Below are 54,893 nucleotides of genomic sequence, written 5' to 3'. Positions count from 1 at the left end.
TCGGCGTGGCCCAGCACGCACGGCAGTTCCGCCGCCAGCAGTCGCTTTCGTGCCCGCGTCGCCGTCTCGACGACGTACTCGGGCACGACGCTCTGGTCCCGTTCGTCGAGGAAGCCGATCGACGGCCACAGTCCCGGATCCGCGTGGTCCCACCGGGCCCAGCGCGGGTTCGGCAGCGGCGGCGGGACGGTCACGCCGGTCAGTCCGGCCATCAGGCGGGTGAAGACCTCCGCGCAGCGCACGGCGACGTCCGGGGTGTCGCCCGGCAGCGGGGCTCCGCCGGGGCGGAACTCCTCGGCGTGCACGGCCAGCGCGCCGACGGCGATCACGGGGGTGAGCGGCCGTGGGCACGGGAACCCCCGTTCCGCCAACCGGCCCTGCGCGGTGACGCACGCCGCGGCGCGGCCCTCGTCCTCGCGCGCCTTCACGACCACCTCCCGCCCGTCGGCCAGCCGCAGCCCGGCCACCGCCGACAGCGACCGCCGTTCGAACAGCACGGCCGTGGGCGCGGCGCCCAGGTGCTCCGCGCACCACGACGCGAGCCACTCCACTCAGCGGTCCCTGGCCACGAGCGCCGCCTGGGTGCGGCTGGTGACGCCGAGCTTGGCCAGCACGTTGCCGACGTGCACCTTCACCGTCCGCTCGGCCAGCCGGAGCCGGGCCGCGATGTCCTTATTGGACAGTCCGTCGCCGAGCACCCGCGGCGACGCGGGCCCGAGCCGGCGCAGGACTTCGAGGCCGTCCATCCCGGGCAGGTAGAGGTCGAGCAGCACGACATCGGCCTCGACGGACGAGCCGAGCAGCTCCGGCCCGCTCGCGTACTGCCCGACGACGTCGAGGTCCGGCCGCGCGCCCTGGATCAGCGCGATCCCCTCGCGCACCAGCGCGTGGTCGTCGACGACCTGAACCCGGATCATGCCCGGTACTCTACTGTCGGCGCATGCGTCAGTCTCTCGTCACGACGGCCGTGCTGACCCACGGCGCGCGGGACGGCGACTGGGTCGTCAGTGTCGAGCTGCCAGCAGCCGGCAGGGCGAAGAGCTTCTTGCCGTTCGGCGGCCGGAAAAGGATCTCGCCGGTGTAGCCGGTCGTGCGGATGAGCGCGTCGGTCGCCTCCACCTCGTCGGCGACCCAGCCGGGCGTCACGCCGATCATGCGGTCGTGCGAGAAGCTGTGGTTGCCGATTTCGTGTCCCGCGGCGGCAATGTCGTGCGCCAGGTCGGGGTGCGCGGCGATGTCGCGGCCGATGAGGAAGAAGGTGGCCGGAACCTCACGGCTGCGAAGCGTGTCCAGGATCGCGTGGGTGCCCGCGGGATCGGGTCCGTCATCCAAGGTGAGGGCGACGACCTTCTCGCCGGTCTCGACGCGGTTCACGAGGATGCCGAAGAACTGGAAGGTCCGCGACTTCGCCACCTCGAACAGCGTGAACGCGGCAGCGAGGACGACGACCAGCACGCTCGCCACGACGATCGTCCACGTCCGGGCCCGGCGGGATTTCAAGATCATGCGGCTCACCCTGGCTCCCGGCCACGCGCGGAGGAAGCCGCTTAGGTACTAGTACCAAAGTTCGTGAAGGCCACCTTGAGGAACTTCAAGTTCCTCAAGGTGGCCTTCACGAAACGTCAGAGCGGGTTGAAGACGCCCAGGGGAGCGGTGCAGAACGGGCCGCCGACGTACTCGGCCGCCGCACCCGTCGGGGCAGGCTTCGAAGCAAGCTGTTCGGCGTACACCTCGGCGTCGTCCAGGGACTTGTAGCCCAGCGCTTCGGCTTCCGCGAGGGAGTAGATCCGGCGCGTGTTGTCCGAGACGCCCCAGATCAGCCGGTACCCGGGCGACGGCGCCGAAAGACACGCCTCGAACAGCCGGGCCGCGTCGTCGGGGGAGAGCCACGTCGACAGGCCGCGCGGGCCCAGCGGCAACGGCGTCTCGAAGCACGAGCCGATCCGGATCACGATGACGTCCATGCCGAAACGGGAGTGGTACAGGCTGCCCAGCGCCTCGATCGCCGCCTTGCTGACGCCGTAGTAGGTGTCCGGGCGGGGTGACGAGTCGGCGGGAAGGTCCGAGTCGATCCGGCGGAACCCGACCGCGTGATTGCTCGATGCCAGGATGACGCGCTGGATGCCCGCGGACCGTGCCGCCTCCAGGACCGTCTGCGTCCCGTTGATGTTGACGTCCAGGGTCGCTTCCCACGTGTTTTCGCGGCTGTGCCCGCCGAGGTGGATCAGCGCGTCGACGCCTTCGCACGCCGCCGCCATCGCCGAAGCGTCGGTGACCGAAGCGGTCACGATCTCCTCGCTGTCGGAAGACGCCGTCTGCGGGGCCAGGTCGAGCAGGCGCAGCGCCCGGCCGGGGCGCCGCAGGCGGGGGCGCATCAGGGTGCCGACGACACCCGCCGACCCGGTGATGAGCACGCGCTGGTCCGTCATGGGGTTCCTTTCACCAGAAGGGATTAACGGATGCCGGCGCGGCGCAGCTGCTGCCCGAGCTCGGCGGTGGTCTCGGCGAGCAGCTCGCCGACGCGGCGGGCGTCGTCGTCGGTGACCTGGTTGATCGGCATCGAGCAGCTGATCGCGTCGGTGCCGGGGATGCGGTAGGGGATCACCGCGGCCACGCACCGGACGCCCAGCGTGCCCTCCTCGATCTCGGCGGCGTACCCGCGTTCGCGGGTCGCGGCGAACTCGGCGTGCAGGCCTTCGAGCGTGGTGATGGTGTTCGGGGTCAGTGCGGGCAGCGTGGCCGGCATCAGCGCCTCGATCTCGTCGTGCGTCAGCTCGGCCAGCAGCGCCTTGCCCAGCGCGGTCGCGTGCGCGGGCAGCGTGCGCCCGACGCGCGAGACGAGGTGTGTGGAGCGCTGCGACTCGCGCGTCTCCAGGTAGACGACCTCGGTGCCGTTGCGGCGCGCGAAGTGCGCGGTGAAGCCGGTCTTCTCCCGGATGCGCTCCAGTGCTTCGGTGGCGAACGGGACGACGGCGTCGCGGTCCAGGTACGCCGTGCCGCAGATCAGCGCGCGGACGCCGAGGCGGTAGCGGGCGGTGTTCGTGTCGGCTTCCAGCCAGCCGGCTTCCAGCAGTGTCCGCAGCAGGCCGTGCAGCGACGAGCGCGGGAACCCCGTGCGGGCGTGCAGGTCGGACAGCGACAGCCAGACGTCGTTCGCCGCGAAGGTCTCGATGAGGTCGACGGCCCGGCGCGCGGATTTCACGCCGGAGGTCTCGGCGGGGGCTGCACCGTCGGCGGCCGCCGGATTGCCCACCTTCTGCGGCATTTGTGCTCCTCCGTCCGGCCGTTGACTTGTGACTCCGGCCATATTAGCGTCCCGAACAACGTTCTTATAGATGAACATAATCACTATAACAGACTCCGTTCACGGATGTGAACGATCACCGCATCGCCGTGGACGCGGAAAGGAGCCTGCGGTGCACGCACTCGACTGGGCGATGGTCTGCGCGTACTTCGCGCTGATGATCGTGATCGGCTGGTGGTCGCACAAGAGAGTCAGCGACGTGAAGGACTTCTTCACGGCCGGCGGGAAGATGCCGTGGTGGCTGGCCGGCATCTCGCACCACATGTCCGGCTACAGCGCCGTGCTCTTCGTCGCGTACGCGGGCGTCGCGTACACCACCGGCATCACCGTGTACTTCTGGGGCTTCGCCAGCATCGGCATCGGCGTGGGCATCGGCAGCTGGCTGTTCGCCGCCCGCTGGAACCGGTTGCGCTCGAAGCTCGGCGTCGCTTCGCCGCTGGAGTACCTGGCCAAGCGGTACAACGTGCCGACGCAGCAGGCGCTGGCCTGGAGTGGCAGCCTGCTGAAGATCTTCGACATCGCGGCCAAGTGGTTCGCCGTCGCGACCCTGCTGCACGTCTTCGCCGGGCTGGACTACAACCTCGGCATCCTCATCACCGGCGCGGTCACCCTGGTCTACTGCACCATCGGCGGCCTGTGGGCCGACGCGCTCACCGACTTCGGCCAGTTCGTCATCCAGGCCATCGCCGCGATCGTGATGATCGTCGTGGTGCTGGGCAAGCTGGGCGGGATCTCCGCGCTCTGGACGATGTGGGACAAGCTGCCCGCGAGCCACGTCGACCCGGTGACGTCCAAGTACACCACCATCTTCCTGCTCGTCTACGTGCTCGTGAAGACGCTGGAGTACAACGGAGGCATGTGGAACCTGGCGCAGCGGTACATGGCCGCGCCGACCACCCAGGAAGCCAAGCGCGGGGCGCGGCTTTCGTCCGCGCTGTACCTGTTGTGGCCGCTGGTGCTGATGTTCCCGATGTTCGCGGCACCGCTGCTCATCCCCGGCGTCAAGGACCCGACGCAGTCCTACGCGATCATGACCACGACGTTCCTGCCGCCGGGCCTGGTCGGCCTGGTGCTGGCCGGCATCTTCTCGCACACCATGGCGATGGTCTCCTCCGACGCGAACGCGATCTCCGCGGTGATCACCCGCGACATGATCCCGGCGATGTTCCGCCGCACCCGGCAGTGGACCGACGTCCAGGGCCTGAAGGCGGCGCGGATCACCACGGTGATCTTTGTCGCGCTGACCATGGTCGTGGCCACCCAGGCGCAGAACCTCGGCGGCGTGCTGCAGATCGTCGTCAACTGGGTCGCCGCGCTGATGGGCCCGATCTCGATCCCGCTGCTGCTGGGCATGCTGCCGTGGTTCCGCAGGTGCGGCCCGCGCGCGGCGCTGATCTCCTGGGCGGGCGGCCTGATCGACTACGCGCTGGTGTACTACGTGTTCAAGGCGAACCAGACGGTGCTGGTCGCGACGCCGATCCTGGTCTCGCTCGCCCTGTACATCGGGCTCGGCCTGCTCGCCCCCGAGCGCAGTGCGGCCGCCGATGAGATCGTCGACACCGTGAACGCCGCCGACGACGACGTCGAGCGCAAGAAGGAAGGCACGACCGTGCCCGCCTGACGCCGGCCACACCCGGCCGACCCGAATAAAGGACGAGAGAGCAGAAACTGATGGCACAGAACGAGATCGAGCTGGACGGCCTGCTGGCGTTCCCCCTCACCCCGTTCACCGATGACCTCGAGGTCAACCTCGACGCGCTCGCGGAGAACGTGGAGAGCCACATCGCGGCGGGCGCCGGTGCGCTGTTCGTCGCGTGCGGCACCGGCGAGTTCAGCTCGCTCTCGCCCGCCGAGGTCGCCTCGGTGCTCGCCCGGTCCCGTGAGGCGGCCGCCGGCCGCGTCCCGGTCTGGGTGGGCGCCGGGGGCGGCGCGGCGTCGGCGCGGGCCGGCATCGCGGCGGCCCAGGCCGGGGGTGCGGACGGGGTGCTGCTGCTGCCGCCGTACCTCGTTTCCGGGCCGCAGGCGGGGCTGGTCGACTTCGTCCGCTACGCCGTCGGCGACTCGTCCGTGCCGGTGATCGTCTACCACCGCGGCACCGGCGTGTTCACCCCGCCGGCCGCGGCTTCGCTGCTGGAGATCCCCTCGGTCGTCGGGCTCAAGGACGGCTACGGCGACGTCGAGTGCATGACCCGGATCGTCACCACGATCCGGTCGCTGGACACCGAGCGGGCGCGGAACTTCCTGTTCTTCAACGGCTTGCCGACCGCGGAGGTCTCGGCCAAGGCGTACGCCGCGATCGGGGTCGCCCGGTACTCCTCGGCGGTGCACTGCTTTGCGCCGGAGATCGCGCACCGCTTCCACCGCGCGCTCGGCGAGGGTGACACGCGGGTGATGGACGCTCTGCTGGCCGGGTTCTACCTGCCGCTGGTGGCGTTGCGGGACGAGACGCCCGGGTTCGCCGTGTCGCTGGTGAAGGCCGCCGCCCGGCTGCGCGGTGACAAGGTCGGCCCGGTCCGGCCGCCGCTGATCGAGCCGACGCCGGAGCAGATCCGCCGGCTCGAGAAGGTCGTGGAGGACGGTTTCGTGACGCTGAAGGGGCTCGGCTGATGCAGATCCTCGACGTGGTGCTGACCCCGGTCGCGTTCGCCGACCCGCCGCTGCTCAACGTCATGGGCGTGCACGAGCCGTTCGCGCTGCGCAGCGTCGTGCAGGTGAAGTGCGAAGACGGCGTCGTCGGGCTCGGCGAGTCCTACGGCGACGAAGCCTTCCTCGGCGAGGTGCGCAAGGTGCTGCCGCGGCTGCGCGGCCACGACGTGTTCGACCTGCCCGGCCTGCAGCGGCTGGTCGCCGAAGCGCTGTCGGACACGGTGCTGACCGACGCGCACGGCCTGATCGGCGGCTTCTCCATCCGCAAGACCATCGCGAGCGTGTACTCGCTGTTCGAGGTCGCCTGCCTGGACGCGCAGGGCCACTACCTGGGCCGTCCGGTGACCGACCTGCTCGGCGGCAAGGCCCGTGACGCCGTCGAGTTCTCCGCCTACCTGTTCTACAAGTACGGCAAGCACATCGACGGCCGCGAGGACTCCTGGGGCGAGATCACCACGCCCGAGACGCTGGCCGGGTCCGCGAAGCGGATGTTCGACGAGTACGGCTTCCGGTCGATCAAGCTCAAGGGCGGGGTCTACGAGCCCGCGCAGGAGATCGAAGGGGTCCGCGCGCTGGCCGAAGCGTTCCCCGGGCACCCGCTGCGGATCGACCCGAACGGCGCGTGGACGGTCGAGACGAGCATCCGCGTGGCGTCCGAACTGGACGGTGTGCTCGAGTACCTGGAAGACCCGACGCCGGGTATCGAAGGCATGGCGCGGGTGGCCGAGCAGGCGTCGATGCCGCTGGCCACCAACATGTGCGTGGTCAACTTCGGCGACGTCGAGCCGGGCTTCCGGGCGCGCGCCATCGGCGTGCTGCTGTCGGACCACCACTTCTGGGGCGGGTTGCGCGCGACGCAGGCGTTGTCGGTGACGTGCGAGAGCTTCGGCGTCGGGCTGTCGATGCACTCCAACAGCCACCTAGGAATCAGCCTGGCCGCGATGGTGCAGGTCGCCGCCGCGACGCCGCACCTGACCTACGCCTGCGACACGCACTGGCCGTGGAAGGTCGAGGACGTCATCGAGCCGGGTGTGCTGGAGTTCACCGACGGCGCCGTCGCGGTGCCCACGACCCCCGGGCTCGGGATCACGCTCGACGAGGACGCGCTGGCGAAGCTGCACGAGAACTACGTCCGATGTGGACTGACCAAGCGGGACGACGTGACGTACATGCGCAAGTACGTGCCCGGGTTCGAGACGAACACGGCGAGGTGGTGAGCCGGTGAAGGTGACGGGATACGCCTACCCCTGGGACGTCCTGGCGGACGGGTTCGCCGCCCGCGCCCGCGACCTGGGTGTCGACGAGGTCGCCGTGGCGCTGTCGTACCACAGCGCCCGCGCGGCGACGCCGTGGTCGGCGTCGGCCACGGCCGTGGTCGCGCGGCACGCGGCGTTCTACCGGCCGGTTGCCGGCGGGTGGGGCGAGCTGCGTCCGTCCACTCCGGACTGGGTCGCCCCGGACTCCGGGGGAGACGCCGTCCGGTTGCTCAACGAGGCCGGGATCCCGGCCGCCGCCTGGATCGTCCTGACCCACAACTCCCAGCTGGGCTACGAGCACCCGGACGTCGTGGTGCGGAACTGCTTCGGCGAGGCGTACCCGTGGGCGCTGTGTCCTTCGCAGCCCGCCGTGCGCGAGTACGCCGCGAAGGTGACCGAGGAGGCCGTCGCCGGGCTGGACCTGTCGTCGGTGATCCTCGAAGCGTGCGGTCCGCTCGGCGCGGTGCACCAGCACCAGCACGAGAAGACCGACGGCGTGTGGGCGCCCGCGGTGGCCCGGCTGCTGTCGATCTGCTGCTGCGACGCCTGCGCTTCCGGGTGGGATCTCGACGCCGGCGCCGTCCGGGCGCAGCTGGCCAACGAGGTGCGGCGGCTGATCGCGACCGGCGACCTCGGCGTGACGGCGGACGGCTTGCCGCCGTCACTGACCCAGCAGCTTCTGGTGACCAGGCAGAAGGCCACCGACGAGCTGCGGGCCGCGGTTTTGGCCACGCTGCCGCCGGGCATCCGGATCGTGCTGCACGGCGCCCTCGACCCCTGGGTCACCGGCGCGCTGCCCGGGCTGACGCCGTCCGCGCCCGACGACGTCGACGCGGTCGTCTTGTTCGGGTGGGCCCCCGCCACGGGAGCCGAGGCCGTCGCGGCGGCCCGGGAGGCCCTGCCCGAACGCGTGGCGATCGCCAGTTACATCACCGCGGTCGCCGCCGCGCCGGTGCCGGACATCGCCGCCTACGTCGGCGAGCTGGCCAAGGCGGGCGCGGCCGAACTGCACCTGTACCACCTCGGCTTGGCCGGTCCGGGTCGCTGGCCCGACCTGGAAACGGCCACCGCCGCCGCCCACGAAACGCACTGAGGAGCTGTACCCGAAATGAGCCAGGCCACTGACGCCGCCACGCTCGAGAAGATCCTGGCGGGAGCCGCCGAAGCCGCCCGCCCCGCCGCCGAGGCCACCCCGCCCGAACGCGCCCGCTGGCTGACCGCGGTCGCCGACGCCCTCGACGCCGCCGCGGGCGAACTGGTCCCGCTGGCGCACGCCGAGACGCACCTGCCCGAGGCACCGCGGCTGCAGGGCGAGCTGAAGCGCACGACGTTCCAGCTGCGCCTGTTCGCCGAGGTCCTCGCGGACGGCGAGTACCTCGGCGCCACCGTCGACCACGCCGACCCGGACTGGCCGATGGGTCCCCGCCCGGACATCCGCCGGGTCAAGACCGCGATCGGCCCGGTGCTGGTGTTCGCCGCCAGTAACTTCCCGTTCGCGTTCAGCGTCGCCGGCGGTGACACCGCGTCCGCGCTGGCCGCGGGCTGCCCGGTGATCCTCAAGGCCCACTCCGGGCACCCGGAGCTGTCCGCGAAGACCGGCTCGATCGTGCGCGAGGCGCTGATCAAGGCGGGCGCTCCCGCCGCCCTGTTCACCGTGATCTTCGGCCAGGAGCAAGGGGCAAAGGCGCTGAAGGACCCGCGGATCGCCGCGGGGTCCTTCACCGGCTCGATCCCGGGCGGGCGCGCGCTGTTCGACATCGCGAACGCGCGGCCGCGGCCGATCCCGTTCTACGGCGAGCTCGGCAGCGTGAACCCGGTCGTGGTCACCGAGGCCGCGATCGCCGCGCGCGGGGAAGCCGTCGCCCAGGGCTACGCCGGGTCGTTCACCCTCGGCGCCGGCCAGTTCTGCACCAAGCCGGGCCTGCTGTTCCTGCCGGAAGACCACGGGCTGACCGACGCGCTGCGCTCGGCGCTGGCCGGCGCCGCGGCCCAGCCGATGCTCAACGACCGCATCGCCGGCGGGTACTCGTCGCAGCTTTCGAAGCTGCGCGAGGTCCCGGGCGTCGAGGTCGTCGCCGAGTCGCCGTCCGACTCGCCCGCCTTCACGCCGACGCTGCTCGCCACCACCGGCAAGCAGTTCCTCGAGGGCGGCGCCACCGTGCACGAGGAGTGCTTCGGCCCGGCGTCGCTGATCGTCACCTACGCCGACCAGGCGGAACTGCTGCGCCTGCTCGACGTCATCGAACCGGGGCTCACCGCCACGATCCACGGCGAAGAGTCCGATGTGGACTGGATCCGGCCGGTGTTGCCGGCTCTGGCCCGCATCGCCGGCCGGCTGCTGTGGAACGACTGGCCCACCGGCGTCACGGTGAGCTGGGCCCAGCAGCACGGCGGCCCGTACCCGGCCACGACGGCCCCGACCACGACGTCCGTGGGCACCGCCGCGATCGAGCGGTTCCTGCGCCCGGTCGCGTGGCAGGGCTTCCCGGACGCGCTGCTGCCCGAACCCCTGCAGGAGGCCAACCCCTGGCAGCTGCCCCGCCGCACCGACGGCACCCGCTGACCCGCCACTTTCACGTGAAAGCTCCCACCTTGCCCCGCCACTTTCACGTGAAAGTGGCGGGGTAGGGCCGCCGCCGCAGAACTGAATTTCCGTTCCCCCGCAAGCCAAGGACGTCTTGATCCTGGGAGGCATTGTCATGCCCGTGAACCGGAGAAATGCCCTGCGCGGCGGTGCCCTGGCGGCCGCTTCCACCGTGCTCCTGACCCGCCCGGCCTTCGGCGCCGGCCGGGTACCGATGGCCGCGGCCCCCGCCGCGAGCCCGGTGCCCGCCGCGACCGCGCCGATCGTCGCCGCCTACCGGCAGCTGCAGACCGGCATCAACCGGCCGTCGCCGGAACGTGCCGAGGCGCTGGCCAACCTCGGTCGCGTCGCCAAGGCCTACAACGCGAGCATGTCCGTGGCAGGCGGTGGCGCTCCACTGTGGACGGACCTGCCGCTCGGCCCGGGCAGCGACTACACGACGTCGATGTACGCCCGGCTGCGCGCGATCGCCGTCGACTGGGGCACACCGGGTGCTGCGTTGTCGGGTGACCCGGTCGTGCTCGACCGGATCACGTCGGCGCTGGAACTGATCCACACCAGCCAGTACAACGAGAACGTCGGCGAGATCGGCAACTGGTACACCTACGAGATCGGCATCCCGTACTACCTGCTGCACACGCTTTCGGTGGTCGCCGACCGGCTGACCGCGGACCAGCTGGCGCGGTACCTGGCGCCGGTCAAGCGGTTCGTCGGCGACCCGAACCGGCGCGCGAACAACGCGGCGGTGGTCGAAACCGGCGCCAACCGCGCGGACAAGGCGCTCATCTCGATCGTGTCCGGCGCGCTGCTCGGCGACACGGCGTGGATCAGGACCGGCATCGACGCGCTGACGGACGTCGCGGGCGGCGGCGCGGCGAGCGTCGTCGCGAAGCTGGATCGCGCGGCGGGGGACGGCTTCCACGTCGACGGCTCGTTTATCCAGCACGACACCATCCCGTACCCCGGGCACTACGGCATCGTGCTGCTGACCGCGCTCGCCGGGGCCATCCACGTCACCCGGGGCACCGAGTACGCGCTCCCGCAGCCGTTGAAGGACAAGATCTACGCGCTGGTCGCCGACAGCTACGCGCCATTCGTCTACGCGGGTGCGCTGATGGAGCCGGTGCGCGGGCGGATGCTGTCGCGGCAGGGGGAGACCGGCCACGACATCGGCCACCAGCTCACCGTCGCGACGCTGGTGCTGGCGAGGACGGCGTCCGGCAAGACGAAGTCGGACCTGAACTCCCTCGCCGCGAAGTGGATCAAGGAAGGCACGTACGCGCCTTTCCTGAAGATCCCGGACCCCGAGCGGTTCGCGCCCGGGCCGGACCTGGTGGCCACTCCGGGCATCGAGTTCGCGCAGGAGATGCTGGCTTCGGGAACGCGTCCGGCGCGGGCCGAGGCCACGCACCGGATCTTCGGCCAGCAGGACCGGATGGTGCACGTCACCGAGGACTGGTCGGCGTCCCTGGGCGTCAGCTCGACGCGGATTTCGCGCTACGAAGCCATCAACGGCCAGAACATGAAGGGCTACCACGTCGGCGACGGCGTGCTCTACACGTTCCTGCCGAACGCCAAGGGGCACTACACCGACGCCTACTGGCCGACGGTGGACCCGCTGCTGCTGCCGGGAACGACCGAGAACGACGGCCCGGCCGACCCGAAGTTCGGCGGGGTCCCGGTGGGCCCGAACGCGCACACCGGCGGGGTCGGCTGGGACGCGCGGCACGGCGCCTACGCGTTCGACTTCAAGTCTTGGGACGGGTCGTTGGCCGCGAAGAAGTCGTGGTTCTTCACGCCGTCCGGGATCGTGTGCCTCGGCGCCGGGATCACCGGCACGTCCGGGTACGCCGTGCGCACGACGATCGAAAACCGCAACCTCGGCGAAGGCGGCCGGGGCACGCTGCTCGCGGACGGCCAGCGCGTGCCTGCCGACCTCGGGAAAGCCGCCGCGCTGCGCAAGCCGCACTGGCTGCACCTGGAGAACGTCGGCGGTTACCTGGTCCTGGACGGCGACGCGGTGACCGCGCTGCGCGAGGACCGGACGGGTGCGTGGCGCGACATCGACACCGGCGCCAACACCAAGGGCACCACGACGCCGAACACGCGCCGGTACCAGAAGCTGATCCTGGAACACGGTGTCAAGCCCACGGACGCGAAGTACGCGTACGCGGTGCTGCCGGGCGCTTCGGTGATCGACACGCTCACAGCGTCGTGGGCGTGGCGCGTGCTGGCGAACACCCCGGTGGTCCAGGCGGTCCGGGTGGCCGACGGCACGGTCCTGGCGAACTTCTTCGCGGCGGGCTCGGTCGGCGACCTCGCGGTGTCCGGGCCGGTGTCGGTGGCGATCGGGCGGTGCGGCAGCCGGCGTCAGCTGGCGGTGTCGGACCCGACCCAGCTGCAGGACAGCGTGACGGTGACCGTCCGCGGCAAGTCCGTGAAGGTGCCGCTGAAGGGCACGTTCGGCGCGACGCAGGTGGTCCCGTTGTAAAGCAGGCCCCCCGCCGGGCCGGTGCCCCGACCCGGTCCGGCGGGGTCCCCACCTCGGTTAGGCTCCGGTGCATGACCGAACACGTGGACGTCCTGATCGTGGGCGCCGGCCTGTCGGGCATCGGCGCGGCCTGCCGGCTGCGGGAGCGGTTGCCGGGCAAGACCTACGCCGTGGTGGAGGCTCGTGACACGATCGGCGGGACTTGGGACCTCTTCCGGTACCCGGGCATCCGGTCCGATTCGGACATGTTCACCCTCGGTTACCCGTTCCGGCCGTGGAAGGACGCGAAGGCGATCGCCGACGGGCCGTCGATCCTGGCCTACATCCGCTCGACGGCCGAGGCTTTCGGGGTGACCGGACACATCCGCTTCGGGCACCGGGTCGTGCGCGCGTCGTGGTCGTCGTCCTCGGCGCTGTGGACGGTCTCGACGGCGCACGGGGCGACGTTCACCTGCCGGTTCCTGTACCTGTGCAGTGGTTACTACTCGTACGAGTCCGGGCACGTCGTCGACTTCCCGGGGCAGCCCGAGTTCCGGGGCGAGGTCGTGCACCCGCAGCACTGGCCCGCTTCGCTGGATTACACGGGGCGGCGCGTGGTCGTGATCGGCAGCGGCGCGACGGCGGTGACGCTGGTCCCGGCGCTCGCTTCGCGCGCTTCGCACGTGACGATGCTGCAGCGGTCACCGTCCTACGTCGTGGCGCGGCTCGGGCACGACGCGCTGGCCGACCGGATCCGCGCGCTGCTGCCGGAGAAGCTCGCCCACCGGCTGGTCCGCGGCAAGAACGTGGTGACGGGGACGCTGTACTTCCAGCTGATGCGCCCGGCGTGCCGAACCTCGCCTGGTGCGTCGGCTACACGAACAGCTCGTGGACGCTGCGCGCGGACCTGACGTCTCAGCATGTGTGCCGGCTGGTGGAGTACCTGGACCGCCGCGGTTTTTCGTCGTGCACCCCGGACGCCGCTTCGGCGTCGACGGCGGGCACGCCGCGCCCGATCGTGGACCTGGCGTCGGGGTACATCAAGAGAGCCGCCGCGGGCCTGCCGAAGCAGGGCGGGCGGCGGCCCTGGACGATCCGGCAGAACTACCTGCTGGACTTGGCGGACATGCGGTTCGGCCGGGTGGACGACGGAGTGCTGCGCTTCGGCCGCACTCCGGCCCCGGTTCCCGCGGCGCCCTGAATCCGTTCTCCTGGCTCAGCTTTCGTGTTCGCGCAGCAGCCGGCGGACGGCGTCCCGGTCGCCCTCGATCGTCAGCCGGCCGCCGTCGATGGCTTCGTCGAGGTGGGACGGCTGTTCCAACAGCGCGTTCAGCGTCGGCGGATCGGTCCGGATCGTGGCGTCCGGGCCGTCGGGCTCGCCCGGCTCGACCGTGAGGCGGCCAGGCTCGGTGCGGACCGTCCACACGCGAGAGTCGAGTTCGACGCGGTAGCAGGCGGTGCCGTGCGGGCGAGCTGACCCGCGGAGGTACAGCAGCACGGAGGTGACGCCGAGCGAAGCGGGCTGTGGGCGCGGGATGCGCGCGCCCCAGTCACCCAGCGTCAGCACGACCGGCTCCAGCTCGCGGCCCCATTCGGTGAGCTCGTAGACCGTCGACGCGGCCGGGGGTGGCAGCGGCCGGCGCGCGACGACGCCACGGCCCTCGAGCTCGCGGAGCCGGTCGGTGACCAGGTTCGAGCTGGCGCCCGGCAGCGCGCGGCGGACGTCGGAGAACCGCTGCGGCCCGAGCAGCAGCTCGCGCACCACGAGCAGGGCCCAGCGTTCCCCCACGACGTCCAGCGCGCGGGCGATCGTGCAGGCGTCCCCGTAACTGCGGCTCGTCGGCATGATGCGAATGTACAACTATGTGGTTGTTTTTAACAACTTCCTGTGGGTACGCTGGACCGCGTCCGGACGTCGACGGGAAGGAACAGTCATGGGCCAACCGGTCGTGCACTTCGAAATCATCGGCACCGACCCGGCGCGGCTGCGCGGGTACTACGGCGAACTGTTCGGCTGGCAGTTCGACACGTCCGGCCCGGTGTCGGACCAGGTGTCGGAGCCGGGTGGCTACGGGTTCGTGGAGACGGACGGCATCCCGGGCGGCGTCGGCGGTGGCGCGGGCTACGAGAGTCACGTGGTGTTCTACGTGGGCGTCCCGGACGTCGCGGCGGCGCTGGCGGAGGCCGAACGCCTCGGCGGCACCCGCCGGATGGGCCCGGACCGCGCACCGGGGCGGGACCTGGTGGTCGCTCACTTCACCGACCCGGAGGGCAACCTCGTCGGCCTCGCGGGCCCGGCCTGATGGCCGTCGGCACGCGACCGGGCCCCGGAACCCTGCGGTTCCGGGGCCCGGTCAGCCTTGGCTCGTGGGGTGCGCGCTTACCTCGTCGAGGCGCTTTGCCTCAGCCTTGACGGGCCTTGGAGCGCGGGTTGTCCTTGTTGATCACGAAGACGCGGTTGCCGCGCCGGATGACCTGGGCTCCGGACTGGCGGGCGAGCGAACGGATCGAGCTGCGGACCTTCATGGTGAGCCGTCCTTCCCGTGGGAGCAGTCCCACACCCTGCTCAACAGCGCGCGGGTCGGTTTGATTCCACAACTCAGCTGGTCTCCCGGGCTACCCAGGCCTGAAGGTCGTCGCCGCGGATGGCGGCGGCCATCAGGTCCGGGAACTGGTCCGGGGTGCACGCGAACGCCGGGATGCCCAGCTGGGCCAGCGCCGCCGCGTTCTCGTGGTCGTACGACGGGGCGCCCGAGTCCGACAGCGCCAGCAGCGTGACCACCTGGACGCCCGCGCCGGCCAGCTCGGCGATCCGGTGCAGCAGTTCGTCCTCGTCGCCGCCCTCGTAGAGGTCGCTGATCAGCACCAGCAGCGTCCGCTCGGGGCGTTCGACCAGGCCCTGGCAGTAGGCGATCGCCCGGTTGATGTCGGTGCCGCCGCCCAGCTGGGTGCCGAACAGGACGTCGACCGGGTCGGCGAGGTGCTCGGTCAGGTCCGCGACCTCGGTGTCGAACGCGACGAACGACGTCTTCAACGCCCGCATCGAGGCCAGGACCGCGCCGAACAACCCGGAGTACACCACCGACTCCGCCATCGAGCCCGACTGGTCGACGGCCAGGATCACGTCCCGCTGCACCGCCTGCTGCCGCCTGCCGAAGCCGATCAGCTTCTCCGGCACGATCGTGCGCAGCTGGGGGGAGTAGTGCTTGAGGTTCGCGTGGATCGTCCGGGACCAGTCGACGTCGCCGGGCCGCGGCCGGCGGGTGCGTGACGCCTTGTCCAGCGCGCCCCGGATCGCCGCGCGGGTGCGTTCGGCGAGCCGTTCCTCCAGCTCGCCGACCACCTTCCGGACGACCTCGCGGGCGGTCTCCTTGGTCTCCTCGGGCAGCACACTGTTCAGCGACAGCAGCGTGCCGACCAGGTGGACGTCCGGCTCGACCGCCGACAGCAGCTCCTTCTCCAGCAGCATCCGGGTCAGCCCCAGCCGGTCGACCGCGTCGCGCTGCATCACCTGCACGACGGTGCTCGGGAAGTACCGCCGGATGTCGCCCAGCCAGCGGGCGACCCGTGGCGCCGACGCGCCCAGGTTCGCGCTGCGCGGCCCGCCCGCGGCCTCTTCGTCGGGCCTGTCGTAGAGGGCGGCCAGCACGGCGTCCACCCCGCTGTCCTCTTCGGACAGTTGCGCCTCGGCCAGCCCCGAGCCGGGTCCCGCCCCGTCGCCGCCGAGGACCAGCCGCCAGCGCCGGACCCGGTCCGTGGCGGTATTCGATGCCGCCTCCGCGGGAGGGAGTGCGCCGGCGGTCATGCCCCCACCCCCAGCAGGGTCGCCAGGACCGGCAGCACGCGCTCGGCCCGGTCCTCGTCCAGTTCATCGGCCGCCGCCACGACGCGGGCGGTGCCAGTGAGACCGGCCGCGCGCTGCCCGATCGCCCGCTTCTCGGGACCGCTGAACGCCCCGAAAGTGCGGCGCAGCAACGGAAGTACCTCGGTGAAGACGTCGGCGGGGATCGCCGACAGCCACGCGTCGATCACCCGCAGCAGGCTTTCGTCGTGCACCAGCAGCAGCGCGCCGCCGTCGAAGAAACCCTCGACGTACGCCGCGCCCGCCGTGGGCGCGACCCCCGGCGTCAGCGCCCGGCCCAGCCGCAGTTCGATGTCGAGCGCGTCGAGCAGCCCGGCGTCGTGCAGGATGCGGGTGAGCCGGCCGGCCAGCAGCGGGGGCAGCGACGGCCGTTCGGCCAGCCGGGCCAGCGCCGCCAGCCAGCGCTCCTTCGCGTCGTCACCCAGCAGGGACGTCGCGTCGTGCACGCCGTCGACCAGCTTGGCCAGCCGGGCCGCCGCGTCGTCGTCGATCCCGTGGGCGGCCGGCGGCAGCCCGGCGCAGATCCGGTCGAGCATGCGGTCGGCGACCGCCCGCAGCGCGCCGGTGTCGGTGCCGCGGACGTTGCCGTAGCGGGTCGCCCTGGCCAGCGCGGGCAGCGCCGACATCAGCCGCGCGACGTCCGCGTCCGCCGCCGCCCGGGCGTCGAGCGCCGCGAGCGCTTCGGGCAGCGCCTCCGGCAGGTCGGCGAGCAGGCAGTTCTCGACGGCCGTGGTGACCTCGTCGAGCGGGGGCGTGCCCTCGACGGTGCCGCGGACCGCGGCGGTGGCCGCCGACGGCACGGTGGTGCCGTGCACGGCCGCCGCGACCAGGTCGACTTCGAACGACGGTTCCCAGCACAGCGCCCACGTCTCGCGGAACGTGCCCTTGTTCCGCCGCGCCGACGCCTCGCGGCTGCCCCACTCGATGCCGAGGATCCGCAGCCGGTGCAGCAGCTTCGACCGGTCGAGCCCGCCGGGCGTCCGCAGGTCGAGGTCGAGTTCCTTGACGATCGGATCCTTCTTGAGCCGCAGGCGTTTCGCGGTCGCGGTCAGGTCCGCGGCCAGCGGGGGCTGCGGTACCCGGTCCGGCACCTCGCCGAGCCGTTCGCCGACCACCAGCCGCCGCGTGACGAGCTCGACCTGCACCTCGTCGCCGCCGCACAGCACGGATCGCGTCGCTTCGGTGACTTCGGCGAGCCCGGCGGACGACCGGCCCCGCAGTGTCGCCAGGGTTTCGGCCAGCCGGACCGCCTCGATGACGTGCGCGGTCGAGACGGGCAGGTCCTCCTCCCGCAGCACCGCGGCGACGCCGGCCAGCCAGCGCGTGGTGACGTCTTCGGCCGTGGTGAAGAGGTGGTGGTACCAGCCCGGCGAGCGCACGCCCGCGCCGTAGCCACTGGCCGTGGCCAGGCGCCCGTGCGTCCACGGCACCCAGGTGCACGCGACCTTCCGCTTCGGGAGTCCTTTGAGGACGGCCTGGTCGTGCGACGCCGGCGGCAGCGGGTCCGCCAGCGCGGGCACGTGCCAGGCGCCGCAGACCACGGCGATGTTGTCGAAGCCGTCCTTGCGGGTGCGGCGCAGCACCGAGCGCATGTACGCCTCGCGCCGGGCTTCGTTGCCCTGCGGGGGTTTTTCGTCCTCCCGCACCGCGGTCATCGCCTCGGCGATCACCTCGAACGGGCTTTCGGTGTTCCGCCGCGACTCGACGACGTCGTCCCACCAGCGTTCCGGGTCGTCGTAGCCCCCGGCCGAGGCCAGCAGGGCCAGGGGATCGACCGGCGGGCCGGTGTGCTCGTCCGGGCCCGCGGCGAACGTGTGCGCGGCCGGGAGGTCGCAGAACCGCACCGGGATCCCGGCCTCGCGGGCGTAGGCGAGCGCCTGCCACTCCGGGCTGAAGACGGCGAACGGCCAGAACGCGGCGCGCGAGACGTCGTCGGTCGCGTAGGCCAGCAACGCCACCGGCGGCGCCATCGCCGGATCTTCGGCGAGCTCGACCAGCGCGTCGGCTTCGGGCGGGCCCTCGATCAGCACGACGTCGGGTTCGAGTTCGGCCAGCCGCGTCGCCACGGCGCGGGCGGACCCCGGGCCGTGGTGGCGGATGCCGAGCAGGTGGGTGGTCACGAAAGCTCCTGGCCCGCCCGGTAGAAGTCGGCCCAGCCGTCGCGTTCGCGCACGACCGTCTCCAGGTACTCGATCCAGATCGCGCGGTCGGCCACCGGGTCCTTGACCACCGCGCCGTGGATGCCGGCCGCGACGTCGTGCGGACGCAGCACGCCGTCGCCGAAGTGGGTCGCCAGGGCGAGACCGCCGGTGAGCACGCTGATCGCCTCCGCGGTCGAGAGCGTGCCCGACGGCGACTTCACCGCCGTGCGGCCGTCCTCTGTGCGGCCCGAGCGCAGCTCGCGGAACACCGTGACGACCCGGCGGATCTCGGCCAGCTCGGCGGCCTCGATGGGCAGCTTCAGCGACGCGCCCAGCTCGGCGACGCGCCGGCTGACGATCTCGACCTCCGCCTCGGCACTGTCCGGCAGCGGCAGCACCACCGTGTTGAACCGCCGCCGCAGCGCGCTCGACAGCTCGTTGACGCCCTTGTCGCGGTTGTTCGCCGTCGCGATCAGGTTGAAGCCGGGCCGCGCCTGGACCTCGGTGCCCAGCTCGGGGACCGGCAGCGTCTTCTCGGACAGGATGGTGATCAGCGAGTCCTGGACGTCGGCCGGGATGCGGGTCAGCTCCTCGAGCCGCGCCAGCTTGCCGTCCCGCATCGCGCGCAGCACCGGGCTTTCGACGAGCGCGGCGGTGCTCGGGCCCTCGGCGATCAGCCGGGCGTAGTTCCAGCCGTAGCGGATCGACTCCTCGGACGTGCCCGCGGTGCCCTGCACCAGCAGCGTCGAATCGCCGCTGATCGCGGCGGACAAGTGCTCGGACACCCAGGTCTTCGCCGTGCCGGGCACGCCGAGCAGCAGCAGCGCGCGGTCGGTGGCCAGCGTCGCGACGGCGACCTCGATCAGCCGCCGCGGGCCGACGTACTTCGGGGTGATCACGGTGCCGTCGGCCAGGGTGCCGCCGAGCAGGTACTCGACGACCGCCCAGGGCGAAAGGTTCCAGTTCGGCGGCTTGGCCCGCTCGTCGGCGGCGGCCAGCGCGGCCAGCTCGGCGGCGTGGTCCTGCTCGGCGTGCGGCCGGAGGACGGTGGCGGGGGCGGTCATGCGAGCTCCTCGTACATTTCTCGGCGGAAGTTCAGCGTCTCGGTGAGCGCCCGGCGCCATGGCCCGGCGTCCATGGTCAGGCGGGTGGTGGCCAGCGGGTGGCGCAGCAGGCACTCCGGCGGGACCGCGCGGGCGATCACGACGGCGGCGTGCGAAACCAGGCGGTGGTCGTCCTGGCGGGCGATCCAGTCGAGCAACGCGGTGCCGAGCTCCTTCGTCCACGGCCGGGGCAGTTCGTGCACCAGCCGGGCGAACGACTCGACGGGCAGCCGGCCCACCAGGTGCCCGACGGTGGCGGCCTGGCTCGCCGGGCTCAGCACGCCGAGCAGCGGTGGCGTGGTGCGCCCGCCGGGGTCGGCGCCGATCAGGGTCTGCGCCCAGGTGGCGTCGTGCTGGCGGAGGGCGGCGGTGGCCCAGGAGTCGCGCAGCACGCCGGGCGGGCAGCCCTCGACGGTCATCCGCACGACCTCGGCGGGCGGGCCGAACTCGCTCCAGAACGCCAGGGGAGCGGCCGCGACGAGGGTGCGCAGCCGGACGGTGCCGTCGCCGCGTTCGCCTTGCGGGATGGAGATTTCGAGGACCCGGCCCCGGCGGCGGACCAGCGGCCGCAGCCGTTCGGCCATGCCCTGTCCGTAGCGCGTCCCCGGCAGCCGGCCGAGCAGGTCGGCGGCTTGTTCGCGGACCGCGGCCGCGCGGTCGGTCAGCGCGGCTTCGAGGAACTCTTCGTCCGCGGCCCGGACGTGCCCGGCGAGCACGCCGAGGAAGTCCGCCCGGACGTCCGCGGGTTCGCTCTTCCACGACGTGGTGAGGGCGTCCCGGGCGGCCTCCGGGTCCTCGGCCAGCTTCGTGGCGAGCCAGCGGCGCCGCTGGGCGAGGCTGCCGTACTGCCAGACGTCGCCGGACTCTTCGGGAGGGGCCGAGAGGAAGGCCCAGTCGGGGTTACGCTGCCCCAGCCACGCCCCGACCGGACCGGCGACCGCGACCAGCGGGCCGCGCAGCGCGGCCTTGGTCCGGGCGGCCTCGGCCAGCAGCGGCAGGGTTTCCGGCGGGATGCGGTAGGCCGTGCCCGCGACGATGCCCAGCCACTCCAGCAGCAGGTCCGGGTGACTGGCGGCCAGCAGCCGGGCCAGCCGTTCCCGCGCGAGCGGCGGCACGAACGGCCGCTCGTCGGGAGCGGCGACCGGCAGCGGCCGGACGTCGTGCAGCGGCCGCCGTCCGGCCCGGCGGTAAGTGGTCAGCGCGGCCGCGGCCGCGAGGAGCTGTTCGGCCGGGTCGGCGCGGTCCGCGGCGAGTTCCTGGACGGCGGCGGGCTGGGCCGCGAGGTCGAGCGTGCGCCGGCGCGTGCCGAGGAGGGCGGTGCCGACGAGGTCTTCCCAAGCTTTCACAGCCGCACCGCCCGGTCCTCGTGCCAGCAGGTCAGCGGCCGCAGGCCGGACGGACTCCACTCGCCGGCCACCGTCAGCGGGTTGCCCGCCGACATCGCCAGCAACGACCATGGGAAGGCGTACGGCACCAGCGGCAGCGCGGTACCGTCCTTTTCGGACAGACACCAGCCGCCGGCGTGTTCGGCCGGGGTGACGCGCGAGAGCAGGACCGGCCAGCGTTCCAGCCACGGGTCCGCCGCGAGCGCCCGCGCGTACGCCGCCAGCACGTCCTCGATCGAGCCGCCGTCGGCCGCCGGCGCGGGCGACGGGATGCCGCGTTCCGCCACCAGGGCCCGCAGCGGTGCCGCGCCCGGATAGAACGCCAGTTCCGCCGTCAGCAGATGGCCGGGCGGCAGCGACACGTCCAGCGGACGGCCCGGCGGCGCGAACGACAGCACCAGCGCGTCCCGCCCGGAGTGGCGGCCGCGCAGCCAGGTGCGCCGGGTGAGCAGCCGGTCGTTCTCCTCGTCGGCCGCGCCGGTGATCAGCCACTCGTCGGCGACGCGCTTGCCGCTCTCCAAGACCCTGGCCGTCTCCACCGAGAACCCGAGCCGCGTGCGGACGGTCTCCGCCAACGGAGCCGGCAGGGCCTCCAGCCGGCTCGCCGCGTCCGCCAGCAAGTACGACAGGGACAGTTCGGCGAGCAGCGCCTCCGGCCAGTCGCGGCGGCCGACGATCCCGGCCGCCTTCCGCAGCCCGCCCGCGAGGCCGGACGCCTGGGCGTCGACCATCCGCGCGGCGACCGTGCGCAGCTCTTCGCCGCCGTTGCGGTCGAAGCCCGCGAACCCGGCGCCGATCCGGTCGGTGAGCCAGATCTTGAGCTCCGCGACACCGCCTTCGACGCGCGCGGCACGTTCACCGGCGCGGCGCGCGGCGGCCTCCTCGTCCTTCGGCCCGGACGCTTCCGCGCGTTGCTCCGCCCGCCGCGCCCGGTCGGCGCGTTCGGCCAGCCACGTGTGCACCCACTCCGGCGCCTCCGCCGTGTCGAGCCGGCCGGCCGCCCAGAGCAGCAGCAACCCGAGCGCGTGCTTGCACGGGAACTTCCGGCTGGGACAGGAACACCGGAACGCGGGCTCGGCGAACTCGACGCACGTCTGGTACGGCTTCTTGCCGCTGCCCTGGCAGAAGCCCCACACGGCGTCTTCGGACGCGCCCGCGCCCGACCACTTCGCGGGCGTGGCGAGCGCCCGGCCCGCCTTCTCCGAAGCGGGATCCGGCGCCAGCCCGGCCACGCGTTCCGCGGTCCACGGCACTGCCGTCACCACCTGTCCCCCCACTGTGCTCCCTTGCTTTCCGGTACGAGCTGAAGCATGCCAGCACCCACCGACATTTTTTGGGGGGCTCGGGTGGCGGAGCCCCCGACCTGGGGCGAAGCCCCAGATGTCACCGACAATTTCCGGTGGCCGACTATTCTAGTGCTAGAGTACCGCCGTGCTGACCGACGCGGAGCTGACGGTGCTGGGCCTGGTGGCCGAGCGGCCGAGGCACGGCTACGAGCTGGACGAAGTCGTCGCGGAACGCGGCATGCGCGACTGGACCGCGCTCGGCTTCAGCTCGATCTACTACGTGCTGGGCAAACTCCGCGACCGCGGCCTGGTCGCCGAAGTCCAGGGGGAACGCGCGCACCCGAAGGCCAAAAAGACGTTCACGGCCACCGAAGCGGGCCGGAAGGCGTGCGCGGCCGCCGCGGAGGCGGCCATCGCCCAGCTGCGTCCGGTGCACCCGCCGGTGCTGGTGGGGCTGGCCACCAGCCCGGCCATCCCGCCCGGACGGCTGGCCGCGGCGCTGGCCAAACGCGCCGAAGCGGTTGAGGAACGCCTGGCGGAGGTCCGCTGCGCCGCCGAGGCCCAGCCGGACGTCCCGCCGTTCGTCCGGGCGATCTTCGCCTACTCCATCGCGCAGCTCGAGGCGGAAGCCGGGTGGCTGGAAGGGATGACCTGATGCCGTACGACATCAAGAAAGAGCTGAAGCAGCTCTACGCGCCCAAGAACACCGGCTGGGCTTTGGTGGACGTGCCCGAGCAGCGGTTCCTCGCGATCGACGGCCGCGGCAACCCGAACACGGCGGAGAGCTACCAGAGCGCCGTCGAAGCGCTCTACACGTTCGCCTACACGATCAAGATGGCGGCGAAGCGCCGGGGCGAGGACTTCGTCGTGGGTCCGCTGGAAGGCCTGTGGTGGGCGGACGAATACGCGGCTTTCACCGTGCGGGCGAAGGATTCCTGGCAGTGGACGATGCTCGTCGCGCAGCCGCCGTGGATCGGCGAGGACGCCGTCGAGGAAGCCCGGGAAGCGGTGCGGCGCAAGAAGAAGCTCGACGCGCCGGTCCGGCTGGAGAAGCTGCACGAGGGCCGCTGCGCGCAGGCGCTCCACGTCGGCTCGTACGATGACGAAGGCCCGCTGCTGGCCCGCCTGCACGACGAATTCCTTGCCACGCAAGGCCTCCGGCCGACCGGCCTGCACCACGAGATCTACCTCGGCGACCCGAGACGCGTGGACCCCGCGCGGCTCCGAACGGTCCTGCGCCAGCCGGTCGAAAGTCCGTGAATGGCACATTGAGGGACGTAGAGTCCCTCAATGTGCCATTCACGGACTTGCGCTCAGTATTCGCTGGTGGCGGGCCAGGTGTCGTCGTGCAACAGGCGCTTGAGGATCTTGCCCGTCGCGTTGCGGGGGAGGTCCGGCACGAAGTACACGTCCCGCGGTACCGCGAACCGGGCCAGGCGCTGGTGGATGTAGGCCCGGATGTCCTCCGCGTGCAGCGAAGCCCCGCGCCGCGGGACGACGTACGCCGCCAGGCGCTGGCCCCACTCCGCGTCCGCCACCCCGACCACCGCCGCGTCGTGCACGCCCGGCAGGGCCACCAGGGCTTCTTCGACCGGGCGGGGGAACACGTTCTCGCCGCCCGAGACGATCATCTCGTCGGCCCGGCCGGTGACGAACAGCCGGCCCGCCGCGTCGAGGTAGCCGACGTCGCCGGTCGCCATCATGTCCGCCGCGCGCGCCGGGTCGCTGCCGCTCGTGTAGCCCTCGAACAGCATGTCGTTGCCGACGAAGATCTGGCCTTCGCCGCCCGGCGGCACCGGGGTGCGGTCCTCGTCGAGGATCGCCAGCCGCGTGCCGAGCGGGCAGCGGCCGGCCGTGGTCGGCGCGGCGCGCAGGTCGGCGGGGGTGGCGATGCTCGCCCAGGACACCTCGGTCGAGCCGTAGAAGTTGTAGAGAATGTCGCCGAAGGTGTCCATGAACTGCGTGACGAAGGATCCGGACAACGCCGAGCCGCTGCTGGCCACGATCCGCAGCGACGAGAGGTCGTAGCGCGCGCGGACGCGCTCGGGCAGGTCCATGATGCGCTGCAGCATGATCGGCACGGCGAACAGCGCGTCGCACCGCTGCTCGGCGATCGTCCGCAGTGTCTCTTCGGCGTCGAACTTGCGGGTCAGCGCGAGCGACGCCCGCAGCGCCATGCCGAGCTGCATCGCGGCGAGGCCCCAGGTGTGGAACAGCGGCGCCGCCACGAGGAGCCGGTCGCTTGCGCGCAGCGGGATCCGCTCGAGGATCGCCGCGGCGGTGCCCAGCCCCTTCGGCGTGGGACGGCGCGCGCCCTTCGGCGTGCCGGTGGTGCCGGAGGTGAGCACGATCAGCCGGCCCGGCCGCTCGGCCGGCTTCGGCGGGTCGGCGGGCGCGGCGTGGATCAGCTCGTCGACGGTCGGGTAGCCGGCGTCGGCGTCCGCCCAGGTGCTGATCCGGGCGAAGTCGCCCGGCACGTTCGCGATGGTCTGCGCGAACTCGTCGTCGGCCAGCACGGCGGACGGCTCGTGCTCGGCGAGCACGTCCTTGACCGAGGCCGCGGACAGGCCGGTGTTGAGCAGGATGACGTCGGCGCCGAGCTTGCTGGCGGCCACGAACGACTCGATCATCGCGGAGTGGTTGCGGCACATCAGCGCGATCCGGTCGCGTTCGACGACGCCGAGTTCGCTCAGCGCGTTGGCGAGCCGGTCGCTGCGCTCCTGGACCTGGCGGAAGGTGCGGAGGCTGCGCTCGTCGTGCAGGGCGGGCTCGTCCGGGACGCGGGCCGCGGCGGCCTGGTAGCCGCCCGCGACCGTGGCGCCCCACTGTGCCAGGGAACTCAGCTGGCGGGCCAGCTTGTCGGGCCGGGCCGCGCTGAGCACGCCGGCGCGCAGCAGGACGCTCGTGGTGCGCAGCTTGGTGGCCTTGTTGAGGTCGTCGGTCTCGGGATCGGGCTCACCGGCCAGGTGCAGGTCGAGGCGCCGGGCGACGGCGCGGACGTCCTTCTTGATCGACGACACCAGCTCGGTCTGCGACGGCGGCAGCATCATCCGGACGAACAGCTCGGTCTTCCCGCCCGCCAGCGCTCTGAGCTCCAGGGAGACCCAGGTACCTTCGTCGGGGACGCCGCACCACACGACGTGCTCGCCCGGCCGGTAGACGACGGCCTGCATCTGCGTCTGGAGCATCGGTCCCCGCTCGGGAACGATCCGGACCATCCCCTTCGGCCCGCGTCCGCGCCCGGCCGGCTCCTGGACCTCGCACCAGCTGATCTCCGGCACGAACCGCGAATACCACTCCGGCGATCCGACGATCTGCCACACCACATCGGGGGAGTGCCCGATAACCGCACTCGCCTCGACCACATCGTCACGCATCTGTCAGTCCCTCGCCGCCGCCAAGCCTTCAGGGGTCCGGGTGGCGGAGCCCCCGGCCCGGAGCGGAGCTCCGGTTGTCTCAGTGTCACCGAACGCACGTTCAGGTCACGGAGACGTCACATTAGCAGCAAATGGGTGATCCCGGATACTCCGAACGGCCAGATACCGGCGGGTAACGGACACCAGTAGTGGGCGCTCCGGATGTCCATTGTAGATCGATTAACGGCGTTCACCCAGCATAGCGAGCCACCAGTTCCGCACCCAGCCGCGCCAGCTCGGCCCGGACGGACATCGGACCTTCCACGTCGACCAGCGCACCCCAGCCCGCCAGCTCCTGCGCGATCATGATCGGCGCGGGCGCCGCGACCCTCGCCCGGACCCGATCGCCGGGCAGTTCGGCGACGAGTTCGCAGTGCCGCCCGAACCGGTCCCGCAGCACCCCGAAGTACCGTCGGTCGAGCACCACGTCCGCGCTGAGCAGCGAGCGCCGCTTCTCGACCTCCTCGACGACTTCCTCCCACACCCGGGCCAGTTCCAGGTCCGATGGCCGGTCCGCGGCCTCTTCGGTCGGGACGGCCGCGACGATCCGGTCGACCCGGAAGGTCCGGCGGCCCTTCCCGGTCCCGGCGACCAGGTACCAGACGTCGTCCTTGTCGACCAGGCCCCACGGGTCGACGAGCCGCTCCGATCGCTCGCGGCCGCCGTAGGTCAGGTGGACCTTCCGGCGGGCGATGACGGCGTCGCGCAGCAGCTCGACCATCGGCGGCCGGTCCTTCGGACGCTCGCCCCAGCCCGCCTGGTCGACGACGACCGCCGCCGCGGCGGCCTCGGCATCGGCCCGGAACGTGCCGGGCAGCGCGCCCATCAGCTTCCGCAGCGCGGATTTGACCTCCGGTGTGGTGGCCGCGGCCGGTCCGCCCAGGAGGAACAGTGCCTGCGCTTCGCGCGCGCTCAGGCCGGAGAGGTCTGTGCGCGCCCCGCCGACGAGCTGCCAGCCGCCGCCGCGGCCCGGCTGCGGGTAGACGGGCACCCCGGCGGCCGAGAGCGCTTCGAGGTCACGGCGGGCCGTCGCGACGGAGATCTCCAGCTCCCGGGCGAGTTCCCCGGCGGTGACGCGGCCGCGGGACTGCATCAGCAGGAGGGTGGCCACGAGGCGGTCGGCGCGCATGGGAGAAGTCTCGCAAACAAAGTGCTCACTCGGTGAGCACTTTCGCTCGGCATGATGGCTCCACACCGCTTGGAGAGGAACAAGACATGCTGCGAGGAATGACCACCGTGACGTACTACGCCGAGGACCACGAAGCCGCGAAGGCCTGGTACACGGAGTTCCTGGGGATGGAGCCGTACTTCACCGTCCCGGGGTACTTCGAGTTCCGGATCGGCGACTACCAGCACGAACTCGGCGTCGCCGACCGCAAGTACGCGCCCAGCACGCAGGCCGAGCCGGGTGGCCAGATCGTCAGCTGGCACGTCGACGACCTCGAAGCGACCCTCGCGCGCCTGCTGGAGCTGGGCGCGAAGGAGTTCGAGCCGATCACCGTACGCGGGGAGGGGTTCGTGACGGCGTCCGTCGTCGACCCGTTCGGCAACGTCCTCGGGATCATGACGAACGTGCACTATCTCGCGGTGCTGGCGGAACGCTCATGAGGCGGTACGCCTCCTTGACGCACTTCTCGCACCGCTCGTGCCGCTCGGTCTTCCCGGCCGCGTCGGTGGCGTAGAAGGGGAAGCAGCCCGCGCCGCAGCTCGCGAAGTAGATCAGGCCGAGCCGGACCTCGCCGCGGCCGACGTAGTGGGCGAGCCGCCGGCGCGGATCGGGGCCGCATTCGGGGATCCAGCCGTGGGAGGGCAGGCGGGCGGCGGCGATCTCGTCGAGGACGCCCGCGCGGGTGATCAGGTCACCGCCGAGGCAGCAGAGGCGCTCGCCGAGGTCGCGCAGGCCGTCCGCGCGCAGGGGTGGGCCGGTGAGCCAGGCGAGGTCGCCGGGCAGCGTTCCGGCGAGGTCGCGGAGACGGGTCAGGAGTGCGTGGTCCGGGTCCATGAGCGGTAGGAAATCCGACGCGAATTCGCGACACCAGCCGACGTGCGGAGGGCGGAAATGTCGGACCCCGGTGACAGAATGCGCTCATGGCGACACCCTTCGCGACACCACGGGCGAGAGCGCTCGGCTTCGGGCTGCGCAGATGCCGGGAAGCCCGGGACTTCGGCGTGCGGCAGCTGGCCCGGTTGATCGGGGTGCACGCGCAGGAACTGTCCAACTGGGAGTACGGGAAGCGGATTCCCAAGGTGGAGCAGGTGGCTTTGCTGATGGGGGTGCTCGTCGTGGAGCCGGCGGAGCGGAAGAGGCTGCTGGAGCTGGCCCGCTCGGCCCACGAGCCGAGCTGGCTCGAGAAGATGGTGCCCGGCGTTGCGCCGAGTGTTTCCAACTATGCCGAGCATGAGCGAGCGGCGACCGCGATCTTCGACTGGGAACCGACGGTGATCCCGGGACTTCTCCAGACCCCGGACTACGTGCGGGCGTTGCTGGCCGGTCGCGGTTCCCCGCCGGAGCGGATCGAGCAAGTGGTGCAATCGCGGCTGGCGCGGCGCCAGGTGCTTACGGGCTACGACCCGCTCGACTATCACGTGCTGGTGGGGGAGATCGCCGTGCGTGCGGAGGTCGGTAGCGCGCAGGTGATGACCGAGCAACTCCAGCACCTGCTCAAAGCTGCCGTGCGCGGGAACATCAGGCTCCAGGTGATGCCGGTGCAGTTCAAACCGTCAGAGGGACCGTTCCACAACTTCGCCTTGCTCGACTACTACGCCTTACCGTCGATCGTCTTCGTCGAACTCCATCACGCGAGCGCCTACCTCTACGATGAGGATCAGGTGGCCAGCTACCGCGCGGCAGCGAAAACCATGGCGGCATCGGCGATGGACGAGCGCGAGAGTGCCCGGTTCATCGGGGAGGTGATCGCCGAACTCGGAGGCTCGGATGGGTGAGTGGCGGACTTCCCGCTATTCAGAGCGTGAGAACTGTGTCGAAGTTGCGCTCGGACCTGCGGCAAAAATCCGCGACACCAAGGACCGATCCGGCGGCACCCTCGAAATTTCCACCCGATCGTGGGATGCCTTACTCTCCGCATTGTGTCGTCCGGCACCACCGGATCTTCCTGAGGTGTAGCTCCCGCACACATAGCTAGCGACCGGGGTCACGCTTACCGTTCCCGTCCATGACCAGCGATTTGGACGGGCGCACGGCCCTCGTCACCGGCGGTGCGAGCGGCATCGGCCTCGCCTGCGTCCGCGCCCTCGCCGCGGCCGGGGCCAAGGTGCACGTCGTCGACTTGGACTCCGGCCGGGCCGAGGCCGCCGCCACCGAGGCCGGGGGGTGGGCGCACGCCGCCGACCTCACCGACTCGACCGCCATCGACCGGCTGCCCGCCGAAGTCGACATCCTCGTCAACAACGCCGGGATCCAGCACGTCGCGCCGATCGAGGACTTCCCGCCGGACGTCTTCGCCCGGATCCAGGCGCTGATGGTCACCGCTCCCTTCCTGCTCATCCGGCACACGCTGCCGTCGATGTACGCGCGGGGCTGGGGCCGGATCGTCAACATGTCGAGCGTCCACGGGCTGCGCGCCTCCCCCTACAAGGCCGCGTACGTCGCCGCGAAGCACGGCCTCGAAGGCCTCTCGAAGGTCGCCGCGCTCGAAGGGGCCGAACACGGCGTCACCAGCAACTGCGTGAACCCCGGTTACGTCCGCACCCCGCTGGTCGACGGCCAGATCGACGCGCAGGCCGCCGAGCACGACATCCCGCGTGAGGACGTCGTCGCCGAGGTCCTCCTCAAGCGGGCCGCGATCAAGAAGCTCATCGAACCCGGGGACGTCGCTTCCCTCGTGGTGTGGCTGTGCTCGCCGCACGCCAGTCACATCACCGGGGCGTCCATCCCGCTCGACGGCGGCTGGACCGCCGCCTAAATCCCGTACCCCACAAGGAAGTGGAGCCCGCAGTGAGCCAACCCCAGCGGTCGGCGATCGCCAAGATCGTCGGCGCGAGCCTGATCGGCACCACCATCGAGTGGTACGACTTCTTCCTCTACACCTCGGCCGCCGCCCTCGTCTTCAACAAGCTGTTCTTCCCGACGGCGAACCCGCTCACCGGCACACTGCTGGCGTTCCTGACCTACGCCGTCGGATTCCTCGCCCGCCCGGTCGGCGGCCTGGTCTTCGGCCACTTCGGCGACCGGCTCGGCCGCAAGAAGCTGCTGGTCGTCAGCCTCGTCCTGATGGGCGGCTCGACCTGCCTGATGGGCGTGCTGCCGACGTACGCCACCGCGGGCGTCCTGGCCCCGCTGCTGCTCACGCTGCTTCGGCTCGTGCAGGGCTTCGCGCTCGGTGGTGAATGGGGTGGCGCTGTCCTGATCGTCTCCGAACACGGCGACGACCGCCGCCGCGGCTTCTGGGCGAGCTGGCCGCAGTGCGGCGCGCCCGGCGGGAACCTCCTGGCCACCGCCGTCCTGGCGATCCTGTCCGCGACGCAGTCCGACGCGACGTTCATGGCCTGGGGCTGGCGCGTGCCGTTCCTGCTCTCGGGCGTGCTGCTGCTGATCGGGCTGTGGATCCGGCTGGCCGTCGCGGAGTCGCCGGTGTTCCTGGCCGCGCAGCGCCAGGCCGAGGCGCGCGTCGAAAAGCACGTGCCGGTCGTCGACGTCTTCCGCAACAGCCGGCGTCAGGTGCTGATCACGATCGGCGCGCGGATGGCCGAGAACGTCTCGTACTACGTGATCACCGCGTTCATCCTGGTGTACGTCACGACCGGGCTGCACCTGCCGAAGGGCGTCGGCCTGACCGCGGTGCTCATCGGCTCGGCGATCCACTTCGTGACGATCCCGGTGTGGGGCGCGTTGTCCGACCGCGTCGGCCGCCGTCCGGTCTACCTGTTCGGCGCGATCGGGATGGCCTTCTGGGGCTTCGCGTTCTTCGCTCTTCTCGACACGAAGTCGACGGCGGTGATCGTGCTGGCCACGACCGTCGGGCTGGTGCTGCACGGCGCGATGTACGGGCCGCAGGCCGCGTTCTTCGCCGAGCAGTTCCCGACCCGCGTCCGCTACACCGGGCTCTCGGTCGGCGGCCAGCTGTCGTCGATCGCGGCCGGGGCCGTCGCGCCACTGATCGCGGTGGCGCTGTTCTCGGCCTGGGGCAGCACCGTGCCGGTGTCGCTGTACGTCGCCGCGATGTGCCTGATCACGGTGATCGCGCTGCTCGCCGCCCGCGAAACCCGCGGCACCTCGCTGCGCGACCAGGACGACGAGGACGTCGAGGCGGAGACGGCGGCCGTTTCGCCCTAGCATGACGGCCGTGACCGCACCCACGGACGCGTTGCGCCGGCTGCTCGACCTGCTCGCCTCGGGGGCGAGCAGCGAGCAGCTGGCGCACGTCGTCGTCGCGGCCCGCGCCGAAGGCGGCCTCGACGCGGCCGGCCTCGCCGCGCTGGCCGGCGCGGGGGAGCAGGCGCTGCGGATCCGCGAGACGCTGGCCGAGCACCGGCGGCGTGAGGCGCAGCTCGCCGCGCTGTTCGACACCGCGAGCGAGCTCGCCGCGCTGTCCGACCCGGACACCGTGCTGCGTTCGATCGTCCGGCGGGCGCGGGCGCTGCTCGGCGTCGACGTCTCGTACCTGTCGCTCAACAACGAGGCCGAGGGCAAGACCTACATCCGCGTCAGCGACGGCTCGGTGTCGGCGGAGTTCCAGCAGATCGTGCTCGGCATGGGCGAGGGCCTCGGCGGGCTGGTCGCGCAGACCGCGCGGCCGTACGCGACCGCGGACTACTTCAACGACGACCGGTTCAAGCACACCCGGCACATCGACTCCGGCGTCGAGGACGAGGGCCTGACCGCGATCCTCGGCGTTCCGCTGGCCATCGGCCCGAAGGTGCTCGGCGTACTCTTCGCGTCCGACCGCGCCACGCGGGAGTTCTCGGCGGACGAGGTCGCGCTGCTGTCGTCACTCGCCGACCACGCGGCGATCGCCCTGGACAGCGCGAACCTCCTCGACCAGACGCGCCGCGCCGTCGCCGAGCTCAACGACGCCAACGCGACGATGGAACGCGCCGAGGACGCGCACGACCGGCTCACCGATCTCGTGCTGCGCGGCGGCGACCTCCCAGACGTCGCCGACGCGGTCGCCGGCGTGCTGCACGGAGACCTCACGGTGTACGACGCCGACGGCACGCTCCTGGCGAGTTCGGCGGACCCGGTGGCACTCGACCCGGACGCGCTCGCCGCGGCGCGCACCACCGGGCGCGCCGTGTCCACAAAGGACAACTGGGTCTGCGCGGTGCAGGCCGGTCCCGAGCTGCTCGGCAGCCTGGTGCTGGCCGGCCGCCCGGGGCTCACCGACCCCGACCGGCGGCTGTTCGAACGCGCCGGCGTCGTGACGGCGTTGCTGCTGATGCTGCGGCGGTCGGTGGTGCGCGCGGAGGACGAGGTCCGCGGCGAGCTGCTGACCGACCTGCTCACCGCACCGGACCGCAACCCCCGCGCGTTGCTGGCGCGCGGCCGCAGGCTGGGAATCGACCTGTCCGCACCACACGCGGTCCTGGTCGCGCACGCGGACGGCGGCTCACGGCGGCGCCTGGCGAGCGCGGCCGCCCGGCACGCGACGCTGGTCGGCGTGCACGCGGAGGAAGTCGTGCTGCTCGGCACCGGCGACCCGGACGAGCTGGCCCGCCGCGTGGCCGCCGACCTCGGCTCGGTGACCGGCCGCCCGGTCACCGTGGGCGCGGCGGGCCCGGCGAGCGGCCCGTCGGCGATCGCGGACGCCCACGCGGAAGCGGCCCGCTGCGTCCGCGCCCTGCTGGCCCTGGGCCGCGCGGGCGAAGGCGCGGCGATGGCGGGCCTGGGTTTCCTCGGCCAGCTGCTCGGCGACCGTGCGGACCTGGACGCGTTCGTCCGCCAGACATTGGGCCCGGTCCTCGACTACGACGAGCGCCGCGGCACCGAGCTGGTGGCGACGTTGCGGGCGTACTTCGCGAACGGATCCCAGCTGGCGCGCACGAAGGACGTGTTGCACGTCCACGTGAACACGGTGGTGCAACGGCTGGAGCGCGTGGCGTCGCTGCTGGGGGAGGACTGGCAGGCGCCGGACCGGGCCTTGGAAATCCAGCTGGCCCTGCGCCTGCACCGCCTTCGCGACGCCTGAGCCCCGGAAGTTCGTGAAGGCCACCTTGAGGAACTTCAAGTTCCTCAAGGTGGCCTTCACGAACATCGGGATCAGTCGGGCTGCTAGCACTGGCCGTCGGCGAGCACCCAGTAACCCGGTGACGTCTCCCGCAACGCGTGGATCGTGAAGGTGTTCCACAGGCCCATGGCCTGGTTCGAACCATTCGCATACGTCTGACCACTGCTCTGGTGTGCGCGGCCCGCTTGGGTGTGGGCGTAGTTGCTCGCACTCACGCAGGTTCCCGCCTGAGCCGAAGTGGTGGCGGCCGTCGTTGTGGCCGGAGATCCCTTGTCCAGCCCGAAGAACACGCCGGTGTAGTAGCTGGAGCAGATCCCGGCGAGGAAGTACGCGCCGGTGCTGCCGCACTGCGCCGGGCCGGTGCCCGGGTCGACCGCCGTGCCGTGGCCCATCCCGGCGATCGAATACAACCGGACCTTGCCGTCGTAGTCCGTCACCGTCGTGCTGCCGGGCAGGGACTGCGTGCTCGTCGGCGACTGCGAGACGCCGTGCACCGCGGTCCACTGGTCACGCAGCTCCGTGCCGTTGACCGGGTAGACCGTGTAGTCGCCGGTGCCCTGCCAGATCGCGACGCGCGGCCACGGCCCGCTGTAGCCGGGGTACTGCGCCTTCACCCGCGACGCCCACTGCGCCGGGGTCAGGTGCTGGTCGTTCTGCTGGCAGTTCGTCGCTTCGGTGACGCTCGTGGCGCACTGCGCGGGCAGCCCGGCGTTGATGCTGCCGGCGGTGAAGACGTCCGGGTACGTGGCGAGCAGGTCGGCGGTCATCCCGCCGCCGGCCGACAAACCGGTGACGAACACCCGGGAGGAGTCCGAGCCGTGGTCGGCGATCGCCTTGTCCACCATGGACTTGACGGACGCGGCTTCGCCGTTGCCGCGGGTGTCGTCGGCGGTGGAGAACCAGTTGAAGCACTTCAGCGAGTTGTTCGCGGTCGGCTGCTGCGGGAACACCACTTCGAAGCGCCAGCGGTCTGCCAGCGCCGGCCAGCCGGAATGGGCGTAGTAGTCCGCGGCGCCCTGCGTGCAGCCGTGCAGCGCGACGACCACCGGGCGGCCGGTTTCGAGCCTGGACGGCGTGTAGGTGTACATGGCCAGCGCGCCGGGATTGGCGCCGAACGAAGAAACCTGGACGAGGGACGACGCCGGCGGGTCGGCGGAGGCCACCCCGACAGTGGTGAGCACGGCGGCGGTGATCGCGGCGAGTCCGGCGAGGGCGAGTTTGCGCATCGTGAGTTCCTTCTCGTCGTTGAGAGGGTTCCCGGCGACGCTAAAACGGCTCGGCGGTTCGGACCATGTGCCCGGCCACCACATCGCCGCGCGGATTCATGGTGGCCGTCCGGGTGGCCCTCGAACGCCGCACGCGCTTGGGTTCAGGACATCCGAGACCGGAGGTGAACCGTGCGCAGGTGGCTGGCTTTGGTTCTGGCGGGAGCACTCGCGTCGGCGTTGCCCGCCTCGGCGTCGGCGTCGCCCGGGCAGTGCGAGGTGGACGTGCCCGGCGCGCAACGGCAGGTCGCCGTCTGCCTGGACGACCTGACGACGACCGGCACCCTCGCGTCGGGCCACACCGTTCAGGCCGACTGGGCCGGCCTGACGTCGGCGGAGCTGCCCACGTTCCGCGGTGTCCCCGGCGTGCAGGTCGACGGGTACTTCCCCGACACGTCGACGTCGAACGCCAACCACGGCTGGAACCACGACGCGCAGTTCGTGCTGCGCCTGCCGGACCGGTGGAACGGCGGCCTGGTCGTCTCCGGCTCGCCCGGGGTGCGGCGGCAGTACGCGAACGACCGCGCGATCGGCGACCAGGCGCTGGCCGAAGGCTACGCGTTCGCCGCGACGGACAAGGGAAACACCGGCGCGGCGTTCTTCGCCGACGGCGTCCGGCCCGGCGATGCCCTGGCAGAGTGGAACTCGCGCGTCACCCAGCTGACGCTGGGCGCCCGGTCGGCGGTGGCGCGGCACTACGGGCGTCCGCCCGCGCGGACCCTGGCGGCCGGGCTGTCCAACGGCGGGTACCTCGTGCGGTGGCAGCTGGAAAACCGGCCGTGGCTCTACGACGGCGGTGTCGACTGGGAGGGAACGCTGTGGCGTGCCGATGGGCCGAACCTGCTCACGTTCCTGCCGCCGGCCCTGCGCGCTTACCCGGCCTACGCGGCGGGTTCGGCACCGGCCCATCAGTCCATTTTGGACGCCGGGTTCGCGCCGGGGTCGGAGTTCCTCTGGGACTACCACTACCGCGTCTACTGGGACCTGACCCAGCGGATCTACCGCGAGGAAGTCGACCCGTCGTTCGACGGCTCGCTCGAGGCCGGGATCCCTTTCTGTGCTTCGGGAACGCCGTCTTGTGACGCCGACTACGCGTATTCCTCCCGGCCGCCTTCCGTGGCGCGGGCGGTCGAGCGGATCTCCTTGACCGGGCGGATCGGCAAGCCGCTGCTGACGCTGCACGGCACGCTCGACACGCTGCTGCCGATCACGCGCGACTCCGACGTCTACGACCGGATGATCACTTCGGCCGGCCGCGGGGCGCTGCACCGGTATTACCGGATCGAAGGCGGCAACCACGTCGACGGCCTGGTCGACACCTACCCGGACCAGCTCCGTCCGCTGGGCCCGTGCTTCCGGACGGCGTTCGACGCGCTGGCGGGCTGGCTGCGCGGAGCACGTCCGCCGGCCTCTGCGACGATCGCCCGCCCCGCCGGATCGACCCCGGCGGAGCTGGCGACGTCGTGCTCCCTGGGCTGAGCCTCAGGCGTTTCGGGTGATCCGGCGGCGCTCGGTCAAATAGCCGAGCAGGACCAGCCCGAGGCTGGGCAGGGTGTACTTGAGCTGCGGCCAGTTGTCTTCGCGGGGCGGGTCGACGCTGGCGGTTCCCGGATAGAGCACGGCGGAGAGCTGGGTGAGCCCGTACATGCCGGCGATGGTCGCCGCACTCCCCAGCGACGCATGCGACGAGCCCGGTTTCCACAAGTGGTACAGGGTCGCCAGGCCCAGCGCGACGCCCATGCTCATGGTTTGGGCGTTGTGAAACTTCGCGTGGGGCGGCCACGTCGGATTGTGAATATGCGTTTCGTTCCAGTCGGCGGCGTAAGCGCCGACCATGGTCCCGGCGGCGGACAACGAGATGAGAACCTTGCCGAACGGGAACTTCTTGAAACTGAGATTCGTCATGCCATTCTCTCCTTCAGATGGGCTCACGACTGCGCCCGGTGGGCGGCCTCCGCTGCGTCCGGGGGCGTGGTCGGGTAGACGTCGGCGTCGAAGAACCGGCCGAAAGGCAGGGTTGCCAGCGTCTCCGCCACTTGCTCCTCGTCGGCGGCGATGACCTCGATGAACGTCGCCCGCCGGGCGGGGGAAACGTAGTGGGCGCCGATGCGCCCGTCCGAGCGCAGCACTTCCAGCTGCTTGTGTTCGTCCTCTCGCAGCGCGGCGAATTCCGTGAAGTCCGTGTCGTCGCGGAGGGTCGCGAACACCATGAACGTCTGTGCTGCGGCGGGATTCGGGGTTGTCGGCATGATCTTTCCTTTCGCTATACGGGCGCTGCATTCACGGGATTCGGACGACGCGGTCGTCACTCGGTCGTGAAGACGAGCTTCCCGCCCTTGGGTGTGCCGTCGCGTTCGAGTTCGGTGAGCGCCGCGATCGCCTTGCCGAGCGGCACAGTGCGGGCCACCGGCAGGCGCAGTGTCCGCTTCCCGGCAGCTTGGGCGACCGCTTCGAGGTCCGCCGTGACGGCTTTCCCGATCATCACCCGGAACGGGCCCGGCAGGGCACTTCTCAGGAACTTCGCCGGCGTGGGGGTGATGTCGATGATGCGCCCACCGGGCTTCAGCAACGTCCGTGCGGCTTTGATCGGCAGTGTGCCGGGAGTGTCGAAGACGACGTCGAACCGCCCGGCGAGGGTGCTCGCCTCGAAGTCGAATGCGGTGATCGGGGATATCCCGAGGTCGCGCGCTTCGTGCCAGGCGGTGCCACGGCAGCTGCCGCCCACGGAGGCGCCCTGCGCCAGGGCGATCTGTGCGGCGGATCGGCCGACTCCGCCGAGGCAGCCGTGGATGAAGACGGCTTGGCCGGCCCGCAGCCTGCTCTTGCCGACCATGGCTTGGAAGGCGGTGAGCCCGACGGTGGGGAGCGCGGCGGCCTCCTCCCAGGAGAGCTCCGCGGGCTTCTTCACGACCGCCTTCTCTTCGGCGACGACCATTTCGGCGAACGCTCCCGCAGCCGAGATGCCGGCCCCGCCGAGCACTTCGTCGCCGGCGGCGAGCCGGGTGACGCCGGTGCCGACCGCAGCCACGACGCCCGCGAAGTCGTGTCCCAGGCCGCGCGGGAACTTCCGGCCGGTCATGATCTTCATCTCGCCGGCGCGGATCTTCCAGTCCATCGGGTTCGCGGCCGCCGCCTTGACGCGGACCAGAACCTCGCCGGGGCCGGGCTGGGCCGGCTCGAAATCCTCCCACCGCAGCACCTCCGGGCCGCCGTACCGGTGGTACTGGATGCGCTTCATCGTCGTCATGGCGAACCTCCGCTGCTGATGTCATCTGATGACATCAACCTAGCACAGTGATGTCATCAGGTGACATCACTGGGCGCGGCTCTACACTCGACGCATGGGACGATGGGAGCCTGGAGCCGGTGACCGGCTGCGTGAGGCCGCACTGGCCCTGTATCTCGAACGCGGCTTCGAGCAGACCATGGTGGCCGACATCGCCGACCGGGCCGGCGTCACCGCCCGCACCTTCTTCCGCTACTTCGCCGACAAACGTGAGGTCCTCTTCGACCAGGCGGCCGAGATCGCGGAGAAGTCGCTGGCCGCACTGGAAGCGGCGCCCGCCTCGGCGTCGACGCTGGAGGTCGTCGCGGCCGCGCTGGACGCCGTGGTCGACCTGATCGGATCCGACCGTGAGCTCGCGCGGAAGCGGCAAGCGGTGATCATGGCCAATGCCGAGCTCCGTGAACGCGAGTTGATCAAGCTCGCCCAGATGTCGGCCGAGTTGGCCGACGGGCTTCGACGGCGGGGCGCCGGCGACACCGAGGCCGGCCTGGCCGCCGAGACCGGTGCCGCGGTGTACCGGGTCGCCTTCCAGCGGTGGGTCGACGCCGCCGACGACCTCGACCTGCACGAAGCCGTTCGCCAGGCGTTCGCTCAGCTGCGAACCCTTACTGCCTCCCGTTGATCGCCCTCCGGGTCAGTCGCCCCTGATGAGGTGGCCGGCCAGGTCCGGGCTGAACGTGCCCGCCGGGACGCCCGGGTTGCCCGAGCCGTAGCCGCAGCTGCCGTCGGAGTCGCCGGGGACCTTGATCCACAGCTGCATCTCCGGGCCGCCGCCGAGCTGGGACGACGCGCCGAGCTTGCGCTTCGGCGGGTTGCACCACAGCTGGTCGTCGGGGGTGCCGTGGCCGTTGCCGTTGCGGCTGGTGTCGACCACGAACGGGGCCGCGTAGCCCAGGGCCGCGTCGACCGCCTTGCCGTAGGTCGTCGACTCCGCCGTGGTGTAGAAGTTGGACACGTTCAGCACGAACCCGTGGATGGACTGGACGCCCACCGACTGCAGCCGTGAAGCCATCGTCGCGGCCGGGATCCAGGTGGCGTTGCCGCCGTCCAGATAGGCCCACGTGTTCGGGGCCTTCTGCGCGAACTGCGTCGCGGCGTACTTCAGCAGGTCGACCCGGGTCTGCCGGGCGTCGCCCGGCAGGCAGTCGAGCTGGGCGAGCGCGTCCGGCTCGATGATCACGATCGCCGGCTTGCCGCCGATGCCGTCGGCGAACGCGGAGATCCAGTCGCGGTAGGCCTGCGGGCTGCCCGCGCCGCCGGTCGACTCGCCGCCGCAGTCGCGGCCGGGGACGTTGTAGGCGACCAGGAGCGGCAGCTTGTCGGCGACATCGGCGGCGTAGGTGTACTTGTCGACCGCCGCGCGGATGTCGCCGCTCCAGTTGCCGAACCAGCGGGCACCCGGCTTGGTGGCGATCGACGTCCGGATCGGGCTCGCGCGACTGTCGTCCGGGTGGTCGCGGACCCAAGTCGCCGGGTTCGAGTCCGGGTCGGCGTAGAAGCCGTTGGTCTTCTCGAGCGGGTTGCCGTCGGCGGCGACGGCCGGGGACGCGGAGGCGAAGCCGGTGAGCGCCAGCGCGGCGGCCACGAGCCAGGTCGAAATGCGCATTCGGTGAGTGTGCCGTGACGCGATACACGAATCGTACAAAAAAAGAGGTGAACCGAAACGAACCAGCGTCCGTATCACTGGGTGAGGGGCGCGGTATACCCGCCGCGAAACCCGCCCTGAGCTGCACTTTTGACGCCCGGATGGTCGACCACGTTCGGCCGCTTGCGAGAGTGCTGCCCGTCGTTCATGATGGGGATCGGGGTCCGCGAAAATTCGTTAATGTCGAATATCCAGGTGTCGGCCATGCTGCGGAAGAACCGTCCGTCCGGAAGTGAACGTCATGCTGCTACCTGCCCTCGGGGCCCACTGATGGCCGTGGACCTGCCCGGCCTCGCCATCGTCGCCGGGCTGCTGCTGCCGGCGCTCGCCGCCGCGGCCTGGGCGATCGCCCTGGAACGGCGTCCGCGCCGGTCTCCGGCCGGGGACGCGTCCGTGCTCGTCCCGGAGCCCGAGCCGGACTTCACCGTGGCCGGCATCCGGTCGCGCATCCGGCAGGAGCACGCCGTGAGGCAGCTGGCCGAAGCCAGGACGGTCGCCCTGCCGACGCTGCCGATCCCCGCGCAGACGCGGCGAGAGCCCGCACCGGAGCCGCTGCCGTTGCGGGTGGTGGGCAGCCTCCTGCCGCGGGGACCGGCGGCCGCCAGGGTGCCGGCTTCCCGGTTCGCCTTCGCGTCCCCGGACACGGACCTGATGCAGCGCATCCTCGACGGCTTGCGCAAAATGGACTGATCCCTCACGAACCCAGGGCGGCGGGGGACTCCGCCTCCGGGATGAGCAGCCGGGCCGGGCCCGAACCGTCGGCCGGGACCGACCAGACGTCCGCGTGACCCGGCCCGCGCGGCACGCCGTAGCCGATCGTGTGGTCGTCGAGCCAGGCTGGCTGGTCGTCGACGCTGCGGGTCTCGGCCAGCGGCGTCACCTTCGACATCGCCAGGTCGAGCACCGACAGCTGCCAGCCGCGGGCCGGGTCACCGTCCACAGCGGACTTGAACGCCACCCGTGTCCCGTCCGGGGACAAGGACGGGCATTCGACGTTCTCGCGCAGCGTGCGGACTATATGCGCGGCGAAGTCGCCGGCGACCAGGTAGCGGCGCCCGGCCGTCGACATCGTCGCGTAGAAGTGGCGGTCGTCGCGGGTGAACGTGACGCCCCAGAAGTTGAGGTCGGCCGCCCGATACGGCTTCCCGTCGAGCGTGACGGCGAAGTCCTCCAGCGTCCCGGCCAGGTCACCGGTCGCCGTGTCGAGGATCCCGGCGCGGGTGGAGAACATCCCGCCGTTGTACGAATCGCCGGTGACGAACACCGTCCACGCGAGCATCCGGCCGCTCGCCGACACCCGGGCCCGGTTCGGCAGGCCGACCAGCGGGATCTCCCGCTTCGCCGTCAGCCGGTCGTCGAGCTGCGCCAGCTGGTAGGTGGTCAGGTCGCCGTCTTGGCGCAGGCAGAGGCCGGTGCCGCCGGCGGCGTACACCCGCGCGCACGACAGCGGCGAGACCGTCCGCGGGCCCGCGGGGTCCACGGCGGACACGGTGGCGACGTGCCCGCGGTCGGCGTCGGCGGTGCTGCGGAACAGCAGCCGCGGGCCGGGGGAGAGGCTGACCACGCCGGTCGCGGCGACGTCGTGGCTCCGGGCGCTCGCGAACCCGACGTACGCGACCGCCGCCCCGGCGAGCACGAGCACCCCGGCGACGGCGATGAGAATCCTCGTCCTCACGCCGTCACCTTCCGCGGGGAGAGGACGACGAACGTCACGGCGATCGCGACCACGGCCCCGCCCGCGGCGACCACGATCGCCCGGTCCGGACCCCAGAACTGCCACGCCAGTCCGAAAAGGACGGACGAGGCGAAGTACGCGAGCGCCTGCGCGGTCTGCACGAGCGAGATCCCCGTGGTGCGCAACGACTCCGGCAGCAGCGGACCGGCCAGTGCCATGAGGACGCCGTCGGTCGCCGCGTAGAACGCGCCGTACAACGCCAGTGCCGCCGCGAACAGCGGCCAGCCGGACACCGGCCCGGCCAGCAGCAGGTAGACGAGCGCGAGCGCGCCGTAGCCGCCGAGCACGACCGGCAGCCGCCCGACCCGGTCGGCCAGCGCGCCCAGCGGCGCGGCGAGCAGCAGGTAGCTGAGGTTGGTGCCGACCGCGAGCAGCGGGAACCAGCCGGTGGCGATGTCCTCCTTGTGCTGCAGCAGCAGGTAGACGAACCCGTCGCCGACCGTGGCCAGCCCGAGCACGCACGCCGCGGCCAGCAGCCGCCGCACGCCGCTGCCGCGCAGCAGGGCCGCCGCCGCGCGCGGCGAAACCGGGTTCGCGGTGGCTTTCGGCGTCCGGCGGTCGCGGACGAACAGCACCAGCAGCAGCACGCCGATGGCGGCGATGCAGAAGCTGACGACGAACACGGCGTTGAACGCCTCGGGGTCGGTGGCGCCGACCGCGGCCAGCACGGCGAGTGCGACCAGCGGCCCGGCGAAGGCACCCATGCTGTCCATCGCGCGGTGGATGCCGAACGCCCGCCCGAGCAGCGGTTCGGGCGCCGACAGCGTGATGAGCGCGTCGCGTGGCGCGGTCCGCAGGCCCTTGCCGGTGCGGTCCAGCGTGATCACGGCGCCGATCGCGGCCGCCGACGCCCCGGCCGCGAGCAGGCCGAGCTTCGCCACCGCGGACAGCGCGTAACCGGCTGCGGCGACGACCTTGCGGCGCCGGACGCGGTCGGCGACGTACCCGCCGACGATGCGCAGCAGCGCCGTCGCCCCGGTGTAGAGGCCGTCGACCAAGCCGTACGCGGCCGGGCTCAGGTGCAGGCCGAGCACCAGGTAGACGGGCAGGACGGCGGTGACCATCTCGGAGGAGACGTCCGTGACCAGGCTGACGGCGCCGAGGGCGAAGACGTTCGCGCCGACCGCCGAGAGCTTGGTCCGGGACATCGCCCCAGCATGCTCTCGGCGGCCGATGGTGGACAGGTACACGTGGTTACTGCCAGGCGTCGAGGATCGGCGACTTGCTCGCGGCGCCGCCGATGCCCGGCAGGCCGTAGGACGCCTCGATCGTGCGCAGCACGGTGTAGTGGTTGATCGACTCGCTGTAGCTGCCGACCTTGACTCCCGCACCGGTGAACGTCGTGAAGATCTGGTTGACCGACGTGCCGCTGTCCTCGTCGAAGGTGACGATCAGCAGGCTGTTGTGCGTCTTGGCCCACTGGGCGTAGGCGTCGAGGTGGTTCTTCAGCCAGGTGTCGCCGGTGCCGATGCTGCAGTCGTGCATGTCGTTGCACATATCGGGCGTAACGAACGAAACGGTCGGCAGCTGGGTGAAGTCGCCGGGGAAGCTCGAGTAGCGGAGGTTGCTCGCCGCCGGGACGTTCGAGAAGTCGACCCAGCTGTTGTGCTTGCGCCGGTAGGTGCCGCTGGAGCAGCCGGTGTAGCCGTCCGACGGCATGGCCTCGGAGTAGCCCGTGAAGGTCTTGCCGGCGTCGATCAGCTGCCGGCCGAGGTTGGCCTTCGCGCCGAGGTTGGCCGGGCAGCTGTCGTCGGTGACGCCCTGCGTCGCGCCGGAGAAGAGGGCGACGTAGTTGGGCTGGCTCGGGTGGGTGATCGCGAAGGAGTTCGTGAACTTCGCGCTCTGCGAGGCGAGGGAGTTGAAGTAGGGGGCGCTGGAACTGCCGTTGATCGAGGAGTACTTCTTGTTCTCGAACATCACCAGGACGATGTGGTCGAACGCCGGCACGGTCGAAGCGGTCGGCTGGATCGCGGTGGACTCGTCCGTTCCGGTGACGACGGCGGCGGTGACCGCACCGGCGGTGACCAGGGCGGCGGTGAAGGCGGCGAAGATCCGCTTGCGGATCATGGGTCCTCCAGCGTGGGCGGGATGGGGACGCCTCATGGTGCCCAGGGCAGGGGGCCGGTGCGTGCCGTGTCGTGGTCCGGCTCGTGAACACCAGGAAACCTCCCGCGGACAACGGAAAGAGTGGGTGAATGGCTGCCCGCTGTCAACCTTCTTTGGTAGGTGTCCACAATGGCCGGTCGGAGGGCAGGTGAACGGGGCTGCCTCCGCCGACGAACCGGCTGATCCGGGTGACGGGACGGGCATCTCGTGTGATTGAAGGGGCAGCACGCGTGATTGGAGGGACGACACGCGTGATTGGAGGGACGACACGGGGTCTTGGGTGGTCATCCTGCCTCCCCACCTGGCCGGCGGCGGAGGCCGGCAGCGGCGTGTCCCGCGTTGGCGTTGCGGCTGCGGGCCCGGTAATCCCGTGGTGCGGCCGTGGGTGAGCCGTTGGCCTCCGCCACCATGGACGGCAAGCTCATCGACCGGATCCGCGGCGCCAAGCGGATCGCCGCGCTGACCGGCGCGGGCATCTCCACCGCCGCCGGGATCCCGGCTACCGCGGGATCCTGAAGCTCGACGTCGTCCTGTTTGGACAGATGCCGGACGGCGAGGTCATCGGGCACGCCCGGAACATCGCGGCGGCCGGCGGGCTGTTCCTGGCCATCGGCAGTTCGCTGGAGGTGGAACCGGCGCGCGCCGGAGCGACGCTGGTGATCGTCGACCGCGACCCGACACCGTACGACGAGGACGCCGCTTTCGTGCTCCGGGACGACATCGAGGCCACCGTCCCGGAACTCTGCGCCGCCGTGACCCGATGATCCGCGAAGCCCGCGACGGCGACTGGCTGGACCTGCGGCCCGACGAACCGGACCCGGCCAGGTAACTCGCGTTGCCGGGGCGCCGTTCACCACATCGGCGAACAGCGCCCCGGCGCCTCAGGCGGACGTCAGCGGCGCCGTGGCCAGCAGGTGACGGGCGGCGACGCTCGCCCCGTCCGGCCGGACCTTGGCCGCGAACGCCCGCGCGCGGGCCGCCACCTCCGGCCGCAGTGCGACCTCCAGCGCCGCCGTCAGCGCTTCGGCCGTCGGCACGCCCGGCTCGGTCGCCGCGCCGATGCCCAGGTCGCGGACCCGGCTCGCGAAGTAGTGCTGGTCGTACATCTGCGGTACCACCACCTGCGGTGCGCCGGCGCCGGCCGCGGTCGTCGTCGTGCCCGCGCCGCCGTGGTGGACGACCGCCGCGACGTGCTTGAACAGCTGCTGCTGGTTGATTTCGCCGATGCCGAAGCAGTCCGGGTGCCCGTCCGCCGCCGCGAGGTCCGCCCACCCGCGCGCGATGATCGCCCGCCGTCCGTGGGCCCGCGCCGACGCGAGCATCACTTCGGCGACCTCTGCCGGGGCGTGCATGCTGCCGAACCCGAAGTACAGCGGCGGCTCGCCCGTGTCGAGGAACTCCACCAGATCGGGTGGCAGCGGCCGCTCGTCCGGCCAGATCCAGGCACCCGTCCGGATCACGTCCGGGTCATCCTGATCGGGCCACGGGGCCAGCGCCGCGTCGGCGGCGAGCCAGGGCCGGCCGCCGAAGACGTGGCTCTGGAGATCGTCCACCGGTGCCAGCCCGTTCGCCGCGCGGCACGCGTTGACCCGGCCGCCGAACAGCTGGTTCCAGCGGTGCGCGTCCTCCTGCCACAGGGCCCGGTTGTCGGTCGTCCCCGGTGACCGCCACGGCATCGGCGGCGGCGCGTGGCGGTCCGACGGGAGCGTGATGGGGCAGAAGCTCGCGTAGACATAACCGGCGCCCGCCCGTTCGGCGACCGAACGGGCGGCGAACTGCAGCGCCCCGGCCGCCACGACGACATCGCAGCCCTCGGCCGCTACCGTGACCGTCTCGAACTGGGTCGACACGGTGTCTTCGGCCGACTTTCGCAGTTCTTCGGCGCTGGGGCGGACCCGGCTCGCCGAGCCGAACCGGCGCAGCTCGGGACCGATGGGTACGACGTCGAACCCGAGGTCGTCGAGCCATTCGCGGAAGTCCGGCGGCACGCACACGCGGACGTCCTGACCCAGCGCCCGCAGCTCCGACGCCAGCGCCACCACCGGCTGCACCTCGCCCCTCGAGCCGATCGTGGACAGCAGCACACGCATCAAGGAATCCCCTCGCCCGGAAAATGGTGAGCCCGCATTGTGGACCCGCACCGGGGTCTTGCCACAAGTCCCGGGGTCGGCTATATCTTTAAGTGGGGAGAGGGAACCTCAGGGGATCGGCGACGTCCGCTGCTCAGCTCGCGACGCGCTCGGCGGCTTCGGGAACTGCGTCCCGCCCGGTCAGTTCGTCCGCGAAGATGCTGTCGATCTTTCCGGCCGCGGTCCGCAGTTTCGCGGCGCTCGCGACGACCAGCAGGAGCGCGGCGGCGGGCACCACGAGCAGCACCGGCGGCCACCCGGCGCCGACGACCGCCACGCCCGCGATCAGTGCGGAAAGCAGGAAGACTGCCCGGCCGGCGACCCGCGGCCACGCGGGACGGGGCTTGGCGTGCCTGCCGCGCGATGTGCCGATCGGCCGCGCGAGGGCAGCGTGGACACTCATCCAGACCTCCGGAAATGTCGTCGGACCGCCCGGGACGGGATTCCCGGCGGCGGCGCCGGCGCCGAAGAGGCGCGGACGGCACGTGGAGTGTGTCGGGCCGAACCGGGCTCCGGTTACCGCTCGTTATTGCTTCGAGGCCGAATTCACGAAATCGAATGAATGTGCGTCCGCGCCTATTTCGGAGAGTTTTCCCGCACCAGGGCCGTTGGACCCGGATCCGCCCGCCGGAGGTCCCCACTCACGGGTTCAGGAGTCGTGGCCCTTGCCTTTGCCCTTGCCGGGCGGCTCGGTCTTCTCGGGCTTGCCCGTCTTCGACGTCTGTTCCGGCGACGACGGGGTTTCGTGCGTCACCGCGACGGGTTCCGGCGAAGCCGAGGCACTCCCGCGCGGTTGCGGCACGACGTTCACGGACCCGGTTCGCGGCGCCGGGTTCCCGGATTCGGCAGGGGGAGCGGACGACGAAGGCGGGGAAGTGGCCGCCGGCGAGTTCGCCGCCGGAGGCTGGGCCGGGGTGCCGGTCCCGGTTTCCTGCTCGACCAGCAGCATCGCGGAAACGACGGCGACCGCGGCGGCGGTCAACCCGGCAGCGGCGGCGAGCCGGCGGCGTGCCGGATTGCCGGCGGGCGCTGCGAGGGAGCCTGCCGGGCCGGGGACCGCAAACGTTTTCGTCGCCGGAGCGTGGTCGTGCGCCCGGTCCGCGGCGAGCCCGCCGCGGGGCATGGGACTGGGGCTCGAGGGGACGCCGGCTGCGGGGTGGCGGGGGTGCGCGCTGTTGGCGGCGGCTGCCCGGTCACCGGGCAGCGCGGCGCCCGGGCCGTTCGCCGGGTCGCGGGGGTGTGCGACGCCGGCGGCTGCCGGATCGCGGGGGTGTGCGGTGTTGGGTGCGGCTGCCGGGTCGTGACGGAATGCGGTGTCGGCGGCTGCCAGGTCGCGAGGGAGTGCGGCGCCGGCTGCCGCTGCCGGGTCGGGGGGAAGCGCGCCATCGGCGGCCTGGCGACGCCACACCGGGCGAAGCTCGGGTGCGTCCGGCGGCGGCGAGTCGAGCAGCCCGGCCACTTCCGCGGCGGTGGGCCGATCGGCGGGTTCCCGTTGCGTCATCCGGCGCAGGGCGTGCGCGAGGGACGGGGGCACGTCCTCCGGGATCCGGGGCGGGCGGGTCAGCCGCGCCATGGCCGCCTCGACCATCGTGCCCGGGTACTCCCGTTCGCCGGTCAGGCACTCCAGCAGGATCAGGCCGAGGGCGTAGACGTCCGCGGGCGGGCCCGCCGGCTCGCCGGAAACCTGCTCCGGCGCCAGGTAGGCGGCGGTGCCCGGGATCAGGCCCGTGCCGGTGATGTGGGTGGCGTCGAGGGCGTGCGCGATGCCGAAGTCGCCGATCAGGGGACCGTCCGCGGACAGGAACACGTTGGCGGGCTTCAGGTCCCGGTGCACGACCCGCAGCGCGTGCACGTGGGCCAGCGCCTCGGCGAGCCCGCCGGCCAGCGCCGTCACCTCCGCCAGCGGCATCGGCCCGCCGAGCAGCCGCTCCGCCACGTTCTCGCCCTCGACGAGCTGCATGACCAGGTAGGTCCGGCCGCTTTCGGTGCCGCTGTCGAGCAGCGCCACCACGCCGGGGTGGCTGATGCTGCCCTGGATGGTCATCTCGCGCAGCCGGCGGCGCTGGTCGAGGGCCACCGCGTCCCGGTCGTAGATCTTGACGGCGACCTCGCGGGCGAGCCGCACGTCGAAAGCCCGGTAGACGCGGGCCGTGGCGCCGCTGCCGATCAGGCGCCCGACCTCGTACCGCCCGGCCAGCAACCCGGGCGGCCGCTCGTCGTCGAGGGCCCGGCGCGGCGTGATCGTGAACTCGCCCAAGGCGTAGCGCCCGCAGGTGACGTCGTCCGTCGGCGGGCGCTCCGTTCTACCGGCTTCGTCGGCCACGGGCGCCAAGTACCCCGGCCCCGTGAACGGCAAACGTCGGAAGATCACGAAAAGAGTATCGTCCGGACACCCAACGATGTGACATCCAGGGCGCGATCACCGCCCGGCGAACGCGTCCACGCCGGTGAGCTGCGCCGACAGTGTCCACAGGCGCGCGGCCTCCTCGCGGTCGACGGCGTACCGGCGGACACCGGAGGCGGCGAGGCCCTCGGCGTCGGCCGGCGCGAGCTCGGCGACGTCACAGTCCTCCAGGTACAGCCCGCCGAGCCCGGCCAGCTGCGGCGACGTCGCCGCCCAGACCGTGGTCGCGGCGCCCTGCTCGGGGGTCTTGAACTCCACCAGGTAGTTCCCGGCTTCGTCGATCCAGCCGCGTTCGATCATTTCCTCCCGCGGCAGGTGCCGCTGCAGCGGCGTCATGATGCCGCCGGGGTGCAGCGCGAACGCGTGGACGCCCTTTTCGGCGCCGAGTTCGTCCAGGCGGACGGCGAAGAGCGCGTTGGCGGTCTTGGCCTGTCCGTAGGCCTGCCACTTTTCGTAGCCGTTCTCGAACTGGACGTCGTCCCAGCGGATCGGTGCGTAGTGGTGGCCGCGTGAGGACAGCGAAACCACGCGCGCACCGTCGGCGACCGCCGGCCACAGCCGGTTCACCAGCGCGAAGTGGCCGAGGTGGTTGGTGGCGAACTGGGCCTCCCAGCCCGGGCCCACGCGGGTTTCGGGGCAGGGCCATGATGCCCGCGTTGGCGATGAGGAGGTCGATCCGCCGTCCGGTCGCCAGGAAGCGCTCGGCGAAGGCGCGGACACTTTCGAGGTCACCGAGGTCCAGCTCGTCCACCTCGACGTTCTCGAGGCCGGCCAGCGCTTCTTCGGCCGTCGCGCGGCGGCGGGCCGGGACGACGACGTGGGCGCCGGCGCCGATGAGCGCGCGGGTGGTTTCGAGGCCGATCCCGGAGTAGCCGCCGGTGACGACGGCGAGCTTGCCGGTGAGGTCGATGCCCGCGACGGCTTCGGCGGCCGTGGTGGTGGCGCCGAAACCCGAGCCGATCTTGTGCTGTGCGGAAGTCATGTCCCCGACGTTACGAGCTGGAGTGCACTCCAGCGCAAATCGCGGCCGGGGCCGAAACGGGGGACAATCGGGGGGAGAGGCGCAGCCGACCTAGGGAAGGCTCTGATGGCCGACTATTACGGGAACCAGCCCCCGGACGTCCGCCCGGGGATCGACGCGCGCCGGCTGTGGGCGGGCGGCGTGGCGACGGCGGTGGTCGCGGCCCTGCTCGCGGTGGTCGGGCTGCTGATCGCCCGCGGGATCTTCGAGGTCGAAGTGCTCGCCCCAAAAGGCGAGGGCGTCTGGGGCAACGCGAGCACCACGACGTACGCGCTGGTCGCCGCCGCGGTGGCCCTGCTCGCCACCGGGCTGATGCACCTGCTCAGCGTCGCCACGCCGGCGCCGTCCCAGTTCTTCGGCTGGATCATGGTGCTCGTCACACTCATCGCGGTGGTGCTGCCGCTGACCCTCACGGTCGCGCCGAGCGCGAAGATCGCGACGGCCGTGATCAACCTGGTGATCGGGCTGGTCATCGCCGCGGTCGTGAACAGCATGGCGGCCAGCGCCCGGACGCTGCACCGCCGTCGCAGCCGGCAGAACACCGCGCCGCCGCCGACCCGGCAGTACCCGCAACAGCAGGACCCGCCGACGCGTTACTACGACCGGTGACCATGGACGTCCAGGAGACCAACCGCCGGGTGATCGAGCAGTTCCGCGCGGGCGGCGAGGTGGACGGCATGCACCGGGAGCGGCTGGTGCTGCTCACCACGACGGGCCGGACCACGGGCGAGCCGCGCACGGTCCCGATGATGGTCCACCGCGACGGCGACCGGCTGCTGGTGGTGGCCTCGAACATCGGCGCGCCGAAGCACCCGGACTGGTACCTGAACCTCGAGGCCGATCCGCGGGTCACCGTGGAGGTGGCCGACCGGAAGTTCGAGGCCGAGGCATTGCCGCTGCTGGGCGCGGACTACGTGCGGACGTGGACGGAGCTGGAGGAGCACTACCCGTTCCTGGCCGACCACCTGGCCAAAGCGCGCCAAGCCAAACGCGTGATCCCGATCGTGGAACTGTCCGAAGAGGACTGACGCGTTCCCGGGTCCGTGAATGGCACATTGAGGGACTTAGAGTCCCTCAATGTGCCATTCACGGACCCGAGCTGGTGGTGTGCTACTTGCTCGCCACGCGGCGGTAGCGGGCCGTGGCGAGCGGGGCGAAGATCGCGATGATCGCCAGGCAGCACAGGATCGCGTACAGCGCCGCGTTCTCCGCCGGCCAGCCCGTCGGCGGCGCCCCGAACCGGTTGCCGAACAGGTCACGCGTCGCGTTGATCACCGCGGTGAACGGGTTCCAGTCCGCGATCGCCTTGAGGAACGGCGGCAGCGTCTGGGTCGGGACGAACGCCGAGGAGATGAAGCTCAGCGGGAACATCCAGATCAGCCCGGCGCTCTGGGCGACCTCGACACTGCGCGCCGCGAGGCCGATCAGCGCGCCGACCCACGACAGCGCCCAGGCGAACATCAGCATCACCAGGTAGCCGAGCACCGCGTCCGCGAAGCTGCCGCGGATCCGCCAGCCGACGAGCAGCCCGCACAACGACATCACGATCAGCGCCACGACGCTGACGACCAGGTCCGACGTCGTGCGGCCGAGGACCACCGCGATCCGGGACATCGGCAGCGAGCGGAACCGGTCGATGATGCCCTTCTGCAGGTCGTTGGCGAAGCCGATGACGGTGAACGCCGAGTTGAACGCCACCGTCTGGGCGAAGATCCCGGCGATGAGGAACTCGCGGTAGGCCGCGCCGCCCGCTTCGCCGCCGATCGCGTTGCCGAAGACGTAGGCGAACAGCAGCACGAACATGATCGGCTGCAGGGTCGCCGCCATCAGCCAGTCCGGGTTGCGGCGGACGTTCATCAGGTTGCGCCACGTGACGACGCTGCCGTCCGAGATGCCCTTCGCGAACGCGTTCACTTCGCAGCCTCCTCGGTGGACTCGGCGCCGTGGCCGGTCAGGGACAGGAAGACGTCGTCGAGCGTGGGCCGGTGCAGCCCGACGTCCTGGACCGTGATGCCCTGGCCGTCGAGCCGGCGCAGCGCCTCGATGAGCGCTTTCGGGCCGGTGTCGACGAGGATCTCGGCGCGGCGCGTGTGGTCGTCGCCGGACGGCTCGCCGGTGCCGACCTCGCGCAGCACCTCCAGGGTGGCCGGCAGGTCGGCGGCCGAGGCGACGACCAGCTCCAGGCGCTCGCCGCCGGTTTGGGCCTTGAGCTCGTCGGCGGTGCCGCGGGCGATCACCCGGCCGTGGTCGATCACCACGATCGAGTCGGCGAGCTGGTCGGCCTCTTCGAGGTACTGGGTGGTCAGCAGCACGGTCGTGCCGTCGGCGACGAGCTCCTTGATGACCTCCCAGGTGTCGAGCCGCCCACCCGGGTCGAGGCCGGTGGTGGGCTCGTCGAGCACGACGACGGTCGGCTCGGCGACCAGCGCGCCGGCCAGGTCGAGACGCCGTCGCATGCCGCCGGAGTACCCCTTCGCGGGCCGGTCGGCGGCCTCCTCGAGCTGGAACCGCGCGAGCAGCTCCCTGGCCCGCGACCGCGCCGCGGCCTTCCGCCTGCCGTAGAGCCGCCCGACCATGTAGAGGTTCTCGAACCCGGTGAGGTTCTCGTCGACGGCCGCGTACTGGCCGGACAGCCCGATCCGGCGCCGCACCTGGTCCGGCTCGGCGAGCACGTCGTACCCCGCGACGCGCGCCGACCCGGAATCCGGCCGCAGCAGCGTCGTCAGGATGCGGACGGTGGTGGTCTTCCCGGCGCCGTTCGGGCCGAGCAGGCCGAGTACCCGCCCGGCCGGGATGTCGAGGTCGACACCGTCGAGCGCGCGGGTGGATCCGTAGGTCTTCACGAGCCCGCGTACGTGGACGGCGACGTCCGGTTCCGGCTGCGGCATGTCGGCTCCCCTTCCGATGACACCCGACAAGCTAGGCCACGGCGTCCGGTTTGTCTTCCGGGTTTATCCCTGAGCCGCGTCAGTTCGCTGAAAGCGTGACGGCGACCTCCGGTGGCGTCCGCAGTGTCTGGAACACGACGCAGTAGCGCTCGGTCAGTTTCTTGAGTGTGGCGAGCTGCTCTTCGGCGGCGTCGGTGTCCAGCTCGAAGGAAAGCCGGATCGCGCGGAAGCCGACCGGCGCGTCCTTCGCGACGGCGAGGGTGCCGCGGAAGTCGAGGTCGCCTTCGGCGCGGACCCGGCCGCCACGCACTTCCAGGCCCAGTGACGTCGCCACCGCCCGCAGCGTCACGCCGGCGCACGCGACGAGCGCTTCGAGCAGCATGTCACCCGAACAGGCGAGAGTGCCGTCGCCGCCGGTCGCCGGGTGCAGCCCGGCTTCGACGACCGCACGGCCGGTCTCGACCTTGCAGGAGATGCCGAGCCCGTCGAGTTCGGCGTCGGCGTGCAGCGTGACGAGTGCGGTTTCGGGCCGCTCCCGATACTGCTCCTTCAACGGCGTTTGGGTCGCGCGCAGCGTTTCGGCATCCATGCGCCGATTCTGCTCCGGAAAACGAAGAAACGGGGAGACCGGTCGCCCGGTCTCCCCGCCTCAACGGTTCAGCTTCAGCTCAGGGTGACGGCCACGTCGTCGATGACGAACGAGGTCTGCAGCGAGCTGTCTTCGGTGCCGGTGAAGTTCAGCGCCAGGGTGCCGCCGGCCGCCGACGAGACGTCGATGGTCTTGAGCGCGTACCCGGACGCCTTGTTCAGGTTGGAGTAGCTGCCCAGCGTCGTGCTGCCGTTGGTGACGGTCAGCTTGTCGTAGGCGGTGGTGGTGGTCGTTTCCGCGGTGTCGATGTGCAGGTAGAACGTCAGGCTGGCGTGGCAGCCCGCCGGGATGCTCACCGACTGCGCGATCGACTCGGTGTGCGTGGAGCCGTAGCCGTCGAGCCAGGACGAGTAGGTGCCGCCGTGCGCGGCCTCACCCTGAGAGCTCCACTGGCCGATGCTGCCGGTGGTGCCCGTCCAGCTGCCGCTGCCGGATTCGAAGCCGCCGTTGACGATCTTCTGGCCGGTGCAGCCGCCGGTGGTGCCGACGGTCCACGTGAACGACGCCGTGCCGGTCTTGGCAGCCGCGTCCTTCGCCGTCACCGTGACGTTCGAGGTGCCCGCGGTGGTCGCGGTGCCCGAGATCGTGCCGGTGGAGGCGTTGATCGACAGCCCGGCCGGCAGGCCGGTGGCGGACCAGGTGTACGGCGCGGTGCCGCCCGAGGCCGACAGCGGCAGGCTGACCGAAGCGCCGGTCACGGTCGACTGGTTGCCCGGGTTGGACACGGTGACCGTGCCGGTCGCCGAGCACGTCGGGTCACCCGACTGCGCCGGCACGCTGATCGCGTCCCACGCCGCCTTGACCGTGTTGAACTCGGTGCAGCTGCCCGGGAAGAGGTTCTTCGCCGCGGTCAGCGTCCAGGTGCGGTACTTCAGGTACGAGCTGCCGGAGGTCTTGAGCAGCATCGCGTTGTAGAAGATCTTCACCGCGTTCTGGACACCGAGGCCGGTGATCGTGGTGTTGTTGCACGTGGTGCTGGTCGGCTGCCCGTTGGCCGGGTTGGTGCCTTCGGCCAGCAGGTAGAACCAGTGGTTGCCGGGGCCGGCGGCCGCGTGCACCTCACCGTTGGGGACCGAGCTGTCGTAGCAGTTCTTGTCGCCCAGCGCCGACGGGTTGTACATGTTGCGGATCGGGCCGGAGCCGACGAGGTTGACCTGCTCGCCGACCAGGAAGTCCGGCACGTCGTACGGCGACGGCTCGTTCGCGAACCACTCGGTCGAGGCGCCGAAGACGTCCGCGACGAACTCCTGCGTGCCGTTGCCCGAGATGCCGCCCGGGGTGTGGTCGTCGATGCCGTGCCCGTGCTCGTGGGCGACGACGTCGATCGAGCCGATCCAGCCGCCGGCGGTGTTCTTGCCGATCTGGACCTGGCTGCCGTCGTAGTAGGCGTTCTGGTCGTTCAGGCCGACGCGGATCGGCCAGCCGCCGCCGTTGCCGTCGAAGCCGTTGCGGCCCAGCCACTGCGAGAGCATCTTGTTCTCGGTCTGCGCGGCGAACAGGGCGTCGACGCAGCCGGTCTCGCGGTTGCTGGCGGTGCCGTTGCCCCACAGGTCGTCCGGCCCGCTGAACGTGGTGTTGTTGGCCGCGTCCTGGCAGGACGTGTTGGTGATGGTGGGGTCCTTCAAGGAGTACGTGCTGCCCGAGTGCGTGGTGTCCAGGTGGACCGGGTTCGGCCCGTTCCACGCGCTGGTGCCGTCGCCGTGCAGGACGTGTTCCTGGGTGTGCAGCACCTTTCCGGTGGCCGCGTCGACGACGACGTCGAGCTTGCTCGGCCCCTCGGCGTCCCGGCCGATGACGGTGCTCTTCCACGCGAGTTTCGGCGTGCCGAGCGCGAAGACGACCTGCTGGGCGGGGCTCACGCTGTCCACGGCGGACAGCTGCTGCCGCGCGGTCGCCTCGGCCGCGGCCTTCGACACACTCGGGGTGGTCGAGGCGAGGTCGATGGTCTGGTCCTGGGCGACGGAGGTGCCGAGCACCTGGCCCGTCGAGTTGGTCGCCACCACGAAGTCGCCGCCCACCACGGACAGGCCCTTGTAGGTGCGCTCGTAGGGGATGTACTTCAGCCCGTTGCTCGCGGAAATCGCTTTCTGGGCCACGAAAACATCGTCGGTGCCGGCGTGCAGCGCGGCGGGCCTGCTCGCCACGAGACCGGCCGCCGCGGTCGCGGCCAGGGTCTGGGCGTCCGGGACGGCGTTCGGGGTGGCGGGCTGGGCCTGGGCGGTGGTGGTCGTGCACATCGCGGCGATCAGCGCGCCGCTCGCGGCCAAGACGAGTGGACGTCTCAGTTGCATCGAAGGATCTCCTCCGGGCAGGGCGAACCGGCCCGGTGACAGGCCGGGCCGAGAACGGGGACGATGGGGAAAAACGGTGCGGCTTAGCGAAAATCAGGATCCGGTGCCGAAGGCTCGTGAACAAGCGACGAACGTACGGACTTATGGGGAATTCGCAATACTTCCCAAAAAGGACATTTGCCCCTATTGGGATCCGCTTGCTGACCGTCCACTCAGGACTCGAGCGGGATCACCGCCGTTCGGTCGATCTTCGTTGCGTCCGAAACGACGAAGGCCCCTTCGCCGCAAACCGGCGAAGGGGCCTTCGGTGGTACTGAGGGTCAGGCGGTCTTCTCGCGCTTCGGGAGCTTCCAGCCCGGGCGCACGAAGTGGCACGTGTACCCGTTCGGGATGCGCTGCAGGTAGTCCTGGTGCTCCGGCTCGGCTTCCCAGAAGTCACCCACGGGGGTGACTTCGGTGACGACCTTGCCCGGCCACAGCCCCGACGCCTCGACGTCGGCGATCGTGTCCTCGGCGACCCGCTTCTGTTCGTCGTTCTCGAAGAAGATCGCCGAGCGGTAGCTCAGGCCGATGTCGTTGCCCTGCCGGTCCTTCGTGGTCGGGTCGTGCACCTGGAAGAAGAACTCGAGCAGGTCGCGGAACGTCGTCCGCGTGGGGTCGTAGACCACCTCGATGGCCTCGGCGTGCGTGCCGTGGTTGCGGTAGGTGGCGTTCGGGACGTCGCCGCCGCTGTAACCGACCCGGGTCGAGATCACCCCGGGCTGACGGCGGAACAGCTCCTGCATGCCCCAGAAGCAACCGCCGGCCAGGACGGCCCTTTCGGTTGACGTGGTCACG

At 71.4% G+C, this 54,893-nt stretch carries 54 protein-coding genes and 2 pseudogenes (1 of these 56 cut by a window edge); 23 read left to right on the top strand and 33 right to left on the bottom strand.

The window, feature by feature from the left end; genetic code table 11:
- The 5 genes from A3CE_RS53445 to A3CE_RS0111380 form a co-directional block, all read right to left on the bottom strand.
- Positions 1–551, bottom strand: the 5' portion of a protein-coding gene (locus A3CE_RS53445; RefSeq protein ID WP_020640217.1) for a phosphotransferase. The gene continues 352 nt to the left of window position 1, outside the view; 551 of the gene's 903 nt are visible here — the first part of the coding sequence; it begins with the start codon at positions 549–551; its stop codon lies beyond the left edge, outside the window.
- Positions 552–917, bottom strand: a complete 366-nt coding sequence (locus A3CE_RS0111395; protein ID WP_020640216.1) for a response regulator transcription factor — start codon at positions 915–917, stop codon at positions 552–554.
- A 28-nt stretch (positions 918–945) separates the two neighbouring features.
- Complete coding sequence (locus tag A3CE_RS50855) at positions 946–1,506, bottom strand: polysaccharide deacetylase family protein (protein WP_020640215.1); 561 nt, start codon at positions 1,504–1,506, stop codon at positions 946–948.
- A 116-nt stretch (positions 1,507–1,622) separates the two neighbouring features.
- On the bottom strand, positions 1,623–2,429 hold the full coding sequence (locus A3CE_RS0111385) for an NAD-dependent epimerase/dehydratase family protein (RefSeq protein ID WP_020640214.1): 807 nt from the start codon (positions 2,427–2,429) through the stop codon (positions 1,623–1,625).
- 23 nt (positions 2,430–2,452) lie between these two features.
- Complete coding sequence (locus A3CE_RS0111380; protein ID WP_020640213.1) at positions 2,453–3,265, bottom strand: IclR family transcriptional regulator; 813 nt, start codon at positions 3,263–3,265, stop codon at positions 2,453–2,455.
- A 151-nt stretch (positions 3,266–3,416) separates the two neighbouring features.
- On the opposite strand from A3CE_RS0111380, the gene A3CE_RS0111375 reads away from it, so the two are divergent.
- The 7 genes and pseudogenes from A3CE_RS0111375 (at position 3,417) to A3CE_RS50850 (ending at position 13,461) form a co-directional block, all read left to right on the top strand.
- A complete protein-coding gene (locus A3CE_RS0111375) occupies positions 3,417–4,925 on the top strand; it encodes a sodium:solute symporter family protein (protein WP_020640212.1) in 1,509 nt (502 codons plus the stop codon).
- Between the two features lie 50 nt (positions 4,926–4,975).
- Positions 4,976–5,911, top strand: a complete 936-nt coding sequence (locus A3CE_RS0111370; RefSeq protein ID WP_020640211.1) for a 5-dehydro-4-deoxyglucarate dehydratase — start codon at positions 4,976–4,978, stop codon at positions 5,909–5,911.
- A complete protein-coding gene (locus A3CE_RS0111365; RefSeq protein ID WP_020640210.1) occupies positions 5,911–7,167 on the top strand; it encodes a glucarate dehydratase family protein in 1,257 nt (418 codons plus the stop codon). Before A3CE_RS0111370 ends, A3CE_RS0111365 begins: the two co-directional genes overlap by 1 nt.
- Before the next feature lie 4 nt (positions 7,168–7,171).
- Positions 7,172–8,299 (top strand): hypothetical protein, encoded by a 1,128-nt coding sequence (locus A3CE_RS0111360; protein WP_020640209.1) that lies wholly within the window; start codon positions 7,172–7,174, stop codon positions 8,297–8,299.
- Positions 8,300–8,314: 15 nt separating this feature from the next.
- Positions 8,315–9,769, top strand: coding sequence for an aldehyde dehydrogenase (NADP(+)) (locus A3CE_RS0111355; protein WP_020640208.1), 1,455 nt, complete (start codon positions 8,315–8,317; stop codon positions 9,767–9,769).
- A gap of 136 nt (positions 9,770–9,905) precedes the next feature.
- Positions 9,906–12,281, top strand: a complete 2,376-nt coding sequence (locus A3CE_RS0111350) for a polysaccharide lyase 8 family protein (RefSeq protein ID WP_020640207.1) — start codon at positions 9,906–9,908, stop codon at positions 12,279–12,281.
- Positions 12,282–12,352: 71 nt separating this feature from the next.
- Positions 12,353–13,461: pseudogene (locus A3CE_RS50850) on the top strand (flavin-containing monooxygenase).
- 15 nt (positions 13,462–13,476) lie between these two features.
- Here A3CE_RS50850 and A3CE_RS0111340 read toward each other — a convergent pair.
- Positions 13,477–14,106, bottom strand: coding sequence for a winged helix-turn-helix transcriptional regulator (locus tag A3CE_RS0111340; protein WP_026468377.1), 630 nt, complete (start codon positions 14,104–14,106; stop codon positions 13,477–13,479).
- An 88-nt stretch (positions 14,107–14,194) separates the two neighbouring features.
- Here A3CE_RS0111340 and A3CE_RS0111335 point away from each other — a divergent pair, with 88 nt between their 5' ends.
- Positions 14,195–14,563 (top strand): VOC family protein, encoded by a 369-nt coding sequence (locus A3CE_RS0111335; protein ID WP_020640203.1) that lies wholly within the window; start codon positions 14,195–14,197, stop codon positions 14,561–14,563.
- 100 nt (positions 14,564–14,663) lie between these two features.
- Here A3CE_RS0111335 and rpmJ read toward each other — a convergent pair whose 3' ends face one another.
- The 6 genes from rpmJ to A3CE_RS0111305 all read right to left on the bottom strand — a co-directional run bounded on the left by rpmJ (position 14,664) and on the right by A3CE_RS0111305 (position 22,013).
- The gene (gene rpmJ / locus A3CE_RS0111330; RefSeq protein WP_020640202.1) at positions 14,664–14,786 is read right to left on the bottom strand and encodes a 50S ribosomal protein L36; all 123 of its coding nucleotides are present in this window, start codon (positions 14,784–14,786) and stop codon (positions 14,664–14,666) included.
- Positions 14,787–14,859: 73 nt separating this feature from the next.
- A complete protein-coding gene (locus tag A3CE_RS0111325) occupies positions 14,860–16,065 on the bottom strand; it encodes a VWA domain-containing protein (RefSeq protein ID WP_020640201.1) in 1,206 nt (401 codons plus the stop codon).
- Positions 16,062–18,242: a DUF5682 family protein gene (locus A3CE_RS0111320; protein WP_020640200.1), complete on the bottom strand. Its 2,181-nt coding sequence runs from the start codon at positions 18,240–18,242 to the stop codon at positions 16,062–16,064. Before A3CE_RS0111320 ends, A3CE_RS0111325 begins: the two co-directional genes overlap by 4 nt.
- Entirely contained in the window at positions 18,239–19,327 is a 1,089-nt protein-coding gene (locus A3CE_RS0111315; RefSeq protein WP_020640199.1) for an ATP-binding protein, read from the bottom strand. Before A3CE_RS0111315 ends, A3CE_RS0111320 begins: the two co-directional genes overlap by 4 nt.
- Positions 19,324–20,712: a DUF5691 domain-containing protein gene (locus A3CE_RS0111310; RefSeq protein ID WP_020640198.1), complete on the bottom strand. Its 1,389-nt coding sequence runs from the start codon at positions 20,710–20,712 to the stop codon at positions 19,324–19,326. The genes A3CE_RS0111315 and A3CE_RS0111310 overlap by 4 nt, the downstream gene beginning before the upstream one ends.
- Positions 20,709–22,013 (bottom strand): SWIM zinc finger family protein, encoded by a 1,305-nt coding sequence (locus A3CE_RS0111305; protein WP_245589492.1) that lies wholly within the window; start codon positions 22,011–22,013, stop codon positions 20,709–20,711. Before A3CE_RS0111305 ends, A3CE_RS0111310 begins: the two co-directional genes overlap by 4 nt.
- 169 nt (positions 22,014–22,182) lie before the next feature.
- Here A3CE_RS0111305 and A3CE_RS0111300 point away from each other — a divergent pair, with 169 nt between their 5' ends.
- Positions 22,183–22,692, top strand: coding sequence for a PadR family transcriptional regulator (locus tag A3CE_RS0111300; protein WP_020640196.1), 510 nt, complete (start codon positions 22,183–22,185; stop codon positions 22,690–22,692).
- The gene (locus tag A3CE_RS0111295) at positions 22,692–23,297 is read left to right on the top strand and encodes a GyrI-like domain-containing protein (protein ID WP_020640195.1); all 606 of its coding nucleotides are present in this window, start codon (positions 22,692–22,694) and stop codon (positions 23,295–23,297) included. Before A3CE_RS0111300 ends, A3CE_RS0111295 begins: the two co-directional genes overlap by 1 nt.
- Positions 23,298–23,350: 53 nt before the next feature.
- Here A3CE_RS0111295 and A3CE_RS0111290 read toward each other — a convergent pair whose 3' ends face one another.
- Both A3CE_RS0111290 and A3CE_RS0111285 read right to left on the bottom strand, forming a co-directional pair.
- Positions 23,351–25,414 carry an AMP-binding protein gene (locus tag A3CE_RS0111290; protein WP_026468375.1) on the bottom strand — a complete coding sequence of 688 codons (2,064 nt, stop codon included), beginning with the start codon at positions 25,412–25,414 and terminating at the stop codon, positions 23,351–23,353.
- Between the two features lie 229 nt (positions 25,415–25,643).
- The gene (locus A3CE_RS0111285) at positions 25,644–26,582 is read right to left on the bottom strand and encodes a helix-turn-helix transcriptional regulator (protein WP_020640193.1); all 939 of its coding nucleotides are present in this window, start codon (positions 26,580–26,582) and stop codon (positions 25,644–25,646) included.
- 98 nt (positions 26,583–26,680) lie between these two features.
- On the opposite strand from A3CE_RS0111285, the gene A3CE_RS0111280 reads away from it, so the two are divergent.
- Positions 26,681–27,061, top strand: coding sequence for a VOC family protein (locus A3CE_RS0111280; RefSeq protein WP_020640192.1), 381 nt, complete (start codon positions 26,681–26,683; stop codon positions 27,059–27,061).
- Here A3CE_RS0111280 and A3CE_RS0111275 read toward each other — a convergent pair.
- Positions 27,015–27,455 (bottom strand): hypothetical protein, encoded by a 441-nt coding sequence (locus tag A3CE_RS0111275; RefSeq protein ID WP_020640191.1) that lies wholly within the window; start codon positions 27,453–27,455, stop codon positions 27,015–27,017. The genes A3CE_RS0111280 and A3CE_RS0111275 overlap by 47 nt on opposite strands.
- Positions 27,456–27,541: 86 nt before the next feature.
- Between A3CE_RS0111275 and A3CE_RS0111270 the strand changes: the two genes are divergently transcribed.
- The 5 genes from A3CE_RS0111270 to A3CE_RS0111255 are packed head-to-tail and all read left to right on the top strand — an operon-like array spanning position 27,542 to position 32,598.
- The gene (locus A3CE_RS0111270; protein ID WP_020640190.1) at positions 27,542–28,396 is read left to right on the top strand and encodes a helix-turn-helix domain-containing protein; all 855 of its coding nucleotides are present in this window, start codon (positions 27,542–27,544) and stop codon (positions 28,394–28,396) included.
- Positions 28,389–28,577: a DUF397 domain-containing protein gene (locus tag A3CE_RS50845; protein WP_051183763.1), complete on the top strand. Its 189-nt coding sequence runs from the start codon at positions 28,389–28,391 to the stop codon at positions 28,575–28,577. Before A3CE_RS0111270 ends, A3CE_RS50845 begins: the two co-directional genes overlap by 8 nt.
- A 49-nt stretch (positions 28,578–28,626) precedes the next feature.
- Positions 28,627–29,376, top strand: a complete 750-nt coding sequence (locus A3CE_RS0111265) for a 3-hydroxybutyrate dehydrogenase (RefSeq protein ID WP_020640189.1) — start codon at positions 28,627–28,629, stop codon at positions 29,374–29,376.
- A 32-nt stretch (positions 29,377–29,408) separates the two neighbouring features.
- Positions 29,409–30,746, top strand: a complete 1,338-nt coding sequence (locus A3CE_RS0111260; protein WP_020640188.1) for an MFS transporter — start codon at positions 29,409–29,411, stop codon at positions 30,744–30,746.
- Between the two features lies 1 nt (position 30,747).
- Positions 30,748–32,598: a helix-turn-helix domain-containing protein gene (locus A3CE_RS0111255; RefSeq protein ID WP_020640187.1), complete on the top strand. Its 1,851-nt coding sequence runs from the start codon at positions 30,748–30,750 to the stop codon at positions 32,596–32,598.
- An 83-nt stretch (positions 32,599–32,681) separates the two neighbouring features.
- Here A3CE_RS0111255 and A3CE_RS0111250 read toward each other — a convergent pair whose 3' ends face one another.
- On the bottom strand, positions 32,682–33,863 hold the full coding sequence (locus tag A3CE_RS0111250) for an extracellular catalytic domain type 1 short-chain-length polyhydroxyalkanoate depolymerase (RefSeq protein WP_020640186.1): 1,182 nt from the start codon (positions 33,861–33,863) through the stop codon (positions 32,682–32,684).
- Between the two features lie 189 nt (positions 33,864–34,052).
- On the opposite strand from A3CE_RS0111250, the gene A3CE_RS0111245 reads away from it, so the two are divergent.
- Positions 34,053–35,381, top strand: a complete 1,329-nt coding sequence (locus tag A3CE_RS0111245; protein WP_020640185.1) for an alpha/beta hydrolase family protein — start codon at positions 34,053–34,055, stop codon at positions 35,379–35,381.
- A gap of 3 nt (positions 35,382–35,384) precedes the next feature.
- On the opposite strand, the gene A3CE_RS0111240 is transcribed toward A3CE_RS0111245, so the two are convergent.
- From A3CE_RS0111240 to A3CE_RS0111230, 3 genes are read right to left on the bottom strand one after another with little or no spacing between them, the layout of a single operon-like run.
- Complete coding sequence (locus A3CE_RS0111240; RefSeq protein WP_020640184.1) at positions 35,385–35,807, bottom strand: DUF6640 family protein; 423 nt, start codon at positions 35,805–35,807, stop codon at positions 35,385–35,387.
- 23 nt (positions 35,808–35,830) lie between these two features.
- Positions 35,831–36,151 (bottom strand): muconolactone Delta-isomerase family protein, encoded by a 321-nt coding sequence (locus A3CE_RS0111235; RefSeq protein WP_020640183.1) that lies wholly within the window; start codon positions 36,149–36,151, stop codon positions 35,831–35,833.
- 56 nt (positions 36,152–36,207) lie between these two features.
- Positions 36,208–37,149 (bottom strand): NADP-dependent oxidoreductase, encoded by a 942-nt coding sequence (locus A3CE_RS0111230; RefSeq protein WP_020640182.1) that lies wholly within the window; start codon positions 37,147–37,149, stop codon positions 36,208–36,210.
- A gap of 94 nt (positions 37,150–37,243) precedes the next feature.
- On the opposite strand from A3CE_RS0111230, the gene A3CE_RS0111225 reads away from it, so the two are divergent.
- On the top strand, positions 37,244–37,810 hold the full coding sequence (locus tag A3CE_RS0111225; protein WP_020640181.1) for a TetR family transcriptional regulator: 567 nt from the start codon (positions 37,244–37,246) through the stop codon (positions 37,808–37,810).
- A gap of 12 nt (positions 37,811–37,822) precedes the next feature.
- Here A3CE_RS0111225 and A3CE_RS0111220 read toward each other — a convergent pair whose 3' ends face one another.
- Together A3CE_RS0111220 and A3CE_RS56425 are read right to left on the bottom strand one after the other, a co-directional pair.
- A complete protein-coding gene (locus A3CE_RS0111220; RefSeq protein ID WP_020640180.1) occupies positions 37,823–38,794 on the bottom strand; it encodes a glycoside hydrolase family 6 protein in 972 nt (323 codons plus the stop codon).
- A 74-nt stretch (positions 38,795–38,868) separates the two neighbouring features.
- Entirely contained in the window at positions 38,869–39,039 is a 171-nt protein-coding gene (locus A3CE_RS56425) for a hypothetical protein (protein WP_157376779.1), read from the bottom strand.
- Between the two features lie 64 nt (positions 39,040–39,103).
- Here A3CE_RS56425 and A3CE_RS0111215 point away from each other — a divergent pair, with 64 nt between their 5' ends.
- Positions 39,104–39,523, top strand: a complete 420-nt coding sequence (locus tag A3CE_RS0111215) for a hypothetical protein (protein WP_020640179.1) — start codon at positions 39,104–39,106, stop codon at positions 39,521–39,523.
- Between the two features lie 4 nt (positions 39,524–39,527).
- Here the strand turns inward: A3CE_RS0111215 and A3CE_RS0111210 are convergent, their stop codons facing one another.
- The 3 genes from A3CE_RS0111210 to A3CE_RS0111200 are packed head-to-tail and all read right to left on the bottom strand — an operon-like array spanning position 39,528 to position 42,635.
- Positions 39,528–40,508 (bottom strand): TolB family protein, encoded by a 981-nt coding sequence (locus tag A3CE_RS0111210; RefSeq protein WP_026468372.1) that lies wholly within the window; start codon positions 40,506–40,508, stop codon positions 39,528–39,530.
- Positions 40,505–41,716 (bottom strand): MFS transporter, encoded by a 1,212-nt coding sequence (locus A3CE_RS0111205; protein ID WP_020640177.1) that lies wholly within the window; start codon positions 41,714–41,716, stop codon positions 40,505–40,507. The genes A3CE_RS0111210 and A3CE_RS0111205 overlap by 4 nt, the downstream gene beginning before the upstream one ends.
- Before the next feature lie 46 nt (positions 41,717–41,762).
- Positions 41,763–42,635 carry an alkaline phosphatase family protein gene (locus tag A3CE_RS0111200; RefSeq protein ID WP_020640176.1) on the bottom strand — a complete coding sequence of 291 codons (873 nt, stop codon included), beginning with the start codon at positions 42,633–42,635 and terminating at the stop codon, positions 41,763–41,765.
- A gap of 420 nt (positions 42,636–43,055) precedes the next feature.
- Between A3CE_RS0111200 and A3CE_RS59275 the strand changes: the two genes are divergently transcribed.
- Together A3CE_RS59275 and A3CE_RS0111190 are read left to right on the top strand one after the other, a co-directional pair.
- The gene (locus A3CE_RS59275; RefSeq protein WP_020640175.1) at positions 43,056–43,190 is read left to right on the top strand and encodes a hypothetical protein; all 135 of its coding nucleotides are present in this window, start codon (positions 43,056–43,058) and stop codon (positions 43,188–43,190) included.
- Positions 43,191–43,216: 26 nt separating this feature from the next.
- Positions 43,217–43,438, top strand: coding sequence for an SIR2 family NAD-dependent protein deacylase (locus A3CE_RS0111190; protein ID WP_020640174.1), 222 nt, complete (start codon positions 43,217–43,219; stop codon positions 43,436–43,438).
- 117 nt (positions 43,439–43,555) lie between these two features.
- On the opposite strand, the gene A3CE_RS0111185 is transcribed toward A3CE_RS0111190, so the two are convergent.
- From A3CE_RS0111185 to A3CE_RS50840, 4 genes and pseudogenes are all read right to left on the bottom strand, one after another.
- The gene (locus tag A3CE_RS0111185) at positions 43,556–44,764 is read right to left on the bottom strand and encodes a glycosyltransferase (RefSeq protein WP_020640173.1); all 1,209 of its coding nucleotides are present in this window, start codon (positions 44,762–44,764) and stop codon (positions 43,556–43,558) included.
- A 133-nt stretch (positions 44,765–44,897) separates the two neighbouring features.
- The gene (locus tag A3CE_RS0111180) at positions 44,898–45,206 is read right to left on the bottom strand and encodes a hypothetical protein (RefSeq protein ID WP_020640172.1); all 309 of its coding nucleotides are present in this window, start codon (positions 45,204–45,206) and stop codon (positions 44,898–44,900) included.
- Between the two features lie 246 nt (positions 45,207–45,452).
- The gene (locus tag A3CE_RS0111175) at positions 45,453–47,174 is read right to left on the bottom strand and encodes a serine/threonine-protein kinase (protein ID WP_245589491.1); all 1,722 of its coding nucleotides are present in this window, start codon (positions 47,172–47,174) and stop codon (positions 45,453–45,455) included.
- Positions 47,175–47,222: 48 nt separating this feature from the next.
- Positions 47,223–48,189, bottom strand: a pseudogene (locus A3CE_RS50840) (SDR family NAD(P)-dependent oxidoreductase).
- A gap of 105 nt (positions 48,190–48,294) precedes the next feature.
- Between A3CE_RS50840 and A3CE_RS0111165 the strand changes: the two are divergent.
- Together A3CE_RS0111165 and A3CE_RS0111160 are read left to right on the top strand one after the other, a co-directional pair.
- A complete protein-coding gene (locus tag A3CE_RS0111165; RefSeq protein WP_020640169.1) occupies positions 48,295–48,837 on the top strand; it encodes a DUF6069 family protein in 543 nt (180 codons plus the stop codon).
- Between the two features lie 2 nt (positions 48,838–48,839).
- Positions 48,840–49,256: a nitroreductase/quinone reductase family protein gene (locus tag A3CE_RS0111160; protein ID WP_026468369.1), complete on the top strand. Its 417-nt coding sequence runs from the start codon at positions 48,840–48,842 to the stop codon at positions 49,254–49,256.
- Between the two features lie 82 nt (positions 49,257–49,338).
- Here the strand turns inward: A3CE_RS0111160 and A3CE_RS0111155 are convergent, their stop codons facing one another.
- The 5 genes from A3CE_RS0111155 to msrA all read right to left on the bottom strand — a co-directional run bounded on the left by A3CE_RS0111155 (position 49,339) and on the right by msrA (position 54,892).
- The gene (locus A3CE_RS0111155; RefSeq protein WP_020640167.1) at positions 49,339–50,142 is read right to left on the bottom strand and encodes an ABC transporter permease; all 804 of its coding nucleotides are present in this window, start codon (positions 50,140–50,142) and stop codon (positions 49,339–49,341) included.
- Positions 50,139–51,116 carry a daunorubicin resistance protein DrrA family ABC transporter ATP-binding protein gene (locus tag A3CE_RS0111150; RefSeq protein ID WP_020640166.1) on the bottom strand — a complete coding sequence of 326 codons (978 nt, stop codon included), beginning with the start codon at positions 51,114–51,116 and terminating at the stop codon, positions 50,139–50,141. The genes A3CE_RS0111155 and A3CE_RS0111150 overlap by 4 nt, the downstream gene beginning before the upstream one ends.
- Before the next feature lie 79 nt (positions 51,117–51,195).
- Positions 51,196–51,705 carry an OsmC family protein gene (locus A3CE_RS0111145; RefSeq protein WP_020640165.1) on the bottom strand — a complete coding sequence of 170 codons (510 nt, stop codon included), beginning with the start codon at positions 51,703–51,705 and terminating at the stop codon, positions 51,196–51,198.
- A gap of 74 nt (positions 51,706–51,779) precedes the next feature.
- Complete coding sequence (locus A3CE_RS0111140; RefSeq protein ID WP_026468368.1) at positions 51,780–54,056, bottom strand: M4 family metallopeptidase; 2,277 nt, start codon at positions 54,054–54,056, stop codon at positions 51,780–51,782.
- 320 nt (positions 54,057–54,376) lie between these two features.
- Positions 54,377–54,892 carry a peptide-methionine (S)-S-oxide reductase MsrA gene (gene msrA, locus A3CE_RS0111135; RefSeq protein WP_020640163.1) on the bottom strand — a complete coding sequence of 172 codons (516 nt, stop codon included), beginning with the start codon at positions 54,890–54,892 and terminating at the stop codon, positions 54,377–54,379.
- Position 54,893 lies beyond the last annotated feature (1 nt).

Origin of the sequence: Amycolatopsis balhimycina FH 1894 (assembly GCF_000384295.1) — a bacterium.
Classification (GTDB): Bacteria; Actinomycetota; Actinomycetes; order Mycobacteriales; family Pseudonocardiaceae; genus Amycolatopsis; species Amycolatopsis balhimycina.
The sequence above is the reverse complement of the archived record's forward strand: the minus strand, read 5'-3'. Positions and strand labels throughout refer to the sequence as shown.

What these genes read in the sequence shown, in the direction of transcription:
- A3CE_RS0111395 (WP_020640216.1), bottom strand. Translation starts at nt 917, where the DNA reads ATGATCCGGGTTCAGGTCGTCGACGACCACGCGCTGGTGCGCGAGGGG.
- A3CE_RS50855 (WP_020640215.1), bottom strand. Translation starts at nt 1,506, where the DNA reads ATGATCTTGAAATCCCGCCGGGCCCGGACGTGGACGATCGTCGTGGCG.
- A3CE_RS0111385 (WP_020640214.1), bottom strand. Translation starts at nt 2,429, where the DNA reads ATGACGGACCAGCGCGTGCTCATCACCGGGTCGGCGGGTGTCGTCGGC.
- A3CE_RS0111380 (WP_020640213.1), bottom strand. Translation starts at nt 3,265, where the DNA reads ATGCCGCAGAAGGTGGGCAATCCGGCGGCCGCCGACGGTGCAGCCCCC.
- A3CE_RS0111370 (WP_020640211.1), top strand. Translation starts at nt 4,976, where the DNA reads ATGGCACAGAACGAGATCGAGCTGGACGGCCTGCTGGCGTTCCCCCTC.
- A3CE_RS0111365 (WP_020640210.1), top strand. Translation starts at nt 5,911, where the DNA reads ATGCAGATCCTCGACGTGGTGCTGACCCCGGTCGCGTTCGCCGACCCG.
- A3CE_RS0111355 (WP_020640208.1), top strand. Translation starts at nt 8,315, where the DNA reads ATGAGCCAGGCCACTGACGCCGCCACGCTCGAGAAGATCCTGGCGGGA.
- A3CE_RS0111350 (WP_020640207.1), top strand. Translation starts at nt 9,906, where the DNA reads ATGCCCGTGAACCGGAGAAATGCCCTGCGCGGCGGTGCCCTGGCGGCC.
- A3CE_RS0111340 (WP_026468377.1), bottom strand. Translation starts at nt 14,106, where the DNA reads ATGCCGACGAGCCGCAGTTACGGGGACGCCTGCACGATCGCCCGCGCG.
- A3CE_RS0111335 (WP_020640203.1), top strand. Translation starts at nt 14,195, where the DNA reads ATGGGCCAACCGGTCGTGCACTTCGAAATCATCGGCACCGACCCGGCG.
- rpmJ (WP_020640202.1), bottom strand. Translation starts at nt 14,786, where the DNA reads ATGAAGGTCCGCAGCTCGATCCGTTCGCTCGCCCGCCAGTCCGGAGCC.
- A3CE_RS0111325 (WP_020640201.1), bottom strand. Translation starts at nt 16,065, where the DNA reads ATGACCGCCGGCGCACTCCCTCCCGCGGAGGCGGCATCGAATACCGCC.
- A3CE_RS0111315 (WP_020640199.1), bottom strand. Translation starts at nt 19,327, where the DNA reads ATGACCGCCCCCGCCACCGTCCTCCGGCCGCACGCCGAGCAGGACCAC.
- A3CE_RS0111295 (WP_020640195.1), top strand. Translation starts at nt 22,692, where the DNA reads ATGCCGTACGACATCAAGAAAGAGCTGAAGCAGCTCTACGCGCCCAAG.
- A3CE_RS0111290 (WP_026468375.1), bottom strand. Translation starts at nt 25,414, where the DNA reads ATGCGTGACGATGTGGTCGAGGCGAGTGCGGTTATCGGGCACTCCCCC.
- A3CE_RS0111285 (WP_020640193.1), bottom strand. Translation starts at nt 26,582, where the DNA reads ATGCGCGCCGACCGCCTCGTGGCCACCCTCCTGCTGATGCAGTCCCGC.
- A3CE_RS0111280 (WP_020640192.1), top strand. Translation starts at nt 26,681, where the DNA reads ATGACCACCGTGACGTACTACGCCGAGGACCACGAAGCCGCGAAGGCC.
- A3CE_RS0111275 (WP_020640191.1), bottom strand. Translation starts at nt 27,455, where the DNA reads ATGGACCCGGACCACGCACTCCTGACCCGTCTCCGCGACCTCGCCGGA.
- A3CE_RS0111270 (WP_020640190.1), top strand. Translation starts at nt 27,542, where the DNA reads ATGGCGACACCCTTCGCGACACCACGGGCGAGAGCGCTCGGCTTCGGG.
- A3CE_RS50845 (WP_051183763.1), top strand. Translation starts at nt 28,389, where the DNA reads ATGGGTGAGTGGCGGACTTCCCGCTATTCAGAGCGTGAGAACTGTGTC.
- A3CE_RS0111265 (WP_020640189.1), top strand. Translation starts at nt 28,627, where the DNA reads ATGACCAGCGATTTGGACGGGCGCACGGCCCTCGTCACCGGCGGTGCG.
- A3CE_RS0111255 (WP_020640187.1), top strand. Translation starts at nt 30,748, where the DNA reads ATGACGGCCGTGACCGCACCCACGGACGCGTTGCGCCGGCTGCTCGAC.
- A3CE_RS0111250 (WP_020640186.1), bottom strand. Translation starts at nt 33,863, where the DNA reads ATGCGCAAACTCGCCCTCGCCGGACTCGCCGCGATCACCGCCGCCGTG.
- A3CE_RS0111240 (WP_020640184.1), bottom strand. Translation starts at nt 35,807, where the DNA reads ATGACGAATCTCAGTTTCAAGAAGTTCCCGTTCGGCAAGGTTCTCATC.
- A3CE_RS0111235 (WP_020640183.1), bottom strand. Translation starts at nt 36,151, where the DNA reads ATGCCGACAACCCCGAATCCCGCCGCAGCACAGACGTTCATGGTGTTC.
- A3CE_RS0111230 (WP_020640182.1), bottom strand. Translation starts at nt 37,149, where the DNA reads ATGACGACGATGAAGCGCATCCAGTACCACCGGTACGGCGGCCCGGAG.
- A3CE_RS0111225 (WP_020640181.1), top strand. Translation starts at nt 37,244, where the DNA reads ATGGGACGATGGGAGCCTGGAGCCGGTGACCGGCTGCGTGAGGCCGCA.
- A3CE_RS0111220 (WP_020640180.1), bottom strand. Translation starts at nt 38,794, where the DNA reads ATGCGCATTTCGACCTGGCTCGTGGCCGCCGCGCTGGCGCTCACCGGC.
- A3CE_RS56425 (WP_157376779.1), bottom strand. Translation starts at nt 39,039, where the DNA reads ATGGCCGACACCTGGATATTCGACATTAACGAATTTTCGCGGACCCCG.
- A3CE_RS0111215 (WP_020640179.1), top strand. Translation starts at nt 39,104, where the DNA reads ATGGCCGTGGACCTGCCCGGCCTCGCCATCGTCGCCGGGCTGCTGCTG.
- A3CE_RS0111205 (WP_020640177.1), bottom strand. Translation starts at nt 41,716, where the DNA reads ATGTCCCGGACCAAGCTCTCGGCGGTCGGCGCGAACGTCTTCGCCCTC.
- A3CE_RS0111200 (WP_020640176.1), bottom strand. Translation starts at nt 42,635, where the DNA reads ATGATCCGCAAGCGGATCTTCGCCGCCTTCACCGCCGCCCTGGTCACC.
- A3CE_RS0111190 (WP_020640174.1), top strand. Translation starts at nt 43,217, where the DNA reads ATGCCGGACGGCGAGGTCATCGGGCACGCCCGGAACATCGCGGCGGCC.
- A3CE_RS0111185 (WP_020640173.1), bottom strand. Translation starts at nt 44,764, where the DNA reads ATGCGTGTGCTGCTGTCCACGATCGGCTCGAGGGGCGAGGTGCAGCCG.
- A3CE_RS0111180 (WP_020640172.1), bottom strand. Translation starts at nt 45,206, where the DNA reads ATGAGTGTCCACGCTGCCCTCGCGCGGCCGATCGGCACATCGCGCGGC.
- A3CE_RS0111165 (WP_020640169.1), top strand. Translation starts at nt 48,295, where the DNA reads ATGGCCGACTATTACGGGAACCAGCCCCCGGACGTCCGCCCGGGGATC.
- A3CE_RS0111160 (WP_026468369.1), top strand. Translation starts at nt 48,840, where the DNA reads ATGGACGTCCAGGAGACCAACCGCCGGGTGATCGAGCAGTTCCGCGCG.
- A3CE_RS0111150 (WP_020640166.1), bottom strand. Translation starts at nt 51,116, where the DNA reads ATGCCGCAGCCGGAACCGGACGTCGCCGTCCACGTACGCGGGCTCGTG.
- A3CE_RS0111145 (WP_020640165.1), bottom strand. Translation starts at nt 51,705, where the DNA reads ATGGATGCCGAAACGCTGCGCGCGACCCAAACGCCGTTGAAGGAGCAG.
- A3CE_RS0111140 (WP_026468368.1), bottom strand. Translation starts at nt 54,056, where the DNA reads ATGCAACTGAGACGTCCACTCGTCTTGGCCGCGAGCGGCGCGCTGATC.